We start from the raw sequence: 57,671 nt of genomic DNA, 5'->3' as shown, positions 1-57,671 counted from the left end.
AATGTATCAAAAAAACTTATTTCTTAAGCCCTTTATTAAATGGGTGGGCGGTAAACGTCAGCTCCTTGATGTCATTACGAGTAATTTACCAAAAGAGTTTAATCATTATTATGAACCGTTTATTGGTGGTGGTGCTGTATTTTTTGAATTACAACACACACCATCATTAATCAATGATTACAATACAGAATTGGTAAATGTTTATGAAACGATAAGAGATAATATCGATGAATTAGTAGAAGAGCTAAAAATTCATGATGCAAAGAACTCTAAAGACTATTATTTAGAAGTTAGAGCTTGGGACAGAACGGATAACTATTTAAATAGAACCAATGTTGAACGTGCTGCAAGATTTATATACATGAATAAAACGGGTTTCAATGGGTTATATCGAGTTAATAAAAAGAATCAATTCAATGTACCATATGGAAAATATGTGAATCCAAATATTGTCAATGAGGGTTTATTAAGAGAAGTATCAGAATTCCTTAATGAAGATGGTATAAGAATCACTGCTGGTGATTTTGAGGAAGCAGTTAAAGATGCGAAAGCTGGAGATTTTATATATTTCGATCCTCCTTATGCACCACTAGATGTAGATTTAAATAACTTTGTTGGTTATACAGATAACGGATTTGGATATGATGAACAATTAAGATTAAGGGATTTATTTGTTGAGTTAGATGAGAGGTTGTTATGTGATGCTTTCAAATTCAAGCTCAGAAATAATCCATGAATTATACAAAGATTATAAAGAGACAACATTAATTGTTGGAGCAACACGTGCGGTGAATTCAGTAGCTACAGAACGTGGCAAAGTTGATGAAGTTATAGTAAAAAACTATTAGAGATAAGTAGGTGATTACGTGACTAAAACTTCAAGGAAAGTTAATAAAACAGATGATGCTTGGAATAAACTTTTTGAAAAATATAATATTAAAGACGAAGTTGAGAATAATGGTTTCTTCAGAATTACTTCAACTCAAATTAATGAGTTTAGAGAAGCTAGACTCATGACTAAGTTTGACCACTCAGATCAGTTACCTACTTTGTTTTCTGAAAATAACTTTTCAATACTACCAGATACAAGAGGAACTTATATTATTGGTAGATTCAAGGCTTATGAAAAACTTAAAATGATTCCAACAAAGCCAAAGTTTGTTAAATTACCAGAGTATATTGAAACGATAGATATTCACAATATTACGAGTGAAGCGGTTGCTTTAAACGTGGCGCATGCTTCTGGTATGGTCGATGAAGTTATGAACAAAGTTCAAAATAAAGATACAAGTGAGAAAAGTGTTCTAACCCTAACAGGACGAATGAGTTCGGGTAAATTATTCTATAAGATCAACACTCGTAGTAAGTTGAATGATGAAGTTTATAATTTTGAAGTAACAAATAGCCAAGTTGAGATAGACGGAAGTTATGAAGATGATAGTTCCATTGCTTTAATTGAAGCTAAGGCAAAAGTTCCAAAAGATTTTATGATATGTCAACTTTATTATCCATTTAGAGTAATAAACTCAATAACAGATAACAAAAAGATACTTCCAATATTTTTTACATTCGCTGATGACGTGTTTTATTTTAGTGTTTATGAATTTACAGATGCTATGAATTACTCGAGTATCAAATGGAAAGGGCAATACAGCTTCATACTCAATGAGAACTTGAATCTGGATATTAGACATATTCATAATTTTATAGAAAAAACACCTATGAAATATGAACCTAATGATGTTGTTTACCCACAAGCAGATAATGTGATGCGTTTATTAGATATGATTGACTATTTAGTTGAACCGAAGAGCAAAGAAGAATTAGCAAAAGATTATGAGTTTAATATAAGGCAAAGTGATTATTATGCCAATGCACTCGTGTTTTTAGGGCTTGCACAAAAGCAAACGGACTTGAAGTTTTCATTATCAAAGCTTGGCCAAAAAATTCAAAAAAACTGGGTACAGTTACACTTACTGCGAACACTACATTCATCCTCAACTCGCACAACTCAAACCACTCACTTCAGCTTTTCATAAGCGCCGATCGCAACAGCCATGTCGTACATCGATGCACCAACCGATTTGAACACTGTGATGTCAGTGTCAACGCGGTCAAAACGCATTTCCAATGCTTCGTTCAACTGAATCAATCGATCGAATTCAAATTTTCCTTGTTTTACGGCTTCAATGAATCCGCCTGCTGACGTTTCTACACCCTTTTTATAATCTGCGATAACATATTTCGCGCGCCCAATCGTATCGACGTTCAATTCTTTTGTGCTCGGCATAAACGCGCCAATCCCGTTAATGTGCGTACCGTCTTTCACATACGCGTCTTCGAATACTGCCTCTTTAGCTGGTGTCGCCGTATTTATGATGTCGCTCTGTTCCGTCAATACGTTGACGTCGTCCACAATTTCGATTTCACAATTCGCGCCGAGTGCCGTGATTTTATCTTTAAACGACTCTGCTTTTTCCAAATGTCTGTTAAATAAAATAATTTTTTCAATATCTCTCACAGATAAAACCCCGAACACCTGTTGAACCGCCATGCGCCCGGTACCAATAACACCAAGCACTTTCGCATCTCCACGCGCTAATAGATCCGTCGCAATCCCACTCATCGCACCCGTACGCAACTCAGTCAAATAGGATGCCGCAACATTTGCAACCACTTCACCAGATTCTGTTTCTGTCAAAATCGAGTGCGCCTTCGACACACCGTCTTTAATAGACATAATTTTCATCGCCGACAGTCCCTTCTCAATATCGAGTGCAGGAAAGTTCATGACCATATTGTTTTGGTCAACGGTCATCAACACTTGTTTACGATTCACAATCTTGTCGTCATTCTGACACTCTAGTGTCGCCCTAATATCTCTAATCGCATCTGCCATAGTGTAGCTCATTACTTCCTCTTCAGTAAAAATTTTCACGTAATCACTCCTTACGTCACTATTCCTTTAAAAGACCAACTCTAAACAGACCGTTGCACGCACAAATTTCCGTGGAAAACTCAATAAAAGGATATGGGTTGATTAATATATTAACAAACATTAATATATAGATAAGGCAAAAGATAAAGACACGAAAACCGATATAAAGGAGAGACACCGAATGAGTGGATTTGATTTAGACGAAGAAACACTATTTATTGTGTCACATACATTTAAAGCATTAGGAGAAGAATCCAGAATTCGCATCTTAAGCCTACTGTTAGACGGTGAACGTTCAGTCAGTTCAATCGCAGAAACGCTTGATATGAAGCAATCGAACGTGTCTCATCAGCTGAAATTCTTAAAGAACTTAAGACTTGTGAAATCACGTCGCGACAGTCAATCGGTGTACTACTCGCACGATGACACGCACGTCATAAAAATACTCAGGGAAATGATTGAGCACGCTAGACATAATTAGGAGGAATTATAATGTCAGAACAATTAAAAACATGCTGTGGTCCAGAAAAGCACTTTAATGATCATACACATGACCATAATCATGGCAAAGCACCCATTGTCTTGTACATGGTTGGACTTGCACTCTTCATCATCGCAATTTTTATACCAAAAGAATATGAGATTGTGACGAACGTCATCCTCATGATTTCAACAATCATCGCAGGCTATCACGTCGTAATTTTAGAAGGTATCGGCCACACCATTGAAAACACAAAAATCGCTAAGAAGTTCATGCCGAACTCTCACATATTAATGGGACTTGCAGCAATCGGCGCGTCCATCATGGGCAACTTCTTTGAAGCTGCGCTCCTCATTTTAATATTTACAGGCGCCCATTTCCTAGAAGACTATGCAGAAGGAAAAAGTAACCGTGAAATCAGCAAATTACTTCAAATGAACCCAACAACCGCGCGACTCATCACAGACGAAGGTACCAAAGAAGTCAGCGTAGAATCATTAAAAATTGGAGATAAAATCCAAGTCCTAAATGGAGATCAGGTGCCAATCGATGGCGTGATTTTATCTGGTACAACATCCATCGACGAGTCCGCAATAAACGGTGAGAGCATGCCGAAGGAAAAGACAATGGGCGACACGGTGTTCCAAAGTACAATCAACGGTACGGGATCGTTCACGATGGAAGTGACGAAAGAGAGTGGCGACACTGTATTCGCACAAATTTTAACACTCGTAAAAGAAAACCAAAACAACCAAACAAGAGCAGCCAGCATTATTCAAAAATTTGAGCCGAAGTATGTAACACTCGTGCTCATCGCAGTGCCAGTTGTCATACTACTGTTCTTCATATTTGGCTTCACATTCTTTGACGCATTTTATAAAGGACTCGTGTTACTCGTTGCGGCGTCACCATGTGCGCTCGCAGCCAGCACAGTATCCGTGACACTATCGGCAGCATCGAACCTAGCGCGCCGTGGGGTTTTATCAAAAGGAAGTGCCTACCTGTCAGAACTCAGTAACGTGAAAGCCATTATGTTCGATAAGACAGGGACACTAACGAATGGCCGTCCAGAAGTCACTGACTACAAATTTTTTGAAGATGAAAACACGCTGACCGATATTATTGTCGCACTCGAAAGAAATTCTAACCACCCGCTCGCAACCGCGATATTAGAGTATTTTGAACCAACAGAAACTCTAGACATCGAAACGACAAACCACATCGGAAAAGGACTCGAAGGGACGTATAACAATGACGTGTATCGTATCGGAAAACCAACGTCATTTAAAGATGTAGACGCTAAAATCACTGAGACTCAAGAGGCGCTCGCGCATTCTGGGAAGACGGTTGTCTTTATCGCAAAAAATGAACGTGTGATTGGGCTAATTGCTCTGATGGATACGCCGAAATATCACGCGAAAGAAGCGGTGAATTACTTTAAATCACGTGGTGTGCATACGACGATGATTACGGGAGATAGTAAAGAAACGGGTCACGCAGTAGCGGATTTACTCGGAATAGACGAGGTCATAGCAGACGTTATGCCTGAAGATAAATCGCGCGTTGTCTCTCTACAACAAGAGAAATATGAGACTGTCGCGATGGTCGGCGACGGTGTGAACGATGCACCTGCACTTGTGAAAGCGAATGTCGGAATTGCGATGGGTAACGGTACAGATGTTGCAGTAGAAGTGTCTGACATTGTGCTCATGAATAGTGATTTAGATCGCCTCATGAACACGCACAGCATTGCGACGCGCATGTCTCGCGTCATCTGGCAAAATATCTTCATTGCGATGGCAGTTGTCATGATGCTGATTGTGCTCGCACTTACGGGAGTCACGGATATTGCTTGGAGCGTTGTGGTACATGAAGGAAGCACAATTGTAGTAATCTTAAATGGACTGAGATTACTTCTCGGAAAGTAAAATATATCGGAGAAATGCAGTGACAAAAAATCAATTGACGTTTACTTATTTGAGCATATTGATGGCGACCGTCATCTGGGGACTCAACATGGTTCTCTTAAAAGTGCTTGTTACCGAGTTACCACCAGCAACTATGACCGCATTTCGTATTATGACCGCAGGTATAACGACTTTAATCATCATCGTAAGTTTAAAATCATATCGCAAAATGACGAAATCCGAATGGCGTTATATTCTGATTGGAACGCTCTTCGGAGTCGTTTTGCACCACTTGTTTATTGCGAAAGGACTTGTTCTAATCAACGCATCGAACGCGTCACTGATCTTAGCACTCTTACCAATCACGACTGCTATTATGGGCGTGATGTTTTTAGGAGAACAGATGACGAAATTTCGTCTCGTTGGATTTATCTTGGCGCTTATCGGTGTGTTCTTTATTCAAGGCGGAACGTTCAGTAATATGGTGTTTTCGAAAGGCGAACTCTATCTATTTATTGCGATGTTTGTGCAAGCGATGAGTTTCATATTTGTGCGTAAACTAACGTTCACATTAGATTAAAAGCAAGCAACATCGGTGATGTTTTTAATCGGTTCGACGGTACTCTTACTTATCAGTATATTTACTGAACCCGGTGGGATAAAGACATTTTTCTCAATGAGTACCCCAACGATGTTTGTGTTTTTATTCTCTGGAATTGTCGCAACGGGTATTGGTTTCATTATCTTTAACGGATCGATACAACGCATCGGTGCAGGAAACACAGTTATCTTTAATAACTTAGTCCCACTATTTGGACTCGTCTTTTCGGCACTGCTTTTAAATGACGTCATCAACTTAGTGCAAATGTCTGGTTTTATCTTCATTGTACTTGGGGTATTATTTGGTACGGGCTACATTGAAACGAAAATTCTTAAACGTAACCCCAGCAAGATGAAAACCCAATTGGATGATGATTTGTAATATACTATAGAAAAGAACAAGAGGTGACGCATGTGAAGTATTTTCTATAGATGTGTCTGGCGCTCACGCTAGTGCTCGTGGGATGTCAAAATAACGCGCCACAAGAGAGTGAAGAGACTAAAAAAGCGCCGACAATTGAACTGAATGATGAGACAGACAAAAAACTTTTTGTGTTGCCGAACTATAGTAATGGAGACGTCACGTTTAGTGGCTCGGAATTTAAGAAAGGCATGACGCGCTCAGAAATTTTGGATGCGTACGGAAAGCCAAATGCAAAGTTTAAGACAGCCGATAAGACCTATGAAATCTATGGAAACGTCGGACTAAACTATGAATCAGACGAAATTGTAGACGTCGTATACTACATGAATGACAAACTAGACAACGCAGTCACTGTGCTCGGTGAGCCGGACCGCACAAAAGAATCTGCGGGCCTTCATCAATACTCGTATCTTCTAAAAGAAAATACTGAGGATGAAATTCATCTTGTCATGTGGTCGAAAGACGGCAAGCCAATCGGTCCTGTGACGATTGAAACCGTTCAAAAAGACGATAAGACGTCGGAAAAAGACACTAAAGATAATGACAAAGATAAAAAAGACAAGAAAAAATCAGAGCCTAAAAATGAGGACGAGCGCGTCGAGCAGTTTATGGAGTCGTATGTCGACAAGCTTGTAGATTACTTTAACGGTGACAGTGAAGCGGTTCTTTCAGATATTGAAGCGGGTAGTAATGCTGAGAAAAAGGTAAAAGAAAACAAGAAGAGCGGTAATTTCAAAAATCAGGAATCTTATGACGTGCGCCTCATTAAATATACGTATGCTAATGATGATTATAATGTGACGATCGAGCGCGACTACAAGCACGATAAGTCAAATGGTAAACAAACAACGACGATTGATTACAAGATGAAAAAAGTAGATGACAATACATTTAAAATTGTAGACTACACAGAAAAATAACCTAGACAACTGACCTGAGTCAGTTCTCTAGGTTATTATTTTTCATTGCCTTCATAAGTTTTATCGCTTGTGAAGTTAGAGCCACCTGTTATTTTTGGTATATGACTTGCATGGCCATCAAGTGATTCATAATCATTCACGTAGAGCAAAATGGCACCTTCAGCAAGTTCTTTTTGGTAGTATTCATTTTCTTCATCCGTTAAGTCTAGTTTACTCACCATGCGACTTTCGGGATCATCACTCGAAAATAGTGACATGAACTTATCCCATGTACTCACTTTTGAAACGAGCGACTCCATGTTATACGTTTCAAATGCTTCGTCATACAAATCTGGCTTTGCGATGACTGCAATTGCCTCTTCCATAACACCAGATTCTCTTAAATCTTTCACACGCGCCTCTACTTCCTCAGGACTAAAATATGACTCAATTTTCCTCATTAAAAACCAACTCCTCTTTGTTCCGCCTCTTACTAGACACATACCACCTAATTTTAAAAATAAAACCAAAAAGACTTTTAAAAAATGTAAGTATAGAGGTAAAGACTATGATATATTCATGTGTAACGGAATACATATAGGGGGATTCATATGTCAAAAGTTAAAGATGCGCATCTGTTTTATATATTTATTTTTGGAGATCTTTTGATGATTACCTCCATTATTTTGTGGCTTAAAAATGCGTTTCAAGGTTCAATTATTTACACTTTATTTTTAGTGGGGTTATTCATTTCATTCGTGTGTATGATACTTCTATCAATTCGAAATAAAAAACACAGTATGAGTAACAAAACGATGCCGAGAAAATAGACTTCTCGGTTTTTTAAATTGATAAAATACAGAAAATCATGGAAAATATAGTCAATTGAATAAACTATTTATACCAAGGAGACCAAAATGAAAAATAAATTTGGTGTATTATTTGTAGCACTTATGCTTACGCTTTTGTTATCAGCTTGTGGAAAAGGGTCTGAAGAAGTCAAAGACCTATTAAAAGAAGATGAAACTGAGGAGACAAAAGACGGACTTAAAGTCGCAATATCTGTGGATCCAGATGGGTTAGATCCGCATCGCACAACCGCAAGTTCGACTTTTGTCATCACAAACAATATTTATGATACGCTAGTCAAAGTGACAGAAGACGGAGAGATTGTGCCGAGCTTGGCTTCATCTTATGAACAGTCTGAAGACGGCAAGACGCTCACCTTTCACTTGCGAGATGATGTGAAGTTCCATGATGGAACAAAGTTCACAGCAAAGGACGTTGCCTATTCATTTGAACGCATCATAGATGATTTAGGACCAAGAAAAGATAACTATCAATACATAACAGAAGTCAATGTAATCGACGATTATACGATAGAATTCAGAGCAGAAGCACCATCCGCATCATTCATAAGCGACTTTGCATACCCATGGGCAGCGATTGTTAAAGACGGTGCGGGAGATGATTTAAAGAAATCACCAGTAGGTACAGGACCATATAAACTTGTGAACTGGATTCCGCAAGATAAGGTTGTTCTAGAAGGTGTCGAACACTATAACGAAGGTGCAATTAAACATATTGAGTTTAAGATGATGCCAGATTCAACTGCACGGGTAACAAGCTTCAAAAAGGGCGATATAGATTTAATCGAAACTACAGGGGATGTTGTAGAGACATTAGGTGATGCAAAAATCGTTGAAATCGACAATAACTCTGTACAGCTCATGGCTATGAACTTAGAAAACGAGCATTTAAAAGATGAAAAACTGAGACAAGCAATTAATATGGCAGTTGACAAAGAAGAACTCATCAAAGCAGTGTGGTGGGGATATGGCAAAGAAATCGGCTCGCACTATCCCCCTGTTTTAAAAGGATATGTCGACACAACAGACACTTATCCGTATGATGTAGATAAAGCGAAACAACTCGTGAAAGAGTCAGGCAGAGAGGGCATCACATTGAATATGAAACTTCCAACAGACTATCCAAACTATGTGAATGCAGGACAGATTATTGCTGAAAAATTAGAGGCAATCGGAATTCATGTTAAAATAGAGACGATAGAATGGGGTACATGGTTAACAGATGTCTATGGTAACCGTGACTATGATCTTACAGTCGTTGGACACACAGGTCGTATCGAAGGTTATGATTTACTAGAGAAATATGGAAGCACGCGCTCGGATAACTACTTTAATTATAAAAATGCAGAAGTAGACGAACTTTTATCATCTATTAAAGTAGAATTAGATGATGATACGCGTATGGACATGTATAACCGTGTCCAAACGATTCTAGCAGAAGAAGTTCCAGCATTGTATATTCAAGCGCCAACACGTATTTACGCGATCAGTGAAGACTTAGAAGGATTCACGTCATATCCAATCGATGTTTTTGAATTAAAAGATTTAAAATTTAAAGAGTAATCAATAGGTGATGGATGATATGAAAGAAATTATAAGACGCATTACGAGTAGCATAGTACTTATAATTGTCGTATCATTTATCACTTTTTTTATGTTGATGATGATACCTGGAGATGCGGTGGAAATTAGTCTCGGAACAGAAGCCACACCAGAACGTGTCAGAGAACTTCGAGCAGCTCTCGGGATGGATGCTGCTTGGTATACGCAATATTTTAACTGGTTGACCAGTGCGATAACTGGTGATTTTGGTGTGTCTTTTACATATGGTGAGACAGTGACAGCACTTCTATTAAGTAGGTTACCTGTTACGTTAACACTCATGGTGATGTCAATCGTAATTGCGGTGCCTTTAGCACTCACAATTGGTGTCTTTGCTGCATTAAAACAAAATAAGACGTTTGATATTATAGCGAGAACGCTCATGCAAATTGGTGACGCGATGCCACAGTTTTTTATTGCACTCATTTTTCTCGTTTACATCGCTGCACAGTTTGACGTGTTTCCGATATCTGGATTTAAACCATTTACGGAGAGTGTTTATGGTGGCTTTATGAGCTTACTACTGCCGGCACTTGTGCTCGCATTTGGTATGATTGCGACACAGATTAGGATCGTGAGAAGCTCGATGTTACATAGTTTAAAACAAGATTATATGCTCATGACCCGAGTGTCTGGAATGAATCCTGTTTTTGCAATCATTAAATATCCACTGCGTGATGCGTTGATTGCACCACTTACAGTTATTGGTATTCAAATTGCGGGGTTAATTTCAGGTGTGATTGTCGTAGAGAGTATTTTCAGTTTGCCTGGAGTTGGCCGACTGTTATTTAGTGCAGTATTAAAACGAGATCTCTTCTTAATTTTAGGGCTCGTGAGCTTTATTGTGACTTCTGTCATAATCATTACGCTTATCACAGACATACTCTATATTCTCCTGAATAAGCGAATGAGGAGGAAAGAGTCATGAGAAAATATGTGTTTATATTGAGCGTAGTACTCTTACTCATTCCGTTATCGCTAGGAATAGTGTCATTTTTCTATACACCATATCCGATTACAGAGATGGATATTGATAATCGTTTTCTTTGATGTCTAAAGAGCATCTACTCGGTACGGATCAGTTTGGTAGAGATATATTATCTAGGTTAATGGTTGCGTCACGCTATGCGTTACTTTTAGGAACGGTTTCAGTCACTTTAGGCTTATGTGCTGGGGTTTTCATAGGTGTCATTTCTGCTTTATCAAATAAGTGGATCAGCATGATTTTCCTAAGGTTTATAGATGGGATGCTCGCATTCCCAGGTATCGTACTTGCTATGATGTTTGTGGTTGTATTTGGGGATGGACTTTACTCTACACTTATTGCAATCGCGATATTTATGATACCAATATTTGCTAGACTGACGTATTCACTCATTAAAGAACAACAACACGCACTCTATATAGTGGCGGCAAAAAGCATGGGACTATCGACAATGAGAATTGTGTGGAGACATTATCTCCCAGTCATTTTGCCTAGACTCGTAACACAATTCAGTGCAAGTATTGGATCTGCAATTTTAATAGAATCCGCGTTATCTTATTTAGGACTTGGTGTCGTTCCACCGAACGCGAGTTTTGGACTGATGTTAAAAGAAGCGCAGAGCTTTATGCTGAGCTATCCATATTTAATCTTGCCGTCAGGGATATTACTTGTGGTTACTGTCCTTGGTCTGAACTTAATGGGAGATACGTTGAATGATCGACTCATGAAATTAGGTGATACTAATGATTGATATAAAGGCACTCGAAGTGCGCACAAATGAAGGAAAGAGACTCGTACAGCCATTTGATTTTTATCTTAAAAAGAGAGAAATTGTAGGGGTATTTGGGGAATCAGGTTCAGGGAAAACAATATCGACACAAGCGATGTTTAACTTGCTTCCGAGATCACTCGTGTCACATGCTACGCTAAAAATGGTAGAAGATAAAAACATAGATGACCTTAAGCCGAGCGATTACCGAAAACTCATCGGACTTGATGTTGGGTATATTCCACAAAATACAACGGAATTTTTACATCCGTTAGTAAAAATTAAGCATCAGATGTTAGAGGGTTTCGTGACGCATCAGTGTGGCACTAAACGTGAAGGATTAGAACGTGCGACGGAATTGTTAGAACTTGTGGGGCTTAAAAATCCTAAAAAAATCTTGAACGGATACGTGTTCGAACTTTCTGGTGGAATGCGCCAACGCGTCAATATCGCACTCTCCCTAATGACGAAGCCACGTATAATTATTTTAGATGAGCCGACGACTGCTCTAGATAGCATCACGGAACACGAGATAATGGAGTTTTTTAAAAAACTGAATCAAGAAGAAGGTGTGTCGCTCATTTTAATCACACATAACATGAAACTGATAGAGAAGTACACGGACCGTGCGTATGTTTTCTATAAGGGAAAAATGGTAGAGACGAATGATACAAAGACGCTATTTAAGCATCCAACGCATCCGCATACAAAAGCACTCGTCCAAGTAACGAGAGAGGAGGGCGTGAGATGATTTTATCATGTGAAAATGTGTCTAAAAACTTCAAAGATACAATAGCTTTGAAAGATGTGAGTTTGGAACTTAAAGAAGCGGAATCTATCGGAATTGTTGGAGAATCTGGGTCCGGAAAGTCTACACTTGCGAATATCCTTGGCGGACTTGTAAGTCCAAACTCAGGAACTGTATATTTTGAAGGTGAAGATATCAAAAGTATGAAAAAACGTAACTACCTAAAATTTAGACAAAATGTGCAGTTTGTATTTCAAAGCCCTAGAGAAAGTCTACATCCATATTTGAAGGTAAGAACGTCACTCCGAGAACCATTTTTTGCGAAAGGACTTCGGCGAAAGACAAAAAAAGAGATGGATAGAGAGATACTTCGCGCATTAGAACGTGTGCAATTAAACGAAACGATTCTAGATAAATACCCGCACCAGTTAAGCGGTGGACAAGCACAGCGCATATCGATCGTCCGAGCGATGATCACTGATCCGAAAGTGGTAATATTTGACGAAGCGGTCTCCGCACTAGATATACTCGTGCAAAAAGAAGTCATCGAGATTTTGAAGAAGTTACGACATAACATTCGCACTTCATATCTATTCATCACGCACGACATATCCACAGTAAAAACACTGACAGATAGAATCATCGTTATGAAAGACGGACAGATTGTAGAAGTAGGTAAAACGGACGATATTTTGAACAATCCACAAAATCCCTATACCAAAAAACTTATTGCGAGTTCGATATGAAGTGTTTGATAAGCTAAATACTAACCATGAGTATTCTTTTTTATTTTTAGCAATTTTTTATTAGTAGTATTCTACTATGACAGAAATAAAAATAAGTAAAGGAGGCGTTCATATGACAGTATTATTCGACCACATCATCTATTTTTCTGAAGATCCTAGTGCAATAAAAGACGAATACGAACAAAAAGGGTTTCATATCGTGACCGGCGGTACACACGACATTTGGGGCACGTATAATACACTATTACACTGCGGGCTCTCTTATATTGAATTTTTAGGGATAAAAAACAGACAAACCTTCGAGAAGTACAACGAAGATAATGTAGATTACACGCTCATGTCTTCCATATATAAAGAAAATTACCGTGAGGGTATGCACAACTTTGCACTTCGAACGACTGACATCGAAGCTCTCAGTACGTCGCTCGAGAATTCAGGATTCGAAATCGATGGGCCTCGCACATTCAAGAGAGAAAAAGAAAATGGAGAAGTAGTCTCATGGAAGTTGTTATTTATAAAAGACAATAAGACGAACGTCCCTATGCCATTCATTATTGACTGGGGTATGAGTGACGAAGAGAGACTAGAAAACCTTGAAGCAGGAAGCATACTAGGAGATAACGGTAAACTATTAGAAATTAAGGTAGCAGTAGAAAATGTTGATAATGCGATTCACGCATTCACCGAAGCTTTTCACTTAAATAAACATGATGAGAACACTCTGGAATTAGGTAAAGTAAGACTAACATTTACGGAAGGGTTACAAGAAAATCAGGTAGTAATCGAAACAGACGGAGAGACATTCATAATTTAATGTAATTAACGTTTCGTAAGGGTTTGTAAAAAAATAACAAAAGCACATAGATAATAATCTATATAGATGTTAATCTATTTACCATATAGGAGGGTTATTAATGTCTTATAAAGAACTATCAAAAATATTAAAAGTCTTATCAGATTCAAGTCGGTTGGAGATACTAGATTTACTATCTTGTGGGGAATTATGTGCTTGTGACTTGTTGGAATACTTTCATTTTTCACAACCTACACTCAGTCATCATATGAAGTTATTAGTAGAGAATGAATTAGTTACAACAAGAAAAGACGGTAACAAACATTGGTATCAACTGAATCATGATAATTTAGAAGATGTTATCCAAAAATTAAATCTTATTAACACATCAAATCAAAAATGTGTATGTAACAATGTGAAATCAGGTGATTGCTGATGACTATTTTAGCAATTGTAATATTCCTTTTAACTTTAACTTTTGTTATATGGCAACCAAAAGGTTTAGATATTGGTGTTACAGCTTTAATTGGGGCAGTTGTGGCTATCATTACAGGAGTTGTAAGTTTTTCTGATGTACTAGAAGTAACAGGTATTGTTTGGAATGCCACTCTAACTTTTGTAGCTGTTATTTTAATTTCATTAATATTAGATGAAATTGGATTTTTTGAATGGTCTGCAATACATATGGTCAGAGCTTCAAATGGTAATGGTTTAAAAATGTTTGTTTTTATCATGTTACTTGGAGCAGTTGTAGCAGCATTTTTCGCAAATGATGGTGCAGCTTTAATTTTAACTCCTATTGTATTAGCGATGGTAAGAAGTTTAGGGTTTAATCAAAAAGAGATTTTCCCTTTTATTATAGCTAGTGGATTTATTGCGGATACGACATCACTACCTTTAATTGTAAGTAACTTAGTGAATATTGTTTCTGCAGATTACTTCGATATTGGATTTATTGAATATTTTAACCGTATGATTGTTCCTAATATATTCTCTTTAATTGCTAGTATTGTCGTTTTATGGTTATATTTCAGAAAATCTATACCTAAAACGTTTAATGCAGAAAATCTACCTGACCCTAAAAATGCAATTAAAGATCTTAAACTATTTAAGATTTCATGGATTGTTTTAGTAATACTACTTGTTGGTTATCTTGTTAGTGAGTTTATTCAGATACCTGTATCTTTTGTTGCTGGTACGATTGCTATAATATTTGTGCTATTCGCTCGAAAATCTAAAGCAGTTAATACAAAACAAGTGATTACAGGTGCACCATGGAACATCGTTCTATTTTCTATTGGTATGTATTTAGTTGTATTTGGGTTAAAAAATGTAGGTATCACAACATTTTTAGCTGAAATATTAACTAATATTTCAAGTTATGGATTATTCATTAGTGTGATGGGGATGGGCTTTATAGCTGCTTTCTTATCATCAATTATGAACAATATGCCAACTGTTTTAATAGATGCAATAGCGATTGGTCAATCTAGTGCTACAGGACTACTAAAAGAGGGTATGGTTTATGCGAATATTATAGGTTCTGATTTAGGACCTAAAATTACGCCGATTGGTTCTTTAGCAACATTATTATGGCTACATGTTTTAGCACAAAAAGGTGTAAAGATTTCATGGGGAACATACTTTAAAACGGGAATTGTCATTACTATTCCAGTCCTATTTGTAACACTCTTAGGATTGTACTTTACACTAATCATATTTTAAAAAGAGGCTTTAATTATGGATAAGAAAACAATTTATTTTATATGTACTGGCAACTCTTGCCGTAGCCAAATGGCTGAGGGTTGGGGGAAGAAATTATTAGGTGAAGATTGGAATGTCTATTCTGCTGGTATTGAAACACATGGTGTTAATCCTAAAGCAGTAGAAGCTATGAAAGAAGTAGGTATTGATATATCAGACCATACGTCAGACTTGATTGATAATGATATTTTAAAACAATCAGATTTAGTCGTAACCTTATGTAGTGATGCAGATGAGAATTGTCCTATCTTACCGGTAAACGTTAAAAAAGAACATTGGGGTTTTGATGATCCTGCGGGTAAAGAGTGGTCAGAATTCGAGCGTGTTAGAGATGAAATTAAATTAGCGATAGAACAATTTAAATTGAGACATTAAAAAAGAGGCGAGTATGTTCGCCTCTTAATATATTATGATAATTTACCTTGTAACTTCATAACATCTGCTACTTTTTGAATTGAGTTTAAGTAAGCCGCTTCTCTGAATGTTACGTCGTGTTTTTCTTTTGTATCCCAGATTTCGTCAAATGCTTGAATCATTTTCTCTTCTTGACGCTCTAAGACTTCTTTTTCTGTCCAGTAGAATCCTTGTAGGTTTTGTACCCACTCATAGTAAGATACGATTACTCCCCCTGAGTTTGTAAGGATGTCTGGTACTACTGTGATGCCTCTTTCTTTGAATACTGCATCTCCTTCAGTAGTGACTGGTCCGTTTGCACCTTCTAATACGATGTTTGCTTTTACTAATTTCGCAACGCGCTCATCGATTGCGTTTGCAAGTGCTGCTGGTACCATAATGTCTACGTCTAATGACCAGAAGTCTTCTGGGTTTAAGATTTTAACGTTGTCCATTTCTTTGAATTTACCACGGTTTGCTTCTAGCTCTTCGTAAGTAAATCCTTCTTCACGGTAGATAGCAAATAATCCATCTGGGTGCCACTCCATAACTGCTTGTACTGTTGCACCGAGTTGTTCGAAGTATTTTACCGCGTGGCTTCCTACGTTACCGAATCCTTGTACTGCAAGTGTTGCTTCTTCGAAGTGGATATCGAATTTCTTAGCAACTTGACGTCCAATGACTGAAATACCGAATCCTGTTGATTCTGTACGTCCTAGTGATCCACCGTATTCTACTGGTTTACCAGTGAATGTACCGAGTGCTTGTGTACCAGCTAATTGACAGTATTCGTCAACCATCCAGCTGATCATTTGTGCACTACAGCCTACGTCTGGTGCAGGTACGTCGATTTTTTCGCCTAAGTATTTGTAAAGACCACGAACGTATCCGCGCGCTAATTGCTCGAGTTCGTTTTCAGATAGTTTTGTTGGGTCAGCAACGATACCACCTTTACCACCACCGTATGGTGTACCTGTTACTGCACATTTAAATGTCATCCAAATAGATAACGCTTTTACGTCATCGTACGTTGTTGCAGGGTGAATACGAATTCCACCTTTTGCTGGTCCGAGTGACGTGTTGTGTGCTGCGCGGTAACCTTTGAACGTTCTGACTGTACCGTCATCCATTTTTACTGGAATGTTTACCTCAATCATACGCTCAACGTCTTTTAAAATTTCAAAGACTGCTGGTTCCGTATTCAAAATTCTACATGCTGATTCAACTTGTTGTTGCGCATTAATAAATGAGTTGTTACTCAAAGGAAAGACCACCTTTTTTGATATTAAGTTCATATGTATATAATATCACGTTTATAAAATAATGAAAGATTGTTATTTTTTTATTTTGAACAAAAATTTAGTGTTCGTATGACTAATCTTTTTCATAATTTACATATTTTAAATCCTTGTGGTATATCGTATGATAAAAGGAATTTGCTATAATCGAATAGAAATTAAAACGTAATGAGGAAGTGAAGATATGTCTATTAACTGGTTTCCTGGACATATGGCAAAAGCACGGCGCCAAATTGAAGAGAATTTAAGTAAAGTTGATGTAGTGATAGAAATTTTAGATGCGAGAATTCCGTTATCGAGTCAAAACCCAATGATGAACGAGATTGTTAAAAATAAACCACGTATTGTCATTTTAAATAAGTCGGATCTCGCCGATCAAAATATGACAAATCAGTGGATGAATTACTTTAAGTCAATTGGAACGTATCCGATTGCATTAGACGCGCGTAGTAACAACGTTTTAAAACGTATTGAACCGGTTGCGATGGAAGCGACTGAAGAGATGTTTAAACGTATGGAAGCGCGTGGCATTAACCGTCGTCCAATTCGTGCGATGATTATCGGTATTCCAAACGTTGGTAAGTCGACGTTAATTAATAGTTTAGCGCGTAAAAAAGCAGCTAGAACTGGAAATACACCTGGGTTAACGAAATCTCAGCAGTGGATTAAAGCAGGTAATAATTTAGAACTGCTAGATACACCTGGGGTATTATGGCCGAAATTTGAAGGAGACGTCGGGTTAAAGTTAAGTTTAACAGGTGCGATCACGGATAGAGTTGTTCATTTAGATGAGGTCGCTATTTTTGGTATGAAGTTTTTAATCGAACACGATAAGGAAACGTTCGATTCGTTTTATAAAATTTCAAATTATGACGTCGAGATAATCGTCTCTGTGTTTGACGCAATCGGTAGAAGTAGAGGCATGTTAATGTCTGGTAACGAAGTTGACTATGAACAAGTGACAAACCGCGTCGTTTACGACATTCGTAACGGTAAAATCGGTAGATATACGTTTGATGAGGTTAACGATGACAATTAAAGAAGTAAAAGAATTTTTACAGACGATACATTCTATAGAAGATTTAGACAATACTGATTTACAAAGTGATACACGTGTCGGTGTACAAAATGCAATTAAAAGTCGCAGACGTCAACTTGAAAAAATCGAAGAGACGAAACGACGTTTTGAACGTATGATGGCGTATGAACGTGGGTTAACAGGTGTTATTGCCGGAGTCGATGAAGCGGGGCGCGGTCCACTTGCAGGTGAAGTCGTTGCAGGTGCAGTTATTTTAGGCGATGAAAAATTATATGGATTAGATGATTCAAAAAAATTAAGTGAATCTGAAAGAAATCGTTTATATGATCTTATTTTAGAGACGTGTACAGTCGGTATAGGTGTTGCGACTGTCGAAGAAATTGACACGTTAAATATATATGAAGCGACAAAACTTGCGATGACGCGTGCAGTTGAACATTTAAAAGTAAATGTGGATCACTTGTTAATTGACGCGATGGTATTAGATTTAGATATTCATCAGCAAAGTATCATAAAAGGTGATGCAAATTCAAATTCGATTGCTGCCGCTTCGATTATCGCTAAAGTATATCGTGACCGTTTAATGAAAGCACATAGTAAAGAGTATCCAGCATACGATTTTGAAAAAAACTCAGGGTACGGAACGAAAAATCATTTAGAAGCGTTAAGACAATACGGAGCAACACCGATTCATAGAAAAAGTTTTTCACCCGTGAAGGAAATTCAGGAGATTTTAGATGAACAGAATTAAAGTAGTAGATAGTTTAAGAGGATTTAGTTTACTCGGGATATTACTCGCTAACTTGCTCGTTTTTAACTACGGCATGTTTGGTAATAGTTATCCTGAAGTGTATGACGTGTCTAATGTCGGTATCTTTTTAATGAATACGATTCGCGTATTATTTGAAGGAAGTACGATGCCGATATTTGCCTTTTTATTTGGCTTTGGAATGTATATGATGGCGTCGAGTTTTAAACGTAAAGATCTCGGTGTAAAACGTGGACTCATTCGTCGCGGACTCGCGTTACTATTATTTGGTACACTGCACGCGATGTATTTATTTGAAGGAGATATTTTGTTCGTTTATGGACTGATGACGATTGTTTTATTTTGGCTACCGAATCGAAGTCTTAAAACGATGATTGTTTGTTTTCTTCTATCATCAGCGCTCGTTGTATTAATGCATTTAGACTTTGGTAGTAGCGTAGAAGACGTAGACGAAGAATTTGAGAGTTATACGACAGAGTTAACCGATGAAAAAATCGAATATTTACTCGAAGAAAAAGAAGCGTATCGTACGTTATCGACGGCTGAACGCCAGTCGTTTATATTCGATTCAGAGAATCCGTTTTTTGGCGGTGGTGTAGTCGGATATGTGTTTACGTATTTACTCATTATTTCGTTTTATGTTCCAGTGTTTATATCTGGAATGATTGCGGCGAAACTTAAAATGTTTGAAACAGGTGGTGCGTGGAAAAAAGCACTCATTCTACTTGTGCCGATCGGGATTGTATTAAATATATTTGCGCTAAATAACGAAACGCTCGATTTTTATGCGTTCTTTATCGACACATCGTTAGCTTATGGTTATATTGGACTCTTTTATTATTTATATAAAGAAAACTTATTTATGGATAGTCTTGCTGCCGTCGGTAAATTATCGTTAACGAACTATATTTTACAATCGGTGTTTCACTCGTTTATATATTACGGTAGCGGACTCGGTCGATTTGGAGACGGGAATTTTACGCTGTCGTTTACGTTAGCAATTCTCTTCTTTATCGTACAAATTATATGTAGTCATTACTATATGAAGAAGTTTAAATACGGACCACTCGAATATATACTTAGAATTTGGACGTATTTCTCATTTAAACCACATTTAAAACGCGGGAAAAACGCACAAATTTAACTGTTATCTAAGAACAACAAGGAGTGTTTATTTGAAAAGAATTAAAGTAATAGACAGTTTAAGAGGATTTAGTTTACTCGGGATATTACTTGCCAACTTGCTGATTTTTCACTACGGCATGTTCGGTAATCAATATCCAGAGGTTTATAATGTGTCTAAATTCGGAGAGTTTTTGATTCATATCATTCGAATTTTCTTTGAAGGCAGTACGATGCCAATCTTTGCCTTTTTATTTGGTTTTGGAATGTATATGATGTCAGAGAGTTTTACGAAGAAAGATTTAGGTGTTAAGCGTGCATTACTTAGAAGAGGTATTGGCTTAATTGTACTTGGCTTATTACACGGAGCATTTTTCTTTGAGGGCGATATTTTATTTTTATACGGTCTCATTACATTATTAATATTTTGGTTACCAAAGCGTAGTGTGAAAACGATGGTAGTGACAATGGTCTTGTCAGTCATATTACTCATTTATATGTTTACGAAAATGGATGTCGAATCGTTACATATGATTAAGCAATCGTTTGGTGGACCATTGACGGATGAAAAGATTGAGTATCTCATCCAAGAAAAAGAAGTATATAGTACTGGAACGTTATCAGAAAGAAATATATTTGCATCGGACTTTAGTGATCATCCATTTATGCCAATTGATGATATGGCCTTTTTATACATGCTTCTATTTGGGATTATATTTTATATACCAATTTTCATAAGTGGGATGCTCGCTGCGAAACTAAAGGTGTTTGTAACCGGTGGTGCTTGGAAGAAATGGTTAGTATTACTCGTACCGATCGGTTTACTAATAAATGTACTTGCAGAGTTTGGTATATTTCAAGATTATATTTTATTTGGTGATTTCGCTTTAAGTTACGGGTATATCGCACTATTTTATTATTTATATAAAGAAAACTTATTTATGGATAGTCTTGCTGCCGTCGGTAAATTATCGTTAACGAACTATATTTTACAATCGGTGTTCCACTCGTTTATATATTACGGTAGTGGACTCGGACGATTTGGAGACGGGAATTTTACGCTGTCGTTTACGTTAGCAATTCTCTTCTTTATCGTACAAATTATATGTAGTCATTACTATATGAAGAAGTTTAAATACGGACCACTCGAATATATACTTAGAATTTGGACGTATTTCTCATTTAAACCACATTTAAAACGCGGGAAAAACGCACATATTTAAAAATTACACTTTTTAGAAGCGTGTTAAGTTTACAATAGTGTAATGAATTTATATAATAGTTATGAAAGCTTATTATTATAACGCTTAGGAGGCAGACCATGAATATTCATGAGTATCAAGGAAAACAAATTTTCCGCTCTAAAGGTGTAAAAGTACCGAACGGTGACGTTGCGCGTACGCCTGAAGAAGCGGTAGAAGTAGCAAAAACATTAGACTCTGACGTCTACGTAGTGAAAGCGCAAATTCACGCAGGTGGACGTGGGAAAGCTGGAGGCGTAAAGATTGCGAAATCTTTAGATGAAGTTAAAGAATACGCTGAAAGTTTACTCGGTTCTACATTAGTAACGGTACAAAACGGACCAGACGGTACAGTTGTTAACCGTTTATTAATTGAAGAAGGTTGCGACATTAAAGATGAATACTACATCAGCTTTGTTGTAGACCGTGCGACAAACCGTGTCGTGTTAATGGGTTCTGAAGAAGGTGGAACTGAAATCGAAGAGGTTGCAGCTAAAACACCTGAAAAGATCTTCACAGAAGTGATCGACCCAGCAGTTGGTTTATTACCATTCCAAGCAAGAAGACTTGCGTTTAACATCAATATTCCAACTGAATTAATTAACAAAGCGGCAAAATTATTACTTGGACTCTATGATGTATTTGTAGAAAAAGATGCATCAATCGTCGAAATTAACCCACTTGTAACAACAGGTGACGGTGAAGTTATGGCGTTAGATGCGAAAATCAACTTTGACGATAACGCATTATACCGTCAAAAAGAAGTAATGGAAATGCGTGACTTCGACGAAGAAGATCCAAAAGAAGTTGAAGCGTCTAAATACGACTTATCTTATATTGCACTAGATGGTAACATCGGTTGTATGGTTAACGGTGCTGGACTTGCGATGGCAACGATGGACACAATTAACCACTTCGGTGGAAGCCCAGCGAACTTCTTAGACGTAGGTGGCGGTGCGACTGAAGAGAAAGTTACAAAAGCATTCGAACTCATCTTAAGTGATGACAACGTAGAAGGTATCTTTGTAAACATCTTCGGTGGAATCATGTTATGTGACGTCATTGCTAAAGGTGTTGTACAAGCAGTTAAAAACGTCGGACTTGAAATTCCATTAGTCGTACGTTTAGAAGGTACAAACGTTAAAGAAGGTAAAGAGATTCTTAAAGACTCTGGTTTAGCAATTACACCAGCAAGCACAATGGCTGAAGGTGCACAAAAAATTATCGCACTCGTTGAAGAAAATAAATAAGATAAGGGGAAATTAATTGTGGCAGTATTTGTAGATAAAGATACAAAAGTAATCGTACAAGGTATTACTGGATCTACTGCATTATTCCATACGAAACAAATGTTAGACTACGGCACGAAAATTGTCGGTGGTGTAACACCAGGTAAAGGTGGACAAGTAGTAGAAGGTGTACCTGTATTCAATACAGTAGAAGAAGCGAAGAAAGAAACTGGCGCGACAGTATCAGTTGTTTACGTTCCAGCTCCATTCGCAGCAGATTCAATCATGGAAGCAGCAGATGCAGGTTTAGAACTTGTTATCTGTATTACAGAGCATATTCCAGTATTAGACATGGTTAAAGTCGTAGACTACCTAGAAGACAAAGAAACACGTCTTGTTGGACCAAACTGTCCAGGTATCATCACTGCTGATGAAACTAAAATCGGTATTATGCCAGGATATATCCACAAAAAAGGTCACGTTGGAGTCGTATCACGTTCTGGTACGTTAACGTACGAAGCGGTTCACCAATTAACTGAAGCTGGAATCGGTCAAACGACAGCAGTAGGTATCGGTGGAGACCCAGTAAACGGAACAGACTTCATCGACGTATTAAAAGCATTTAACGAAGACGATGAAACACTCGCAGTTGTAATGATCGGTGAAATCGGTGGTACAGCTGAAGAAGAAGCAGCAGCTTGGGTGAAAGAAAATATGACAAAACCAGTTGTTGGATTCATCGGTGGTCAAACAGCGCCTCCAGGAAAACGTATGGGTCACGCTGGTGCGATCATCTCTGGTGGTCAAGGTACAGCAGAAGGTAAAATTAAAGCGATGAACGACGCAGGTATCGACACAGCAGATACTCCGTCAGTCATCGGTGAGACATTAATCGAGCGTATTAAAAAAGAAGGCCTTTACGAGCAATGTCTAACAATTAAATAATAGATTGAAGTTGTGACGCAGAGATAATTATCTCTGCGTTTTTTGGTTTTTATACCAATTTTAAAAACTATCGATTATAATACAGTTATGAAACTTCACATTTTACAATTAAGCTTTGCAAAAGTTACAAGAAAAGAGTTTCAGAAGATCCGAAATGGTGAAGTATTAAAAGAATCTACAATTAAGAAGTTACAGCTCGCGAGAGAAATTTCGTTAGAAGACATCCACCGTACATTGTGTGAGAACGGTGTGACGTTTATTACGGAAAGTTCAAAGTTTTATCCATCATTGTTAAAAGAAATTTACGACCCGCCGTACGTATTATATGTAAAAGGCTCTTTATCGGCTTTAAATAGTCGTAAGATCGGTATCGTCGGTAGTCGTAAAGCTGGAGTGTATACGCGTCAAGCGTTACTTAGAATTATTCCAGCGTTAAAAGAGTTTACAGTCGTGTCAGGACTTGCATATGGTGCAGATGATATCGCGCATCACATTGCACTTGAAGAGAATATAAAAACGATTGGTGTACTCGCATTTGGTCACGATATCCATTATCCGAAGTCGACACTAAAAACGAGACATCGAATTGAAAAATATAGTTGTACAATTAGCGAGTATCCACCAGGTACACCGATAAATAAACATCAATTCGTCGCAAGAAATAGAATTATCGCTGGTTTAAGTGAAGGTGTATTAGTCACTGAAGCCGAAGAAAAAAGCGGTAGTTTAATTACGTTAGAGATGGCGATGGATGAAAATCGGCACGTCTTTTGTATACCAGGAAATATTACATCACCACTGAGTGTTGGGGTAAATGAACGGTTAAAAGAAGGTGCGATATTCGTCACAAAAGCAGATGATATATTAAGTGAATTACAGTAAATGAATTTAGAACCGTTGACAAATTTAAAAGTTAGTGTGTAATATTGTTCATTGAATCATAAAACGTGAGGGAGGCAATTAAAAGTGGCAGATAATTTAGTCATTGTAGAGTCCCCAGCAAAAGCGAAGACGATTGGTAAATATCTTGGTAAACGATATAAAGTCGTCGCTTCGATGGGTCACCTTAGAGATTTGCCCCGTAGTCAAATTGGTATTGACGTCGAAAACAACTACCAACCAAAATATATAACGATTAGAGGTAAAGGACCTTTACTTCAAGAACTTAAAAAAGAAGCAAAAAAAGCAAAACGAATTTATTTAGCATCGGACCCTGACCGTGAGGGTGAAGCGATCGCGTGGCATTTAGCACACGCTCTCGGTGATGATAAAGAATATTACCGCGTCGTATTTAACGAAATTACAAAAGATGCAGTAAAAAACAGTTTTAAAGAACCGAGAGAAATGGACCAACAACTCGTCGACGCGCAGCAAGCACGTCGTATATTAGATAGACTCGTTGGTTATAACATTTCACCAGTATTATGGAAGAAAGTTAAAAAAGGATTATCTGCAGGTCGTGTACAATCAGTTGCGTTAAAACTGATTATCGACAGAGAAAATGAAATCCGTAACTTTAAACCAGAAGAATATTGGTCAATTGAAGGTCATTTTAAATACAAGCGTTCGAAATTTACAGGTAAGTTTTATAAGTTAGCGTCGGACGCTAAAAAGACAGAGTTACCAAATGAATCTGTCGTTAAAGACGTTTTAAAACAAATTAAAGGAGACGACTTTAACGTCGACTCTGTCGAGAAAAAAGAAAAGCTGAGATACCCTGCGTATCCATTTACGACTTCCACATTACAACAAGAAGCGGCGCGTAAATTAAATTTCCGTGCACGTAAAACGATGATGCTCGCTCAACAACTGTATGAAGGTATCGACGTAAAAGGACAAGGGACGATTGGTTTAATTACGTATATGAGAACAGACTCTACGCGCGTATCTAACGAAGCGAAGTCTGAGGCATATGGATATATTGAAAACACGTACGGTAAAGAGTTTTTAGGTAAACGTAAAGATAAAAAATCTGAAGGACAAGATGCGCACGAAGCGGTGCGTCCAACGTCTACATTACGTACACCTCAAGAAATGAAAGCTTTCTTATCACGTGATCAGTACCGTTTATATAAATTAATATGGGACCGTTTCGTCGCTAGTTTAATGGCACCAGCTGTGCTCGATACAGTGCGAGTGGACTTAAACAATAACGGTGTCATCTTTAGAAGTAACGGTTCTACAATTAAATTTAAAGGATTCTTACAAGTATACGAAGAAGGTACAGACGAAAAAGTAGATGCGAAAGAAAATATCATCCCTGAAATTTCTGAAGGTGAAACGGTCACTGCTGAAAAGATCGATTCAAATCAGCACTTTACTCAACCACCACCACGTTATACTGAAGCACGTCTTGTGAAAACTTTAGAAGAGTCAGGCATTGGCCGACCATCTACGTACGCACCGACGATTGAGACGATTCAAAAACGTAACTACGTACGTCTTGACCAGCGTCGCTTTGTTCCAACTGAACTTGGAGAAATCGTTTCTGAACAAGTATCCGATTACTTCCCAGATATTATCGACGTTGATTTTACGAAAGATATGGAAAAGCAACTCGATGAAATCGCAGACGGCAATACTGAGTGGGTAAAAGTAATCGATGACTTCTACAAAGGATTTAGACCACAAGTTGAAAAAGCTGAATCAGAAATGGAAGAAATCGAAATTAAAGACGAACCGGCAGGCATAGACTGTGAAAAATGTGGCTCGCCAATGGTATACAAAATGGGACGTTACGGTAAATTTATGGCATGTTCAAACTTCCCAGATTGCCGTAATACAAAACCAATCGTTAAAAAGATTGGTGTAAAATGTCCGACGTGTAAAGAAGGCGAAATCGTTGAACGTAAATCTAAAAAAGGTCGTATCTTTTACGGATGTGAAAGATATCCAGACTGTGACTTCGTATCATGGGATAAGCCAGTCGGTAGAGACTGTCCGAAATGTGATCAGTACTTAGTCGAGCAACGTAAAGGTAAAACTGTCAAAGTAAAATGTTCGAACTGTGATTATGAAGAAGATGCAAACTAAAAATAATCTAGGCTACTATGTTAGCCTAGATTTTTTATGGTGTTTCATAAGAAAAAAGATATTTCAGAAAAATAGTAATTGTGTGCAATTGTTTGTCAAATATATTAAACTATTCAATGGGAATTTTTTTATAACAGTGAGGAGGACTGTGGATGGACTATGTACACGACTTTTTAGACGTATTAAAGTATCAAAAGCAGTATTCTCCAAAAACGATTGAAAGTTATCATCTCGATTTACGTGAGTTTGAATCATTTTTAACCGCGGAACATTTAACGGTAACGACGTTTGAGTCGAGAGATGCTAGAAATTATTTAACGTTTATATACGATAAAGATTACAAAAAGACGACGATTAGCCGTAAAATTTCTGCGATTCGTAGTTTTTATAATTATTTAAACGAACGATATATCGTAGAAAACAATCCGGTGAGTCAAGTGTCGTTTCCAAAGCGAGACTCTATGTTACCGGATTTCTTGTATGAAAACCAAATCGATGCTCTGTTTCAGTCGCTCGATAAAAACAAAAAGATGTACACGAGAGATCGTGCGCTACTCGAGTTGTTATACGGCACAGGAATACGTAGTGCAGAACTGTTAAATATCGAAGTTTCTGATATCGACTTTGACAACCGGTTATTAAAAGTACTCGGTAAAGGCAGTAAAGAACGTATCGTACCGTTTAATGAATCCGTAAAAGAAGCGTTACTTGAATATATAGAGACGTTTTCTAAAGACATGGAAGAGACTGGTGCTTTTTGGTTAAATTATAATTTGACGAAATTAACTGACCGTGGATTACGCTATATCATCAATAAAGTGATGAAAGAAAGTGCAGTTAAAGCATCGCTTCATCCGCATACGTTACGACATACATTCGCAACGCATATGTTAAATAACGGTGCAGACATACGTGCAGTACAAGAATTACTTGGTCATGAGTCGTTATCGACGACTCAAAGGTATACGCACGTTTCTAAAGAGCAGCTAAGACAAGCGTATTTAAGCGCACATCCACAAAATAATAAGAGGTGAAAAAAGTGGCAATTAAAGGAACGACGATATTTGCAGTTAAACATAAAGGTAAAATGGCAATGGCTGGTGACGGACAAGTTACTTTAGGTAACCAAGTCGTCATGAAACATACCGCGAGAAAAGTGAGACGTTTATATGAAGGAAAAGTCGTCGCTGGATTTGCAGGTAGTGTCGCTGATGCATTTACTTTATATGAAAAGTTTGAAGCAAGACTATATGAATATAACGGTCAACTTGAACGTGCAGCAGTAGAACTTGCGAAAGAGTGGCGTACAGATAAGATGCTCCGCCAACTTGAAGCGATGTTAATCGTTATGAATAAAGATACGATGTTAATCGTTTCAGGTACAGGTGAAGTCATCGAGCCAGACGATGGTATTTTATCGATTGGATCTGGTGGAAACTTCGCACTCGCAGCAGGACGCGCGATGAAGTTACACGGAGATGATTTAGATGCTGAGACGATTGCGCGTGACGCGTTAAAAATCGCTGCAGATATTTGTGTCTTTACTAATGATAATATTATCGTTGAAACGATAGATGCTGAATAGGAGGATATATATTGGTTAGTTTATCTCCAAGAGAAATTGTGTCAAAACTTGACGAGAATATCGTCGGACAATATGAAGCAAAACGTAAAGTTGCGATAGCGATGAGAAATAGATATCGCCGTATGAAATTAAGTGATGACTTAAAACATGAAGTCATTCCGAAAAACATATTAATGATCGGACCAACAGGTGTTGGTAAAACAGAAGTCGCAAGACGTATGGCTAAAATTACCGGTGCACCTTTTACAAAAGTTGAAGCGACAAAGTATACAGAAGTTGGATATGTCGGTCGTGACGTCGAGTCGATGGTGAGAGACTTAGTCGAGACGAGCGTTAAAATGGTCAAAGAAGAATTATTTAAAGGCGTTCGTGAAGAGGCGACGAAATTAGCGAACGAACGTTTAATAAAACTACTCGCACCAGGACGCTTTAAAGAGCCGACGTTTAACAATCCGTTTGAAATGCTTCAAAATATGGGTAAAACAGAAGAACCAGTAGAAGAAGTGGACGACACTGTACGTGAAAAACGTCGTAACATCCGTCAAGATTTAGAAGACGGACGTTTAGAAGAGCGTGTCGTTGAAATCGAAGTTGAAGAAAAACAAATGTCTATGATGATGCCAGGTATGGACAATGGCATGGGCGATATGTTACAAAATATGATGCCGAAGAAAAACGTAAAAAACGATTACCAGTAAAACACGCACGCGAGTATTTAATTAGAGAAGAGTCTGAAGGACTGATCGATACGGACCTCGTCCATGACCGAGCGATTGAACTCGCGGAAACTTTAGGGATTATCTTTATCGATGAAATGGATAAAATTGCGATGGGGTCAAATAGTCAAGCAGGAGTATCTCGCGAAGGGGTACAACGTGACATTTTACCAATCGTTGAAGGAAGCGTTGTTGAAACAAAATACGGACCGGTGAATACGGAACATATTTTATTTATCGGTGCTGGAGCGTTCCACGTTGCAAAACCGAGTGATTTAATACCAGAGTTACAAGGGCGTTTCCCAATTCGTGTAGAACTCGATAAGCTAAAAGCAGAAGACTTTAAACGTATTTTAACTGAACCAAAACATTCATTATTAAAGCAATATGAAGCACTGCTAGAAACCGAAGGTGTAACGGTCAGTTATACCGATGAAGCGATCGAAGCACTCGCAAATATTGCGTACGACGTAAACTCTACGACGGATGATATCGGTGCAAGACGACTTCATACAATTATGGAAACTCTCCTTGAAGAGTTACTGTTTGAAGCGGATAATATGCACGGTGCACATGTTGAAATTACAGAGAAGTACGTAAATGATAAGCTAGACACAATTAAGAGTAGTAAAAACTTAAGTCAATTTATTTTATAAAACGGAGGGCTATTCTATATGCCAACATTATTAGAAAGAGCGAGAGAAATTAATAAGCTCATTCAAGAAAACGTAAAACACGAAGCGTTAGCAGAAAAACTTAGTAGAATATTAGACTGTAACACGTTCATCGTCGCAAGTGATGCGAAGCTACTCGGTTATGGTACGTATCACGAAAGTTTCGATGAAAACAGTCGTATGCACGAATTTTTAGAAAATCGTGAGTTCCCTGAGTATTATATGAACCGTATTATGCGACTACGTGAAACAGAAGAGAATATCGACTTTAGTAATAAGTTAACGATTTTCCCAGAAGAAGTTGCAGAATATAGTAACTCAGAGACGTGCGTCATTCCAATTTTCGGTGGTGGAGATCGTCTTGGAACGCTCATCGTCGGTAAAAAAGAAGAAAAATTTACCGAAGAAGATCTCGTCTTATGTGAGTACGCAAGTACTGTTGTAGGTATGGAAATGATGAACGAGCGTCAAAAAGAAGTTGAAAAAGAAGCACGCGACAAAGCGAGCATCGCAATGGCAATCCGTTCATTATCATACTCTGAACGTGAAGCAATCGAACACATTTTTGAAGAACTCGATGCGTTAGAAGGTTTACTCGTCGCGTCAAAAGTTGCGGATAGAGTCGGAATTACACGTTCAGTTATCGTAAACGCGTTAAGAAAATTAGAAAGTGCAGGCGTTATAGAATCTCGTTCACTCGGTATGAAAGGGACGTTTATTCGCATTAAAAAGCCAGGATTCTTAAAAGAACTAGAAAAAGATATGTTTTAGTTGAAGCCCTAACAAAACTGTGCTATTATAATAAACGGCTATAAAGCCAATTACACACGTTTTAGCAAGGAGCTAACTGGTGCCGTAAAGGTTGTTAGCTAGCGCTAGAGCGGAGGTAAAAACCAAGGAGGAAAATATTCATGGCAGTAATTAGTATGAAACAATTACTTGAAGCTGGTGTACATTTTGGACACCAAACACGCCGTTGGAACCCGAAGATGAAAAAATACATCTTCACGGAGCGTAACGGTATCTACATTATCGATTTACAACAAACAGTTAAGATGGTTGACGATGCGTACAACTTCATTAAAGAAGTGTCACGTGACGGCGGTAAAGTATTATTCGTCGGTACGAAAAAGCAAGCTCAAGATGCGATCAAAGAAGAAGCAGAGCGTGCAGGTCAACTTTACGTAAACCACAGATGGTTAGGTGGTATCTTAACAAACTTCGATACAATCAAAGGTCGTATCGATAGAATTTCTGAAATCGAAAAAATGGAAGAAGACGGATTATTCGAAGTACTTCCTAAAAAAGAAGTTGCGGAAATCAACAAAGAATATGATCGTTTAATCAAATTCTTAGGTGGAATTCGTGAAATGACAGATATGCCTAAAGCATTATTCGTCGTAGATCCACGTAAAGAATCTATCGCGATTAACGAAGCTAAAATCTTAGGTATCCCAGTCGTTGCAATGGTTGACACTAACTGTGACCCAGACGAAGTGGACTACGTTATCCCTTCTAACGACGATGCGATTCGTGCGGTACGCTTAATGACATCTAAAATGGCTGACGCTGTATTAGAAGGTCAACAAGGTGTATCTAACGAAGATGTTGCAGCTGAGCAAAACATCGACTTAACAGAAGAAGAGTCAGCTGAAGAAGCATCAGAAACTGAAGAATAATAAACAATTTGGTGATAAGTACTTGTTATTTATCACCTTTTTTAAAACATAAATTGATTTTAAAGAATATGGAGGAACAATAATGGCTAAAATTACAGCTCAATTAGTTAAAGAATTACGTGAAAAAACTGGCGCAGGTATGATGGATTGTAAAAAAGCGTTACAAGAAACTGATGGTAACATCGAAGAAGCAATCCAATACCTACGTGAAAAAGGTATTGCTTCTGCTGGTAAAAAAGCAGACCGTATCGCTACTGAAGGTTTAATTGAAATCGCAGTAGACGGTAACGATGCAGCAATCGTTGAAATTAACGCTGAAACTGACTTCGTTGCACGTAACGAACAGTTCCAAAGCTTAGTTAAGAAAATTGCTGAGCATATCGTTAAAACAAAACCAGCGAATCTAGAAGAGTTAAACGCTTCTGAATTAGATGGTCAATCAGTTGAGGAAGTTATGAAATCAGCAATTGCTACAATTGGTGAAAACATGAACATCCGTCGTTTTGAAGTTTTAACTAAGCCAGAAAATGGTGCATTCGGTGAGTACATCCACATGGGTGGTACGATCGGTGTGTTATCTGTAATTGAAGGTTCAACAGACGAAGCAATCGCTAAAGATGTTTCAATGCACGCTGCTGCATTAAATCCTCAATATGCAAAACAAGATGAAGTACCACAAGAAGAGTTAGATAAAGAGCGTGAAGTATTACGTAACCAAGCGCTTGAAGAAGGTAAACCAGAAAACATCGTTGATAAAATGGTTGAAGGAAGAATGCGTAAATTCTTAGAAGAAATCGTCATCGGTCCACAACCATTCGTTAAAGATAGCGACAAAACTGTCGATCAATTCTTAAAAGAAAACAACGCTGAACTCGTTACTTTCGTTCGTTTCGGACTAGGTGAAGGTTTAGAAAAACGTAATGAAGACTTTGCTGCAGAAGTTAAAGGCCAAATGGGTCAGTAATTAAAAAGACACTTCGGTGTCTTTTTTCTATATCAATATATATAACAGTTAAAAGGAATGAAAATCATGAGTTCTTCTAAATATGAACGCATCGTATTAAAACTTTCTGGTGAGGCACTTGCTGGTGGAGAAGGTGTCGGAATTAAACCGGATATCATTAAAAATATCGCAAAGCAAATTAAAGAAGCGAGAGAACTAGATGTAGAGATCGCTGTAATCGTCGGTGGTGGAAACATTTGGCGTGGTAAAACTGGAAGCGACTTAGGTATGGAACGTGGGAACGCAGACTATATCGGTATGCTTGCGACAGTTATGAACTCACTCGCATTACAAGACAGTTTAGAACAATTAGGTGTTGATACACGCGTATTAACATCGATTGAAATGAAACAAATCGCAGAGCCGTATATTCGACGTCGTGCGATTCGTCACTTAGAAAAAGGGCGCGTCGTTATATTTGCAGCAGGAATCGGTAACCCGTACTTCTCAACAGATACAACAGCAGCATTACGTGCAGCTGAAATCAATGCTGATGTTATCTTAATGGGTAAAAATAACGTAGACGGCGTATATTCAGCAGATCCAAAGCACGACGATACAGCGACAAAGTTCGAATCGCTTTCTTATATCGACATGTTACAGAAGAACTTACAAGTGATGGACGCGACAGCAACATCGTTTTGTATGGACAACTCTATCCCACTTGTGGTATTTTCAATTACAGAAGAGGGCAATATCAAACGCGCAGTACTTGGCGAAGATATTGGTACAACGATAACAGATTAAAAGGGAGAAAATAATGGCTAACGACGTATTGAAACAAGCAGAAAACAAAATGAACGACGCTATTGATGCGTTAAATCGTGAACTTGCAGGAATTCGTACAGCAACAGCAAACGCAAATCTTTTAGACCGCGTTTACGTAAACTATTACGGTGCGGACACACCGCTTCAACAACTTGCAAACATTCAAGTACCAGAAGCGAGAATGTTAACAGTAACACCGTACGACAAAAGTTCAGTAGACGACGTTTTAAAAGCGATTCAATTAGCTGACTTAGGTGTGAACCCAACGTCAGATGGTACGATGATTCGTATTACAATTCCGCAACTCACAGAAGACAGACGTAAAGAATTAACAAAAGACGTTAAAAGCGTTGGTGAAAACTCTAAAGTAGTCATCCGTAACATTCGCCGTGATGCGAACGACACACTAAAGAAACAAGAGAAAGACTCTGAAATTAGTGAAGATGAATTACGTTCATTAGAAGAAGACGTTCAAGATTTAACAAATAAATATGTGAACATCATCGACGAACGTGTAAAAGAAAAAGAAGCAGACATTATGGAAGTTTAAAAGTTTACAGGTAAGCATTCGCTTACCTGTATTTTTTAATGTTTCTTATGTTAAAATAGATTAATATGTACAGTCTGTACGTTTTTTAATTTTAACTCGGAGGCTACTTATGTTTAATGAGAATATGACGACCGATATAAAAGGTCCAAACCATGTAGCGATCATCATGGATGGAAACGGCAGATACGCTAAAAGCCTTGGATTACCTCGAGTAAAAGGGCACGAACAAGGCATGGAGACTGTTCGTCGAATAGTTGTAGCTGCGAATCAATTAAATATAAAGTATTTAACGCTATATGCATTTTCTACAGAGAACTGGTCACGCCCACAAAGTGAAGTATCATTTTTGATGAAACTTCCTGGAATTTTTATGAACAAATTCTTACCAGAATTGATGAGAGAAAATGTAAAAGTAGAGACGATCGGTGAATTTGATGAATTGCCTTTACATACTAAAAAAGCCGTTTCTTATGCGGTCAATAAAACAAAAAACAATACGGGTTTAACGTTAATTTTTGCACTAAATTACGGTGGTAGAAATGAAATTGTACGCGCTGTAAAAATATCGCAAAAGACGTTGAAAGAGGGACTATAGAGTCATCAAATATTACTGACGAAATGTTCAGTACGTATTTATATACAAAAGATTATCCAGATCCGGAATTACTCATTCGAACGAGTGGGGAATATAGAATTAGTAACTTTTTATTATGGCAAATATCGTATAGCGAATTATATTTTACAGATACGTATTGGCCTGAATTATCTGTCGAAGAGTTCAATTCTATTATCGAAAGTTATTGTAAAAGAGACCGAAGATTTGGTGGGTTAAAGGAGGAACGTCACGATGAAAACTAGAGTTATTACAGCAGTTGTCGCGTTACTCATTTTTTTACCTCTTGTAATCTACGGCGGTATTCCATTTTTAGCGCTCGTATACTTAATGTCTTTTGTCGCTTTATACGAAATCTTAAAAATGAACCGAATCCATATTTTCAGTGTGCCGGGTATTATGTCGATTCTCGCATTGTTTTTAATCCTCGGACCAAATTCGACATTTTTGCCAACAGTTGAAGCATACCGTTTAAATTTACTCATCGGTATTGCACTCATTATGTTGTCGTTTACAGTTATATCTAATAACCGATTCTCGTTTGTCGACATGGGATTTTGTGTCATGAGTGTCGCTTATATAGGTATTGGATTTATGTATGCCTATGAAACGAGAAATGCTGGTCTGATTTATTTAATGTACGGACTTTTAATCGTATGGACGACCGATACAGGTGCCTATTTATTTGGTCGCGCCATTGGTAAGCGAAAATTATGGCCGCGTATCTCACCAAATAAAACGATAGAAGGTGCGCTCGGTGGACTATTTAGTGCTGCAGTTCTTGCAGTAATATTTTCACTGACAGGTCTTTTAGATAACAATATGTTTTCACTCGTCGTTCTAACGGTGATTTTAAGTGCATTTGGTCAAATGGGAGATCTCGTTGAATCTGCATTAAAGAGACATTTTGACGTCAAAGATTCAGGGACAATTTTACCTGGCCACGGTGGTATTCTAGACAGATTCGATAGTTTTATATTCGTTCTACCGTTAATGAATATACTACCGATAATTATTTAGAAGGTGACTTTATGAAAAAAATATCGATATTAGGTGTGACGGGTTCAATTGGAACTCAAACGCTAGACGTCATAAGACATAATAGCGATAAGTTTTCTGTAGAAGCAATTTCTGCAGGTCGAAATATCGAGATGTTAAGACAAATTATTACAGAGTTTAAGCCGAAACTCGTATCAGTCATGGATGAACGAGATGCGACATCTTTAAAAGGTGAGTTTACAGATGTGACATTTACGTACGGAAATGATGGATTAGTTGACGTTGCGACATATGACGCAGATATATTAGTGACTGCGATATTAGGAAGTGTTGGACTCGTTCCGACGTTACGCGCAATTGAAAAGGGGCGTAAAATCGCTCTAGCAAACAAAGAAACACTCGTCGCAGCAGGTGAAATCGTCATGAAACATGCGAAACAGTACAGTGCAGAAATTATTCCTGTCGATAGTGAACATTCCGCAATTTTTCAATGTTTAAACGGTGAAAAACTCTCTCAAGTTCGTCAGCTCATTATTACTGCGTCAGGCGGAAGTTTTAGAGATTTAACACGTGAAGAGTTAAAATACGTCACGAAAAAAGATGCGTTAAACCATCCGAACTGGTCGATGGGTCAAAAGATTACGATCGACAGCGCAACGATGATGAATAAAGGTTTAGAAGTCATCGAAGCACACCACTTATTTAATATGCCAATTGAAAAGATAAAGACGCTAATTCATCGTGAAAGTATTATTCACTCGATGGTTGAGTTTACGGATAATAGTATAATCGCTCAACTTGGAAATAGTGATATGCGTACGGCGATTCAATACGCGATGACGTATCCAGACCGTATTTATAAAGACAATCCGCTGGGTATCAATACGTTGTCGACACTTAACTTTGAACCGATGGACTTTAAGCGATTTAAGATGATTCAACTTGCGTATGATGCGTTAAAAGTCGGTGGAACGATGCCAGCCGTTATGAACGCAGCGAATGAGTATGCAGTGAACAAGTTTTTAAACGATGAAATTACATTTTTAGAAATAGAAGATATCGTTGAATCGAGAATGGCACACCATGAGGTTGTACAAAATCCAGACCTCGAAACGATTTTACATTATGATAAGTTATATAAGGCAGACTGGAGGGTTTAACTGTTGGTAGGTATTTTATCTTTTATAGTCGTATTTGGTGTACTCGTTACAGTACATGAACTCGGTCACTTATACTTCGCAAAACGAGCAGGCATCTATTGTCCAGAATTTGCGATTGGAATGGGGCCAAAACTATTTTCATACAGCCATAACGACACGTTATATACTATTCGTTTATTACCAGTCGGGGGATACGTTCGTATGGCGAGTGCGGATATGGAAGTGAACCCTTTAAATAAAGGGATGAGCATCGCACTAAAATTAAACGATTCAAACGAAATTACACACGTATTATTAGATGATAAACATAACTTTAGCGACATCGAAGCGGTTGAAGTTATCGACAACGATTTCGTTGAAAAAATGACGGTGACAGCAAATCGCTATAGCGATAATAATGTCGTCACGTACACGCTCGCAAAAACAGCATATTTAGTTGAAAACGGACAATTAGAGCGTATCGCAAGCTATGATGAACGTTTTGAGTCAAAGACGCCGTGGCAACGATTTTTAACATTATTCGCAGGACCATTATTTAACTTCTTACTCGCATTTGTGTTATTTATCTTTTTAGCTTATGTTGTCGGGAAAACAGTCGATACACCGATTGTCGGTGAAGTATCAAGTGGATCTCCAGCAGAAGAAGCGGGGATTGTCGTCGGTGACGAAGTGAAAGAAGTCAATGGTCAAGTCGTCAGTGACTGGACAGAAATGACACAAACGATCGCAGCAAAAGGTGGAGAAGATAAACCGATTACGTTTACTGTTGAAAACGATGGTAACGTCCGTGAAGTTGACATCGTGCCGATGATTGAAGAAACAGAGACTCCAACCGGTGACGTTGAGAAACGATTAATTATCGGTGTACGTCAGATGATGGCAGAACCTAAAAATATTTTTGAACCGATTCTGTGGGGTACTGAAAGAATGATTGAAGTGAGTACGATGTTACTCACGTTACTCGGTCAACTGTTCTTATCGATATTCCAAGGTGAGTTTACATTTGATATGTTAAACGGACCCGTCGGTATTTATAAAGTGACAGAATCTGTCGCACAGCTTGGGATTATTAGTTTAATCGCATTTACTGCGATGATTAGTGTAAACTTAGGGGTAATGAACTTATTACCAATTCCAGCACTTGACGGAGGAAGAATATTATTCGTCTTATACGAAGCGATATTTAGAAAACCGGTAAATAAAAAAGTTGCAATGAATATTCAAATTGCCGGTGTATTATTCGTTATAATGATTATGATCTTAGTGACATGGAATGACATCAAAGTATTTTTCTTAGGGGGATAATTGAATGAGACAATCAAAAATGTTTATACCAACGCAGCGTGAAGTACCAGCTTCTGCTGAAAGTTTAAGTCACCAGTTAATGTTAAAGTCAGGAATGATTAAACAACTCGCGCGCGGGGTGTATACGTACTTACCAATTACAAAGCTCGTACTACAAAACATCGAAAACATCGTACGTGAAGAGATGAACCGTATCGATGGGAACGAAGTTCAAATGCCAGTACTCGCACCGAGAGAATTATGGGAAGAGTCTGGTCGCTGGGAGAAATATGGTAAAGAGTTAATGCGTTTAAAAGACCGTCACGACAGAGACTTTTTACTTGGACCAACACATGAAGAAGTCGTCGTAGACTTAGTGAGAGACGAGTTACGTAGTTATAAACGTCTACCACTCACGATTTACCAAATTCAAACGAAATTCCGTGACGAACTACGCCCACGCTTTGGATTATTACGTGGAAGAGAATTCATTATGAAAGATGCGTATTCGTTCCACGTCGACCAAGAATCACTATCTAAAACGTATCAAGATATGTATAACGCATATGAAAAAATATTTACACGTCTCGGTTTAGATTTTAGAGCAGTTGAAGCAGATAGTGGTGCAATCGGTGGGTCACACACTCACGAATTTATGGCGCTATCTGAAATTGGTGAAGATACGATTGTATTCAGTGAAAATAGTGACTACGCAGCAAACATCGAAAAAGCAGCGTGCTTACGTCCTGAAGAAAAAAGTAATGATGCAGAAAAAGAAATCGAAAAAGTAGATACACCGAACGTAAAATCATGTAGTGAACTTGCTGATTTACTCGGCATTGATTTAAAAGAAACGACGAAAACGATGGTCGTTAACGTCGACGGTGAATTTAAAATGATCGTACTTCGTGGAGATCACGAGTTAAATACGATCAAATTAAAAACATTCTTTAATTCAAATACAGAGCCAGAGCTTGCAGATGAATCAGATATTTTAGAAATTTTCAATGCACACCCAGGATCACTCGGACCAGTTAACAGTAAAATTCCTGTATATATCGATTATCAAGTAGAAGTGATGAAGAACTTCCCAGTTGGTGCGAATGAAGATAACTATCACTTTATCAACGTGAACTTAAAAGACGTTGAGGTCGAAGACTTCGGAGATTTCAGATTCATTACTGAAGGTGAAATGGCACCAGACGGTAGCGGACCAGTGAAGTTTAGAGAAGGTATCGAAGTTGGACAAGTGTTCGAGCTAGGTACTGAATACAGTGAAGCATTAAATTTAACAGTGTTAAACGAACGTGGCCAAAGTGTTCCAGTATTAATGGGATGCTATGGTATTGGTATTTCAAGAGCTTTATCAGCAATCATTGAAAAATACCACGACGAAAATGGAATAATGTGGCCGAAATCTGTCACTCCTTTTGACGTACACATCGTCATGATGAACGTTAAAAAAGAAGAGTTCGTAAATCCAGCTGAAGAATTATACGATTCACTATCTAAACAATATAAAGTGTTACTCGATGACCGTGATGAGCGTGCGGGTGTTAAATTTAACGACTCAGACTTAATCGGTATTCCAGTAAGAGTTGTCGTAGGGCGCGGTATTAAAGATGGTGTCGTTGAAGTGAAATTTAGAAATAGTGAAAAAACGCACGACGTGAAACTCGAAGACTTAGAATCATTTATAAACGAACATTATAACTAACAATACTACAGCGTAAATCGAGAGATTTACGCTTCTTTTTGGAGAGATGCTTTGTGGATTACAACCGGCAATTTAACATACTCTTACAACAGACAAATATAGAAGACAATGAACAGTTAACTGGTGGGGAACTTAGAAAAGTAATCGTCGACGACAAAACGCGTGAATGGGAGTTTCATATTCATTTTGAAACGCTCATCGATTACGCGGTATTTGCGTTTTTAAAGCAAAAAGTCGAAGAGACGTTTCGAAATATCGCAACGGTTCGCCTAAGAGTACATGCAGATGAATTCGAAGAGCGAGACGTTTACGAGTATTTAAACGAAGTGCTCGAAAATATCGAAGTGACTGAAAACTTTAAGCGCCAAATTAACAATTCAAAAATTATGTATAACGATGACACTTTAAAATTTAGTTTTACGAGTGACGTCACTAAAAAATATTTTGAACGACAAATTAAAAACAATTTAATTTTAGAATATCGTTCATATGGCATCCTCATCTCAGACATCGTGGCAGATGTAGATTTTGATGCACAAACTAAAAACGATGAAAAACTCGATCAAAAAATAACGAATCATACTGAGAAGTTATTAGAGCAACATAAAAAAGAGAAAGAAAAAGAAGTATCGAAGCCTAAAGAAATCGTTAAGCAAATTGGTAAAAAACTTACGTTTGATGGCGTAAGAAAGATGTATACGATTGAAGATGAAGAATATAACGTCCGATTAGAAGGTGTAATTTTTAGCAAAGACGTGATACATACACGTACTGGGAAACAAATTTTAAATATGAAAATTACAGACTACACGGATAGCATTCAAGTGAAACGTTTCGGTAACAAAGAAGAAGAAACTAACGTATTCGAAGCGCTGAATAAAGGGGACTGGGTGATCGTTGAAGGTAATATTGAGTACGATGACTTCGCAAAAGACCTCGTCATGAATTTACGTGCGTTAACGATTACTAAACCACCTAAACATGAAGATGATAGTGAAGAGAAGCGTGTCGAACTTCATCTTCATTCGATGATGAGTGCGATGGACGGTGTGACGACAATTGAAGATTATATTGACCGTGCGGTTGAATACGGACATCCTGCACTTGCTATAACAGATCATAACAACGTTCAAGCATTCCCGAACGCATATAACTATGCTAAAAGTAAAGGTTTAAAAATGCTTTTCGGTATGGAAGCGAATATCGTCGAAGATAGTGCGAAACTCGCATTTAAAGATAGTCCAGTGCGATTAGAAGACGCGACGTACGTCGTATTTGACGTTGAGACGACAGGGTTATCTAGTAGATACGACAAAATTATCGAACTCGCAGCAGTGAAAGTACATAATGGTGAAATCATCGACCGTTATGAAAGCTTTATTAACCCGCATGAACCATTATCAGAGGTCATTAAAAACTTAACAGGTATTACAGATTCGATGTTAGAAAACGAACGTGAATTTGAAGATGTTCTCCCTGAATTTAGAGAATGGGTCGGGGATGCGATATACGTCGCACATAACGCGACGTTTGACATGGGGTTCATCGATACGGCATTTACTAAACTGGGTTTTGGTCCGTCAGAAAACCCAGTGATTGATACGCTTGAGATTACGAGAGTACTCAATAAAGACTTAAAGCGTCATAACTTAGCAGCACTCGCAAAACATTATAACGTCGAACTCGTTAGTCATCATAGAGCGATCTATGACGCAGAAGCGACAGGGTTTATTTTTATAAAGATGTTAGCACAGTTAAAGAATGCTGGTATTGAAACACATCAGGATATTAATACGCTCGCTAGGGACGATGCGTTCAAGTTAAGTAAGCCGAGTCACGCGACGATCTTAGTCAAAAACCAAATTGGTTTAAAAAACTTATTTAAAATTGTTTCAGACAGTTTAACAGATAGCTTTTACCAAGTACCGCGCGTGAGAAAACACTTTTTAGACGCGCACCGTGAGGGGTTAATTATCGGAAGTGCGTGTGATAACGGAGAAGTGTTTAGAACGTTATTAGAAAAGTCATATGACGATGCACTTAAAAAAGCACGTTACTATGACTATTTAGAAGTGTTCCCGAAAGACTTATATGTTCATCTCTATGAGCGCGAGTTAATTCGAGATGACGATATGTACGAAGAACTCATTCATAACATGATTAAAATCGGAGACGAATTATCGATTCCAGTCGTCGCGACAGGAAACGTACATTATCTCGATAAAAAAGATAAGATTCGTCGCGAAATTATCATTAAAGGAAATCCTGGGAATCCGTTATCCCGTCAAACGTTACCGGAAGCTCATTTTAGAACGACGACTGAAATGCTTGAGGACTTTTCGTTTTTAGGTGACGAACTTTCACGAAAAATTGTCATTGAAAATACGAACGAAATTAGTCGTTCAATCGACGAAGTCGAAGTTATTAAAAATGGATTATTCACACCAGAAATTGAAAATGCAAACGAAGAAGTTAAGGAGTTAACGTATTCAACAGCAAAAGAAATCTACGGTGATCCGTTACCAGAAATTATCGAAGCACGTTTAGAAAAAGAGTTAAACAGTATTATTTCAAACGGGTTTGGCGTCGTGTATTTAATCTCACAAAAGCTCGTTAAAAAATCACTCGATGACGGTTACTTAGTAGGGAGTCGTGGTTCGGTCGGTTCAAGTTTAGTTGCGACGATGATGGGAATTACTGAAGTGAACCCGATGCCGCCGCACTATATTTGTCCGAAGTGTCAGCGTAGTGAATTTTTCGACGACGGTAAATATAACTCAGGATTTGATTTACCTGACAAAAAGTGCGAGAAGTGTGACGTCGAATTCATTAAAGAAGGCCAAGACATTCCGTTCGAAACGTTCTTAGGATTTAAAGGGGATAAAGTACCAGATATCGATTTAAACTTTAGTGGAGAATACCAAGCGACGGCACATAACTACACGAAAGAACTATTCGGTGTAGACTACGTATACCGTGCAGGAACGATATCAACTCTCGCAGATAAAACTGCATTCGGATATGTGAATGGGTATATGAATGATCACGGCCTTCATAAACGTAAAGCAGAAATCGATAGGCTGTCTAGTGAAAGTGAAGGGATTAAACGTACGACTGGTCAGCACCCAGGTGGAATTATCGTTATCCCAGATTCGATGGACGTCTTCGACTTTACACCGATTCAATATCCAGCAGACGATACGTCGAGTGAATGGCGTACGACACACTTTGATTTCCATAGTATCGACGAAAACGTCTTAAAACTCGACATACTCGGTCACGTCGACCCGACGATGATTCGTATGCTCGAAGATTTAACGGGCGTGGATCCGAAGACGATTCGAATCGACGACGAAGATACGATGAAACTATTTGAAGGTCCAGAGGTACTCGGTGTAAGTCGAGATGACATTATGAGTAACACTGGAACGTACGGTGTACCTGAATTCGGAACACCATTCGTTCGTGAAATGTTAGAAGATACAAAACCAAATACGTTTGGCGAGCTCGTTCAAATCTCCGGATTATCCCACGGTACTGACGTATGGCTAGGGAATGCACAAGATTTAATCCGAAAAGGAATTTGTGACATTTCAACAGTTATCGGGTGTCGTGACGATATAATGGTTACTTTAATGTATAAAGGACTCGAGCCGAGTTTAGCGTTTAAAATTATGGAGAGTGTACGTAAAGGACGCGGACTTCAACCAGAGTGGATTGAAGCGATGAAAGCAAACGGTGTCGAAGATTGGTATATCGATTCTTGCTTGAAAATCAAGTACATGTTCCCGAAAGCTCACGCAGCAGCGTACGTACTTATGGCAGTAAGAATTGCGTACTTTAAAGTGCATTATCCTAAAGAATATTACGCGACGTATTTAAGTGTACGTGCAGCAGACTTTGATTTAATGACGATGACAAAAGACAAGTCGACGATTCGTACGCGCGTCAAAGAGATGAAAGACAACTACAACGAATTAACAAAAAAAGAAAAAGATTTATTAATCGTTTTAGAGATTGTAAATGAGATGAGACATCGAAATATTAACATGCTACCAATTGATATTGAAAAATCTCATCCAGAGCACTTCATTATAGAAGGCGATGCTTTAATCCCACCGTTTACTGCCGTACCAGGACTCGGGTTAAGTGTTGCTAGAAATATTGCTGAAGTGAGAAAGAATGACCACTTTATCAGTAAAGAAGATTTAAATAAAAAAGCTGGAGTATCTCAAAAAGTGATCGATTATTTAACAGAACTTGGAAGTTTAGATCATTTACCAGATAAAGCACAGCTTTCTATATTCGACTTATAAATAATGATGTGTTATAATTAACTAGAAATAAAATGTTGTGGATTTGGAAAAGAGCGCACCATCGTGTCCGCTCTTTTCTTATGTTTTAAGCGAGGTGAACGTATCGGTGAATAAAAAAGAATTACACATATTTGAATTAGCAGAACCGGTTGTAGAATCATTGGACTACTCATTAATTGAAGTGGAGTACAAAAAAGAAGGTAAAGATTGGTTTTTAAGATTTTATTTAGACAAACCAGGTGGAATTACGTTAGATGATTGCGTACGTGGCAGTGAAGTACTTGCTGAAAAATTAGACGAATGGGATATTATCGACGGTCATTATTTCCTCGATGTCTCTTCACCAGGTGCAGAGCGTCCAATCAAAACTGAAAAAGATTTAGAGACGACATTAAACAATGGTATTTATGTAAAAACATACCAGCATATCGATGGTGAACAAGAATGGACAGGAATACTCACAGAGTACGATGACAGTTCGGTAACGATTAAGTATCGCGATAAAACGCGCGAAAAGACTGTAACAGTCGATCGTGACAAAATTGCTGTAATTCGTAAAGCTGTATTAGTTTGAATGGAGGAATAGTAGTGAATCAGGAATTACTGAATGCAATAGAATATATTCAAAAAGAAAAAAACATCCCAGTAGAAGTACTCGTTGAAGCGATTGAAGCGGCACTTTTAACTGCGTATAAAAGAAATTATAAAGAACATAAAAACGTCCGTGTAGAAATTAATATGGACACAGGAAACTACCGCGTTGTATCTAGAAAAGACGTCGTTGAAGAAGTAGAAGATGACACAGCAGAAATCGATCTACTCACAGCGAGAGAATACAACCCAGCATATGAAGTCGGTGACCCGTTTGATGAAGACGTGACACCTTCAGACTTTAACCGTGTCGGTGCACAAGCTGCGAAACAAGCAGTTATGCAAAGAATTCGAGATGCTGAACGTGAAATTTTATATGAAGAGTTTATCGACAAAGAAGACGAGTTATTAATCGGAACAGTCGATAGAGTCGACAGTCGTTTCGTATACGTCACACTTGGTAACACGGATGCTGTATTACCAGAATCAGAGCGTATGGCAAATGAAGTTTATAAAACTGGCGATAAAATTCGCGTCTATTTAAACAAAGTAGAACAAACGACACGTGGACCACAAATTTACGTCTCACGTACACATCCAAATCTTTTAAAACGACTCTTCGAAGAAGAAGTTCCAGAAATTTACGACGGAACAGTTCTTATTATGAGTGTCGCAAGAGAAGCTGGCGAACGTTCTAAAATTTCAGTATACGCTGAAAACGAAAACGTCGATGCAGTTGGGTCATGTGTTGGTGCAAGAGGTGCCCGCGTTGAAGCAATCGTCGACGAGTTATCAGGTGAGAAAATCGACATCGTATTATATGACAAAGATCCTAAAGTATACGTTAAAAACGCATTATCACCATCAGAAGTTGTCGACGTAATTATTAATGAAGATGAAAAATCAACGACAGTCGTTGTACCAGATCACCAGTTATCACTCGCAATTGGTAAACGTGGTCAAAACGCACGACTCGCTGCGAAGTTAACAGGCTGGAAGATCGATATCGTTTCAGAATCTGAATTTAACGGTGATACTGAGGCAGAAGAAACTTTAGTAGAAACTGAAGTAGAAGAGTAGAGGTGTGACGTCTATGGCACGAAAAATTCCGATGAGAAAAGATATTTTATCTGGTGAAATGTTTAAAAAACAAGATCTTATACGAATCGTTAAAACGAAAGACGGCGAAGTATTTGCAGATGAAACTGGAAAGAAAAACGGTCGTGGTGCCTACGTCGTCAAAGATTTAGAAAAAGTAAACGATGCACGTGACAAAAAGGTTTTAGAAAGTAAACTCGGTGTATCAACAGAGGTGTTAGACTCAGTGTATGACGAAATTATTCGTCTCATATACCGCGAGGATATTCCGAAGCGATGAATAAAGAGTTAAATTTACTCGGACTTGCTACACGTGCAGGAAAAGTAATTAACGGTGAACCTCTAACTTTAGATGGTATTAAACGTAAATCAGTGAAACTTGTTTACTTAGCAAGTGACGCTGGGAATAGTACAAAAAAGAGAATACGCGATAAAACAACAACTCAGTCAATTCCTTTAATTGAAGATTATACAAATCACGAGCTTTCACAAAGCACTGGATCATATAACCGAGTAGTACTCGGTGTGACAGATGATGGCTTTAAAAAGAAGTTGTTAGAGTTGAATGAGAAAGGAACGTGATTCAATGAGTAAGATTAGAATTCATGAATACGCGAAACAACATAACTTACAGAGTAAAGAAGTTATAAATACTTTAAACGAGAGTGGAAAAGACTTTAGCTCTCATATGCAAACGTTAAACGATGATGACGTTAAACTATTAGACCAAAAGTTTGTTAAAAAAGAAAAGAAAAACGACAAACCAAAACAAAACAAAGATAAAAAACATAAACATAACAATAAAAAGCAAGACAACAAAAAGAACGTAAACAAAAAGAATGATAAAAAGAATAAACAACAAAAGCAACAACCAAAACAACAAGATAAACCTGTAAAAGAAGCTAAAGCAGAGGTTCAAGGTGAAAAGACGTTTACGTATGAAGAAGGAATTACTGTCGGTGAGCTTGCTTCAAAAATTAATGTCGACGCATCAAAGGTCGTTAAAGACTTATTTATGCTCGGTATTATGACAAACATCAACCAAAGTTTAGATGACGAAGCGGTTGAAATCGTCGCAGATAACTACGGTTATACTGCTGAAAAAGAAGAAGTTATCGACGACACGGACCTCGATATTTACTTCGATTTAGAAAACGAAGAGTTAACTGAAGAGCGTCCAGCGATCGTAACAATTATGGGACACGTTGACCACGGAAAAACGACGCTACTTGACTCAATTCGTAACGCAAACGTAACGAGTGGAGAAGCGGGTGGAATCACTCAGCATATCGGTGCGTACCAAATTCATTGGAACGGTAAAGATATTACATTCTTAGATACACCAGGACACGAAGCGTTCACGACGATGCGTGCACGTGGTGCTCAAGTGACAGACTTAACAGTACTTGTCGTCGCTGCAGACGACGGTGTAATGCCTCAAACAATCGAAGCGTTAAACCACGCTAAAGCTGCAGAGACTCCAATTATCGTAGCAGTAAACAAAATCGATAAACCAACAGCAAATCCTGACCGCGTCATGACTGAACTCGGTGAACACGGATTATTCCCAGAAGACTGGGGTGGAGATACGATCTTCGTACCACTTTCAGCATTAACTGGTGAAGGAATCGATGATTTACTTGAAATGATTACGTTAGTCAGTGAAGTTGAAGAGTTAAGCACAAAATCTGACCGCGATGCAATCGGTACAGTAATCGAAGCAGAGCTCGACAAATCACGCGGACCTGTAGCGACGCTACTCGTTCAGCACGGTACGTTACATGTTGGAGATTCTTTAGTTGTCGGAAACACGTTCGGTAAAGTACGTGCGATGACAAACGACTTAGGTGAAAGAATCCAAACAGCTGGACCATCATTACCAGTCGAAATTACTGGTTTAAACGATATTCCACAAGCTGGTGACAGATTCGTCGTCTTTGAAGACGATAAAAAAGCACGTTCTATCGGTGAAAAACGCCGTGAAGACAAAATTATGCGCGACCGCGAATCTACAAACAAAATTAGTTTAGATAACTTATTTGAAACGCTAAAAGAAGGCGAGTTAAAAGACTTAAACTTAATTCTTAAAGCGGACGTTCAAGGTACAGTAGAAGCACTTGCAGCGTCACTCATGAAGATTGATGTTGAAGGTGTAAATATCCGAATTATCCATACAGGTGTTGGAGCAATTAACGAATCAGACGTTACACTCGCAAACGCATCGAACGCGATTATTATCGGATTTAACGTACGTCCAGATGCAAACGCACGTCGTACAGCAGAAAACGAAAAAGTAGATATTCGTCTACACCGCGTAATCTATAAAGCATTAGAAGAAATCGAGCAAGCAATGAAAGGGATGCTCGACCCTGAATACGAAGAAGAAGTCATTGGGTACGCTGAAGTACGTCAAACGATTAAAGTATCTAAAATCGGTACAATCGCTGGTTCTTACGTGACTGAAGGTAAGATCACTAGAGACGCAGGCGTTCGTGTGATCCGTGAAGGTGTCGTTATCTTTGAAGGTGAGCTTGATTCACTGAAAAGATTTAAAGACGACGCAAAAGAAGTTGCTTCAGGATACGAATGTGGGATTACGATTAAAAACTTTAACGATATTAAAGAGGGCGACCAAATCGAAGCGTTCCAAATGGTTGAAGTTAGGAGAGTTTAATTATGGCTAAGCGTAATGACCGAGTTGCAGAAGAAATTAAAAAAGTAGTGACTGAAGTCATCGACAACGAAGTGATGGATAAAGAACCATCGTTAAAACTCGTTACAGTGACTGAAGTTGAAGTTTCTGAAGAGCTTGAATATGCGAACGTATACTTTACGACCTTAAACGAAAATAAAGCAGAAGTTGAAGATATTTTAAATAAATATCGTGGGTTACTCCGTTCAGCAGTTGCAAAAAATATTCGTTTAAGAAAAGCACCAGAAATCTACGTGAAGTACGATCAATCTGTCGACTACGGTAGCAGAATTGAAGACTTATTAAACCAAATTAAAAACGAAGACAAATAATATGAGCGGCGATTCGTCGCTCATTATTTTTTTATGAATAGATAAGTGGTATATTTATAATTAAATAATTGTATGGAGGAAACAGATGTCAAACAATTTTTGGTTTTTAATGTACTTAGTATTTCTCGGATTATTAGTAATCGGAATCGATGCATTATTTTTCAATTTACTACCGACTAAAACATTTGGTTCGGCATTTTTATCACTCGTATTTATCGTTGTTATTGCTGGGCTCTTTGTCTTTTTATATGAAAAAATATTTAATCGAAAAAAGTAAGAGGTGTCACAATGTATAGTGGAGTCATCTGTGTGGACAAACCAAAAGGTATGACAAGTCATGACGTCGTTATGAAAGTTAGACGTAAATTACATATGAAAAAAGTCGGTCATACAGGAACGTTAGATCCAGATGTGACGGGCGTGTTACCGGTTGTCGTAGGAGATGCGACGCAATTGACTGAAGTGTTACAAGAAAGACAAAAAAGTTATACAGCAGTGGTAACACTCGGGTTTTCAACGACAACTGAAGATTCTGCAGGTGAAAAATTAAAAACGAGCGACGTCTCACATATCACAAAAGAAATGATCGACGACGTTATTGAAAACTTTGAAAGAGATTATAATCAAACAGTACCGATGTATAGCTCGGTGAAAGTAAACGGTAAAAAGTTATACGAATACGCACGAAATAATGAAGTAGTAGAAAGACCGAGCCGCGTCGTAACGATTTATCGTTTAGAACGTACTGGAGTTATTACGTTTCGCGATACGATAGATTTTCAAATTGACGTAACATGCTCAAAAGGTACATACATTCGTACGCTCGCTGTAGACATCGGTCGTAAACTCGGTGTTGAAGCACATATGTCGTATTTAAGAAGAACACAATCGTGTGGGTTTACTGAAGATGATGCAGTCGAGTTAGATACGATTAGTGAAGCGTCGATTATTCCGATTTTAGAAGTTTTAAGCGATGAATATACCGTCGAACTATTCGATGAACTGAAAGATCGTGGGCCATTGTTTAAAATTTCAAATGGGCAAAAGATGAGTCAAAATGATATGATGAAACTAACGAATAACGAAGACGTAGAGACAGTTTTATTTGTTAAAAACAACCGACCAATCGGTTTGTATAAAAAACATAAAGAAAACGAATATAAACCGTTTAAAATGTTTCTTACGTCAAATGACTTGTGAGGGCTTTATGAAAACATATCGACTATATTATTCAAATGATTTATCTATAGAAAACGAACCAATCGCATTAGCGCTCGGTTTTTTTGATGGACTGCATCTCGGACATCAACAAGTGATCGACACGATGATTGAAATTGCTGAAGAAAAAGGGTTAAAAAAAGCAGTGATGACGTTTGATCCACATCCTTCTGTCGTATTAAATCCGAAAATGCGACGTACGACGTACATTACGCCGTTAAAAGAAAAAGAAGAGATGCTAAAAGCAAAAGGCATCGATTACTTATTTGTCGTAAACTTTTCAAGTGACTTTGCAGCGTTATCTCCAGATACGTTTGTGAAAGAGTATTTAATCTCTAACAACGTGAAAGAAGTAATCGCAGGGTTTGATTTTTCATATGGGCAGTACGGTAAAGGATCGATTACGACGTTAAAGACATACGACGAATTTAACACGACTAAAGTACTTCCGATAAACGAAAACGAAGAAAAAATTTCGACGACAAAAATCCGAGAACTTCTTTTAAGTAATAAGCTAGAAGAAGCAAATAAAATACTCGGAAGACCGTATCAAATTAACGGTGTCGTCGTTCAAGGTGAAAAGCGCGGGCGAACAATCGGATTTAGAACAGCAAACATCGAACCGAGCGGGCCGTTTTTACTACCGTCACTCGGAGTGTATGCTGTTACGATGACGATTGGTGCAGATGATACGATTTATAGAGGTGTCGCATCGATTGGTAAAAAGCCGACGTTCCACGAAGATTATAAAGTGACGATTGAAGTGCATTTAATTGATTTTGACCGTACGATATACGGTGAAGAAGTGTCAGTGTATCTTCATAACTATTTACGTGGAGAAAAGAAATTTGACGGTTTAGATGATTTAATTGAAGCGATGACAATCGATAAAGAAAACGCCATACAGTTACTTGAAAAATTCGAGTAAATCGCGTATAATTATTTAAGTGCGATATCTTGGTCATTAGACACCCTAACTTTTGACTCAGATATTAGCGAATATTTAATAAAAGGGAGGACATGACTATGTCAATGTCAAAAGAAAGAAAACAACAATTAATCGAAGAATACCGTGTACACGAAACGGACACTGGATCTCCAGAAGTTCAAATTGCAGTGTTAACTGAAGAAATTAACACATTAAACGCACACTTAAAAGTACACAAAAAAGACCACCATTCACGTCGCGGACTTTTAAAAATGGTTGGTCGCCGTAAGCACTTATTAAACTACTTACGTGAAAAAGACGTTACTCGTTACCGTGAGTTAATTAAAAAATTAGGTTTACGTCGTTAATAGAGAGAGCATACCATTTGGTATGCTTTTTTTTATATAAATTAGTCGTTAAAAATGGTATCATAAAGAGAAGTATGTAGAGGAGAGAAATTATATGATAGAAACTAAGAAAACGTTTCAAACGGAGTGGGCAGGACGTCCACTAATCGTTGAATACGGCGAAGTAGCCAAACAAGCAAATGGTGCAGTTCTAGTACGATATGGAGACACAGTTGTCTTATCGACAGTGACTGCTTCTAAAGAACCAAAAGATATGGACTTTTTCCCACTAACAGTGGCGTACGAAGAGAAATTATACGCACGCGGTAAAATACCTGGTGGATTTAATAAACGTGAAGGGCGTCCGAGTGAAGCGGCGACACTTGCGAGTCGTTTAATCGACCGTCCAATTCGTCCACTTTTCCCAGACGGATTTAGACACGACGTTCAAATTATTTCGACAGTACTTTCTGTTGATCCAAACAACTCACCTGAAATGGCAGCGATGCTCGGTTCATCGATTGCTTTATCAGTTTCTGACGTACCGTTTAATGGACCAATTGCTGGTGTACGTATCGGTATTAAAGACGACGAATTCGTCATTAACCCAGATGTTGAGACGTTAAACAACTCTGTATTAGAACTTGATTTAGCAGGAACGTTTGACGCAATCAACATGGTTGAAGCAGGTGCAAAAGAAATACCTGAAGATAAAATGCTCGAAGCAATCCTTTTTGGACATAAAGAAATTAAAAAGTTAGTCGAGTTCCAACAAGAAATCGTCGACTACGTAAATCCTGAGAAAATGGCATTTGAACCTCCAGTTGACGACGAGGACATTCAAAAAATCGTCGATAGTCAACTCGAGCAGTTTGATATTGAAGAGTGTGTATTAACAGTTGATAAGCACGAACGTGATAATAAATTATCTGAAGTGAAAGAAGCAATCATCGCTCTTCTCGATGAAGAAGACGAAGACTTCGAAGCGAACGAAAAAGAAGCGAAACGTTTATTTAACGATGCGGTATTTAATACAGTGCGTCGTTTAATCACTGAAGATAAAATCCGTCCAGACAGAAGAAAACCGGATGAAATTCGTCCGTTAAACTCTCAAGTCGCACTTTTACCTAGAGCACACGGCTCTGGTTTATTTACACGTGGACAAACACAAGTATTATCTGTTGCGACGTTAGGAAGTTTAAGTGAGCACCAAATTATCGACGGACTCGGTGAAGAAGAAGAGAAACATTTCATGCATCACTATAACTTCCCACACTTCTCTGTCGGTGAAACTGGGCCACTTCGTGCTCCAGGACGTCGTGAGATTGGTCACGGTGCGTTAGGTGAACGTGCACTTAGCCAAGTCATTCCTTCACAAGAGGAATTCCCGTATACGATTCGCGTCGTATCAGAAGTTTTAGAGTCGAACGGTTCTTCATCTCAAGCGTCAATTTGTGGTGGAACACTCGCATTAATGGACGCAGGTGTACCAATTAAAGCACCAGTTGCTGGTATTGCGATGGGTATGATGATGAATGGTGACAACTATACGATTCTTTCAGACATCCAAGGTATGGAAGACGCATTAGGTGATATGGACTTTAAAGTTGCAGGTACTGCGAAAGGGATTACTGCAATTCAAATGGATATTAAAGTCGACGGATTACGTGAAGATATTTTAGAAGAAGCGTTAGAACAAGCGCGCGTTGGTCGTCTACACATTTTAGATAACATGTTAGCGACAATCGAATCACCAAAAACAGAGTTATCACCATACGCTCCGAAGATTGAAACGATGACAATCAACCCAGATAAAATTCGTGACGTCATTGGACCTGGTGGTAAACAAATTAACGAAATCATCGATGAAACTGGCGTAACGTTAGATATCGAGCAAGACGGTACGATCTTTATCGGTGCTGTCGATCAAGAGATGATCGACAAAGCACGTAAGATTATCGAAGACTTAACGCGTGAAGCAAAAGTTGGAGAAATTTACATGGGTACAGTAAAACGTATTGAAAAATTCGGTGCGTTCGTAGAGTTATTCCCAGGTAAAGACGCACTCGTTCACATTTCTAACTTAGATCACGCACACGTTAAAAACGTAGAAGACGTGTTAAAAGTTGGAGATGAAACTCTCGTTAAAGTAACAGAAATCGATAAGCAAGGACGCGTAAATGCATCTCGTAAAGCGTTAATTGAAAAGAAAGATAACGATAAAAACAAAAAGAACAACGAGGAGGGATAAATCGTGGCAAAAGAAAGAAAGCGTGACGCGAACGTAAAAATCATCCCACTCGGCGGTGTTGGAGAAATTGCTAAAAACATGTACATCGTTGAGGTAGACGATGAAATGTTCATGCTAGACGCGGGGCTAATGTTTCCGGAAAACGAAATGTACGGTGTAGATGTCGTTATACCGGACATTACGTACGTGAAAGAAAATATCGACCGTTTAAAAGCGATATTTATCTCGCATGGTCATGCAGATTCAATCGGTGCATTACCGTATATTTTAGAAGATATCGACGTACCGATTTATGCTTCAAAACTGACGATTGCTTTAATTAAAGAATCGTTTAAAGAATTAAATATTCGTAAAAAACAAAAGTTCTATACGATTAATAGTGAATCAAAAATGAACTTTAAAAATGCAAGTTTTGAATTTTTCGAAACGAGCCATAGTATTCCAGATTCTTACGGATGCTCAATTAAAACGAAGTACGGTTCAATCGTCTATACTGGAGAATTTAAATTCGATCAAAGTCTCGAAGGAGATTACGGATTTAACGGTGCGAAGATGTACGACTTAGCTCGTGAAGATGATTGTCTCGTGTTAATTAGTGATTCTACGGAAGCAGAAAAGCGCGGATATAATACACCTGAAAATATTATCGAAGAGCAATTATTAACGGATTTCTTAAAATCTAAAGGGCGCATTATCGTGTCACTTTATGCATCAAACTTCGTACGTATTCAACAAGTGTTAACAAACGCACATAAAGCAAACCGTAAAGTGACGTTTTTAGGTAAGACGTTAGAAGCATCGTTTAAAGTCGCAAGAAAGCTCGGATATTTCGATATTCCTGAAGGGTTACTCGTTCCGTCACATCAAATTAAAAACTTCCCAGATAATGAAATTGTCATTATCGCAACTGGTAAACAAGGGGAACCATTCGATGCACTGACAGAGATGTCAAAAGGAACGCATGAAGTGACAAACATTAAAGAAAACGATGAAGTGTATATTTTAACGACGCCATCGTCAAACATGGAAGTCATTTTATATTCAACGTTAAACGACTTAACTAAAGCAGGAGCTAAAATTTACTTACCGACAAGTGGAATTCACGCGTCGAGTCACGGTTTAAGTGAAGAGTTAAAAATGATGTTTAACATATTTAAACCGAAATATTTTGTTCCTGTTCAAGGCGAATATAAAAACCAGATCGCTCACGCAAAACTTGCTGCTGAAGCAGGAATCGATCCAGAAAATATTTTCTTACTTGAAAAAGGTGACGTCGTCAGCTATGACGGAAAAGAGATGTACTATCAAGAAAAAGTACATGCAGGTAACGTCTTAATTGACGGTAGAGGTGTCGGAGACGTTGGTAACATCGTCTTAAGAGACCGCCGTATATTAAGTGAAGACGGTATATTCATTGCGGTTGTTACGATCGATCGTAACGAGAGAAAAATTAAAGCCGGACCTGAAATTCAAAGTCGTGGCTTTGTCTACGTCAAAGAAAGTGAAGAGCTATTAACGACTGCTGAAGCGATTGTAAAAGAAGTCGTTGAAGATTCTATTCAATCAGGAAACTTAGACTGGAATGACTTAAAACAAGACGTGAGAGAAGCGTTACTTAAGTTCTTATACGAAAGTACGAAACGTCGTCCGATGATTATACCAATCATATCTGAAATATAAGAAAGAATTTTGGAGATATTATATTATAGTATCTCCAAATTTTTTAGGAAGGAGTTTGTAATGGCGAAAAAGAAAGCAACGCGTCGTAAAAAGAAAGATGAGCGCCAAACCTATTATGCGTTAACGAGTTTTATCACATTATTACTTGTCTTTATATCTCTGTTTCAACTCGGTAGTTTTGGTGAATATATCGATTCAATATTTACGTACCTGTTTGGAACGAGTAAATATTTTACGTACTTAATCATTACATTGACGAGTATTTACGTCGCCATGAACCGTAACTTCCCATTCACAAAGCGCATGTTCGGTTATATTTTGCTACAATTTGGACTGATTTTTTTATTCCATAGTGTGCTTTACTTAACGAACAAACCACTCATTAACAATTTTTATAGTTTTGATGAAATAAAAAATACGATCGCTACGACAGGATTTAAAAATTTCACCGGTGGTGGAATTATCGGTCAAGTACTATTTACAGCGATGAATAACACGCTCAGCTTTATCGGTACAGTTTTACTTGCTGCTGTGTTTATTTACTTTTCGATTATTATGATTCGAAATAAAAGCGTCGAAGAACAACTGCGTAAAGATTTTTCTCGCGTCGGGAAATTATTATCAGTGACGGGTAAAAACATCAATAGTAAAACGTCTGAAATCATCGAGAAAAATAAAGAAAAACGCGCGAACAAACCAGAGAAAATAGAGAAGAAAAAAGCGAAGAAAACTAAAGTTGAAGATCCAATTATCGAGTCTTCAAGTCATGATGATATCGAAGAAGAGGTCGAAGAAACAGTATATGAACCTGAAATTGTCGGCAGTGATGATATCGACAGTGACCTCGTTGAAACAAAAGATGAGACTGTTGATTTAGAGTACGAAGAAGAGGAACTCGATGACTCGATTGAAGACGTCGAAGAGAATACTCCACTCGACGAACTAGACGAAGAAGAAATTAAAGAGCTTCTAGAGTATAAAGTACCACCGATTACACTACTAAAAGATGCTGAAGTATCAGAGAAGATGTCAAATGACGTCGTGTTAAAACAAGGTAAAGTTTTAGAAGAAACACTTCATAACTTCGGTGTAAAAGCGAAAGTTTCAAAAATTAGAATCGGTCCAGCTGTAACACAGTTTGAAGTGCAGCCGGATATCGGCGTAAAGGTTAGCCGTATTATTAATTTACAAAACGATATTGCACTGTCGCTTGCAGCAAAAGATATTCGTATCGAAGCACCGATTCCTGGTAAATCAGCTGTCGGTATTGAAGTGCCGAACTCGGTCGTTTCTATGGTTACATTACGTGAAGTCATGAAGCGTAAGACGAGTACAAACCCACTAGAAGTTGCGCTTGGTAAAGACATTTCTGGTGCACCGATTATGGCAGAGTTAAACAAGATGCCACACTTGCTCGTTGCTGGGTCTACAGGAAGCGGTAAATCCGTATGTATTAACGGTATTATCATTTCGATTTTACTTAACGCAAAACCACATGAAGTGAAATTAATGATGATCGATCCAAAAATGGTGGAGTTAAACGTCTATAACGGTATTCCACATCTACTAAGTCCAGTCGTGACGAATCCACAAAAAGCAGCGGACGCTTTACAACGCGTCGTTAACGAGATGGAACGTCGTTATGACTTATTTAGTGCAACGAATACTAAAAACATTTCAGCGTATAACAATTACTTAGAACGTACAGCTGAAGATAAAGATAAAGTATCTAAAATGCCGTATATCGTCGTCATCATCGATGAGCTTGCAGATTTAATGATGGTCGCAAGTAAAGACGTTGAAGCGAGCATTACGCGAATTGCACAAATGGCACGTGCTGCAGGTATTCATTTAATTATCGCTACACAGCGTCCATCTGTTGACGTTATTACAGGAATTATTAAAGCAAATATTCCGTCACGTATTGCATTTGCCGTCAGCTCAACGACTGACTCTCGTACGATATTAGACTCTGGGGGTGCAGAAAAACTCCTAGGTAAAGGGGATATGCTCTTCTTACCATCTGGTAGATCAAAACCAGTTCGTGTCCAAGGGGCATTTTTATCAGATGAAGAAGTGAACGATGTCGTCAATTACGTCACGAGCCAGATGAAAGCAAATTACGATAAGTCGGTCATATTAAATCAAAAAGAGCCGAAAAAAGAAGAAGTTGAATCTGAAGACGAATTATACGGAGAAGCGAAATGGTTCGTCATCACAGAGCAGCGTGCAAGTGCAAGTCTACTTCAACGACAATTTAGAATCGGCTATAACCGTGCAGCGCGTCTCGTTGACGATTTAGAGCGTAACGGTATTATCGGACCAGCAAGTGGTTCAAAGCCGAGAAACGTACTCGTCACAGAAGACGAAATGGATGAGAGGGAGAGTTAGTATTGGAAATTAGAAATGAACGATTAAATAACATTCCAATCGTAACGATCGATACAAATAAATTTAAAACATTCACGTTACGCGTTACATTTAGAAATGAGTTGGAAGTAAACACTGTTACAGCGAGAAATTTACTTGCTCGCATGATGGTAAAACGTACAAAGACGCATAATAGTGAAGCGGCACTCGTACAATATTTATCAGAATATTACGGTGCTCATCTAACGTATCAAACGTCAAAAGTTGGGACGAGTCATCTCGTCCACTTTACGTTAGAGTTTGTAAACGAACGTTTTATAAAAGAAGATTTAAACATATTAGAACACATGTCTAAATTATTAAATGACGTGTTAACGACACCATTCTCTTACGATGAAGAAACGTTTAAATTTTTAGAAAAAGAAAAACGACTCTATAAAAACCGTCTAAAAAGTATGATGGATAACAGTATGCAGCGCGCATATACAGGTTTATTAAAAGAGATG

Annotated in this window: 53 protein-coding genes and 3 pseudogenes; 53 read left to right on the top strand and 3 right to left on the bottom strand. The window is 38.1% G+C overall.

The genetic code is table 11. The features are described 5' to 3' along the window. The first annotated feature begins 1 nt into the window (after position 1). Both TJ68_RS05570 and TJ68_RS05565 read left to right on the top strand, forming a co-directional pair. On the top strand, positions 2-736 hold the full coding sequence (locus TJ68_RS05570; protein ID WP_337587681.1) for a DNA adenine methylase: 735 nt from the start codon (positions 2-4) through the stop codon (positions 734-736). Positions 737-866: 130 nt separating this feature from the next. Beyond that, the gene (locus TJ68_RS05565) at positions 867-2,039 is read left to right on the top strand and encodes a type II restriction enzyme (protein ID WP_052327337.1); all 1,173 of its coding nucleotides are present in this window, start codon (positions 867-869) and stop codon (positions 2,037-2,039) included. Here the strand turns inward: TJ68_RS05565 and TJ68_RS05560 are convergent. Beyond that, the gene (locus TJ68_RS05560) at positions 2,021-2,938 is read right to left on the bottom strand and encodes an ornithine cyclodeaminase family protein (RefSeq protein ID WP_040929168.1); all 918 of its coding nucleotides are present in this window, start codon (positions 2,936-2,938) and stop codon (positions 2,021-2,023) included. The genes TJ68_RS05565 and TJ68_RS05560 overlap by 19 nt on opposite strands. A gap of 181 nt (positions 2,939-3,119) precedes the next feature. Here TJ68_RS05560 and TJ68_RS05555 point away from each other — a divergent pair, with 181 nt between their 5' ends. The 5 genes from TJ68_RS05555 (at position 3,120) to TJ68_RS05540 (ending at position 7,270) form a co-directional block, all read left to right on the top strand. After that, positions 3,120-3,419, top strand: coding sequence for an ArsR/SmtB family transcription factor (locus TJ68_RS05555; RefSeq protein WP_040929167.1), 300 nt, complete (start codon positions 3,120-3,122; stop codon positions 3,417-3,419). Between the two features lie 11 nt (positions 3,420-3,430). After that, entirely contained in the window at positions 3,431-5,347 is a 1,917-nt protein-coding gene (locus TJ68_RS05550; protein ID WP_040929166.1) for a heavy metal translocating P-type ATPase, read from the top strand. Between the two features lie 19 nt (positions 5,348-5,366). After that, on the top strand, positions 5,367-5,906 hold the full coding sequence (locus TJ68_RS08700; protein ID WP_238316043.1) for a DMT family transporter: 540 nt from the start codon (positions 5,367-5,369) through the stop codon (positions 5,904-5,906). A gap of 18 nt (positions 5,907-5,924) precedes the next feature. After that, complete coding sequence (locus TJ68_RS08695; RefSeq protein WP_238316042.1) at positions 5,925-6,308, top strand: DMT family transporter; 384 nt, start codon at positions 5,925-5,927, stop codon at positions 6,306-6,308. Positions 6,309-6,385: 77 nt separating this feature from the next. Next, positions 6,386-7,270, top strand: coding sequence for a hypothetical protein (locus TJ68_RS05540; protein ID WP_162138462.1), 885 nt, complete (start codon positions 6,386-6,388; stop codon positions 7,268-7,270). Positions 7,271-7,305: 35 nt separating this feature from the next. On the opposite strand, the gene TJ68_RS05535 is transcribed toward TJ68_RS05540, so the two are convergent. Then, the gene (locus TJ68_RS05535; protein WP_040929164.1) at positions 7,306-7,710 is read right to left on the bottom strand and encodes a general stress protein; all 405 of its coding nucleotides are present in this window, start codon (positions 7,708-7,710) and stop codon (positions 7,306-7,308) included. 456 nt (positions 7,711-8,166) lie between these two features. Between TJ68_RS05535 and TJ68_RS05525 the strand changes: the two genes are divergently transcribed. The 10 genes from TJ68_RS05525 to arsC all read left to right on the top strand — a co-directional run bounded on the left by TJ68_RS05525 (position 8,167) and on the right by arsC (position 15,900). Next, a complete protein-coding gene (locus TJ68_RS05525; protein ID WP_040929162.1) occupies positions 8,167-9,681 on the top strand; it encodes an ABC transporter substrate-binding protein in 1,515 nt (504 codons plus the stop codon). A gap of 19 nt (positions 9,682-9,700) precedes the next feature. Further along, positions 9,701-10,648: an ABC transporter permease gene (locus TJ68_RS05520; protein ID WP_040929161.1), complete on the top strand. Its 948-nt coding sequence runs from the start codon at positions 9,701-9,703 to the stop codon at positions 10,646-10,648. Continuing rightward, positions 10,645-10,770 carry a hypothetical protein gene (locus tag TJ68_RS08770; protein WP_272944042.1) on the top strand — a complete coding sequence of 42 codons (126 nt, stop codon included), beginning with the start codon at positions 10,645-10,647 and terminating at the stop codon, positions 10,768-10,770. The genes TJ68_RS05520 and TJ68_RS08770 overlap by 4 nt, the downstream gene beginning before the upstream one ends. After that, positions 10,770-11,456, top strand: coding sequence for an ABC transporter permease (locus TJ68_RS05515; protein ID WP_052327336.1), 687 nt, complete (start codon positions 10,770-10,772; stop codon positions 11,454-11,456). Before TJ68_RS08770 ends, TJ68_RS05515 begins: the two co-directional genes overlap by 1 nt. After that, a complete protein-coding gene (locus tag TJ68_RS05510; protein WP_052327335.1) occupies positions 11,449-12,225 on the top strand; it encodes an ATP-binding cassette domain-containing protein in 777 nt (258 codons plus the stop codon). Before TJ68_RS05515 ends, TJ68_RS05510 begins: the two co-directional genes overlap by 8 nt. Beyond that, complete coding sequence (locus tag TJ68_RS05505; RefSeq protein ID WP_040929160.1) at positions 12,222-12,968, top strand: ABC transporter ATP-binding protein; 747 nt, start codon at positions 12,222-12,224, stop codon at positions 12,966-12,968. The genes TJ68_RS05510 and TJ68_RS05505 overlap by 4 nt, the downstream gene beginning before the upstream one ends. Positions 12,969-13,080: 112 nt before the next feature. Beyond that, positions 13,081-13,782 (top strand): VOC family protein, encoded by a 702-nt coding sequence (locus tag TJ68_RS05500; RefSeq protein ID WP_052327334.1) that lies wholly within the window; start codon positions 13,081-13,083, stop codon positions 13,780-13,782. A gap of 100 nt (positions 13,783-13,882) precedes the next feature. Next, a complete protein-coding gene (locus tag TJ68_RS05495) occupies positions 13,883-14,197 on the top strand; it encodes an ArsR/SmtB family transcription factor (protein ID WP_040929159.1) in 315 nt (104 codons plus the stop codon). Further along, positions 14,197-15,486 (top strand): arsenite efflux transporter membrane subunit ArsB, encoded by a 1,290-nt coding sequence (gene arsB / locus TJ68_RS05490; RefSeq protein WP_040929158.1) that lies wholly within the window; start codon positions 14,197-14,199, stop codon positions 15,484-15,486. The genes TJ68_RS05495 and arsB overlap by 1 nt, the downstream gene beginning before the upstream one ends. 15 nt (positions 15,487-15,501) lie before the next feature. Further along, a complete protein-coding gene (arsC, locus tag TJ68_RS05485; RefSeq protein WP_040929157.1) occupies positions 15,502-15,900 on the top strand; it encodes an arsenate reductase (thioredoxin) in 399 nt (132 codons plus the stop codon). Positions 15,901-15,932: 32 nt separating this feature from the next. On the opposite strand, the gene TJ68_RS05480 is transcribed toward arsC, so the two are convergent. Beyond that, on the bottom strand, positions 15,933-17,180 hold the full coding sequence (locus TJ68_RS05480; protein WP_272944041.1) for a Glu/Leu/Phe/Val family dehydrogenase: 1,248 nt from the start codon (positions 17,178-17,180) through the stop codon (positions 15,933-15,935). Between the two features lie 220 nt (positions 17,181-17,400). Here TJ68_RS05480 and ylqF point away from each other — a divergent pair, with 220 nt between their 5' ends. From ylqF to TJ68_RS05300, 36 genes and pseudogenes are all read left to right on the top strand, one after another. Continuing rightward, the gene (ylqF, locus tag TJ68_RS05475) at positions 17,401-18,255 is read left to right on the top strand and encodes a ribosome biogenesis GTPase YlqF (protein ID WP_040929156.1); all 855 of its coding nucleotides are present in this window, start codon (positions 17,401-17,403) and stop codon (positions 18,253-18,255) included. Further along, entirely contained in the window at positions 18,245-19,006 is a 762-nt protein-coding gene (locus TJ68_RS05470) for a ribonuclease HII (protein ID WP_040929155.1), read from the top strand. Before ylqF ends, TJ68_RS05470 begins: the two co-directional genes overlap by 11 nt. Then, complete coding sequence (locus TJ68_RS05465; RefSeq protein WP_040929154.1) at positions 18,993-20,168, top strand: DUF418 domain-containing protein; 1,176 nt, start codon at positions 18,993-18,995, stop codon at positions 20,166-20,168. Before TJ68_RS05470 ends, TJ68_RS05465 begins: the two co-directional genes overlap by 14 nt. 31 nt (positions 20,169-20,199) lie before the next feature. Next, positions 20,200-21,369 carry a DUF418 domain-containing protein gene (locus tag TJ68_RS05460; protein ID WP_040929153.1) on the top strand — a complete coding sequence of 390 codons (1,170 nt, stop codon included), beginning with the start codon at positions 20,200-20,202 and terminating at the stop codon, positions 21,367-21,369. 98 nt (positions 21,370-21,467) lie between these two features. Beyond that, positions 21,468-22,637 carry an ADP-forming succinate--CoA ligase subunit beta gene (gene sucC, locus TJ68_RS05455; protein WP_040929152.1) on the top strand — a complete coding sequence of 390 codons (1,170 nt, stop codon included), beginning with the start codon at positions 21,468-21,470 and terminating at the stop codon, positions 22,635-22,637. Between the two features lie 18 nt (positions 22,638-22,655). Beyond that, a complete protein-coding gene (gene sucD / locus TJ68_RS05450) occupies positions 22,656-23,561 on the top strand; it encodes a succinate--CoA ligase subunit alpha (RefSeq protein WP_040929151.1) in 906 nt (301 codons plus the stop codon). A gap of 87 nt (positions 23,562-23,648) precedes the next feature. Further along, complete coding sequence (gene dprA, locus TJ68_RS05445; RefSeq protein ID WP_052327342.1) at positions 23,649-24,443, top strand: DNA-processing protein DprA; 795 nt, start codon at positions 23,649-23,651, stop codon at positions 24,441-24,443. Between the two features lie 84 nt (positions 24,444-24,527). Then, positions 24,528-26,594, top strand: a complete 2,067-nt coding sequence (gene topA / locus TJ68_RS05440; RefSeq protein ID WP_040929149.1) for a type I DNA topoisomerase — start codon at positions 24,528-24,530, stop codon at positions 26,592-26,594. Positions 26,595-26,746: 152 nt separating this feature from the next. Further along, positions 26,747-27,628, top strand: coding sequence for a site-specific tyrosine recombinase/integron integrase (xerA, locus tag TJ68_RS05435; protein WP_040929148.1), 882 nt, complete (start codon positions 26,747-26,749; stop codon positions 27,626-27,628). A 5-nt stretch (positions 27,629-27,633) separates the two neighbouring features. After that, positions 27,634-28,179 (top strand): ATP-dependent protease subunit HslV, encoded by a 546-nt coding sequence (gene hslV / locus TJ68_RS05430; RefSeq protein ID WP_040929147.1) that lies wholly within the window; start codon positions 27,634-27,636, stop codon positions 28,177-28,179. An 8-nt stretch (positions 28,180-28,187) separates the two neighbouring features. Next, positions 28,188-29,551: pseudogene (hslU, locus tag TJ68_RS05425) on the top strand (ATP-dependent protease ATPase subunit HslU). A gap of 18 nt (positions 29,552-29,569) precedes the next feature. Then, positions 29,570-30,340 carry a GTP-sensing pleiotropic transcriptional regulator CodY gene (gene codY / locus TJ68_RS05420; protein ID WP_040929146.1) on the top strand — a complete coding sequence of 257 codons (771 nt, stop codon included), beginning with the start codon at positions 29,570-29,572 and terminating at the stop codon, positions 30,338-30,340. Between the two features lie 140 nt (positions 30,341-30,480). Then, on the top strand, positions 30,481-31,248 hold the full coding sequence (gene rpsB / locus TJ68_RS05415) for a 30S ribosomal protein S2 (RefSeq protein ID WP_040929145.1): 768 nt from the start codon (positions 30,481-30,483) through the stop codon (positions 31,246-31,248). Between the two features lie 82 nt (positions 31,249-31,330). Further along, positions 31,331-32,212, top strand: a complete 882-nt coding sequence (tsf, locus tag TJ68_RS05410) for a translation elongation factor Ts (RefSeq protein WP_040929144.1) — start codon at positions 31,331-31,333, stop codon at positions 32,210-32,212. 63 nt (positions 32,213-32,275) lie between these two features. Further along, positions 32,276-32,998, top strand: coding sequence for a UMP kinase (gene pyrH / locus TJ68_RS05405; RefSeq protein WP_102167568.1), 723 nt, complete (start codon positions 32,276-32,278; stop codon positions 32,996-32,998). 13 nt (positions 32,999-33,011) lie between these two features. After that, the gene (gene frr / locus TJ68_RS05400) at positions 33,012-33,569 is read left to right on the top strand and encodes a ribosome recycling factor (protein WP_040929142.1); all 558 of its coding nucleotides are present in this window, start codon (positions 33,012-33,014) and stop codon (positions 33,567-33,569) included. 109 nt (positions 33,570-33,678) lie between these two features. Then, positions 33,679-34,427: pseudogene (locus tag TJ68_RS08900) on the top strand (isoprenyl transferase). Continuing rightward, on the top strand, positions 34,417-35,202 hold the full coding sequence (locus TJ68_RS05390; RefSeq protein ID WP_040929141.1) for a phosphatidate cytidylyltransferase: 786 nt from the start codon (positions 34,417-34,419) through the stop codon (positions 35,200-35,202). Before TJ68_RS08900 ends, TJ68_RS05390 begins: the two are co-directional and overlap by 11 nt. 11 nt (positions 35,203-35,213) lie before the next feature. After that, positions 35,214-36,341 carry a 1-deoxy-D-xylulose-5-phosphate reductoisomerase gene (dxr, locus tag TJ68_RS05385; protein WP_040929140.1) on the top strand — a complete coding sequence of 376 codons (1,128 nt, stop codon included), beginning with the start codon at positions 35,214-35,216 and terminating at the stop codon, positions 36,339-36,341. Beyond that, entirely contained in the window at positions 36,342-37,646 is a 1,305-nt protein-coding gene (locus TJ68_RS05380; protein ID WP_040929139.1) for a M50 family metallopeptidase, read from the top strand. 4 nt (positions 37,647-37,650) lie between these two features. Then, positions 37,651-39,342, top strand: a complete 1,692-nt coding sequence (locus TJ68_RS05375) for a proline--tRNA ligase (protein WP_040929138.1) — start codon at positions 37,651-37,653, stop codon at positions 39,340-39,342. 53 nt (positions 39,343-39,395) lie between these two features. After that, complete coding sequence (locus TJ68_RS05370) at positions 39,396-43,658, top strand: PolC-type DNA polymerase III (RefSeq protein ID WP_040929137.1); 4,263 nt, start codon at positions 39,396-39,398, stop codon at positions 43,656-43,658. A 106-nt stretch (positions 43,659-43,764) separates the two neighbouring features. Continuing rightward, positions 43,765-44,232, top strand: coding sequence for a ribosome maturation factor RimP (rimP, locus tag TJ68_RS05365; protein WP_040929136.1), 468 nt, complete (start codon positions 43,765-43,767; stop codon positions 44,230-44,232). A 14-nt stretch (positions 44,233-44,246) separates the two neighbouring features. After that, positions 44,247-45,329 (top strand): transcription termination factor NusA, encoded by a 1,083-nt coding sequence (gene nusA, locus TJ68_RS05360; protein WP_081643675.1) that lies wholly within the window; start codon positions 44,247-44,249, stop codon positions 45,327-45,329. A 13-nt stretch (positions 45,330-45,342) separates the two neighbouring features. Next, positions 45,343-45,627 carry an RNase P modulator RnpM gene (gene rnpM, locus TJ68_RS05355; protein ID WP_040929135.1) on the top strand — a complete coding sequence of 95 codons (285 nt, stop codon included), beginning with the start codon at positions 45,343-45,345 and terminating at the stop codon, positions 45,625-45,627. Next, positions 45,624-45,929 carry a L7Ae/L30e/S12e/Gadd45 family ribosomal protein gene (locus tag TJ68_RS05350; RefSeq protein ID WP_040929134.1) on the top strand — a complete coding sequence of 102 codons (306 nt, stop codon included), beginning with the start codon at positions 45,624-45,626 and terminating at the stop codon, positions 45,927-45,929. The genes rnpM and TJ68_RS05350 overlap by 4 nt, the downstream gene beginning before the upstream one ends. Positions 45,930-45,933: 4 nt before the next feature. Then, positions 45,934-48,021, top strand: coding sequence for a translation initiation factor IF-2 (gene infB, locus TJ68_RS05345; protein ID WP_040929177.1), 2,088 nt, complete (start codon positions 45,934-45,936; stop codon positions 48,019-48,021). Between the two features lie 2 nt (positions 48,022-48,023). Continuing rightward, positions 48,024-48,371, top strand: a complete 348-nt coding sequence (rbfA, locus tag TJ68_RS05340) for a 30S ribosome-binding factor RbfA (RefSeq protein WP_040929133.1) — start codon at positions 48,024-48,026, stop codon at positions 48,369-48,371. A gap of 85 nt (positions 48,372-48,456) precedes the next feature. Continuing rightward, on the top strand, positions 48,457-48,648 hold the full coding sequence (locus TJ68_RS05335) for a hypothetical protein (protein ID WP_040929132.1): 192 nt from the start codon (positions 48,457-48,459) through the stop codon (positions 48,646-48,648). Positions 48,649-48,659: 11 nt separating this feature from the next. Further along, positions 48,660-49,571, top strand: coding sequence for a tRNA pseudouridine(55) synthase TruB (gene truB, locus TJ68_RS05330; RefSeq protein WP_040929131.1), 912 nt, complete (start codon positions 48,660-48,662; stop codon positions 49,569-49,571). A gap of 7 nt (positions 49,572-49,578) precedes the next feature. Continuing rightward, complete coding sequence (gene ribF, locus TJ68_RS05325; RefSeq protein WP_040929130.1) at positions 49,579-50,517, top strand: riboflavin biosynthesis protein RibF; 939 nt, start codon at positions 49,579-49,581, stop codon at positions 50,515-50,517. A 98-nt stretch (positions 50,518-50,615) separates the two neighbouring features. Next, positions 50,616-50,885, top strand: a complete 270-nt coding sequence (gene rpsO, locus TJ68_RS05320) for a 30S ribosomal protein S15 (RefSeq protein WP_040929129.1) — start codon at positions 50,616-50,618, stop codon at positions 50,883-50,885. 94 nt (positions 50,886-50,979) lie between these two features. Further along, entirely contained in the window at positions 50,980-53,115 is a 2,136-nt protein-coding gene (pnp, locus tag TJ68_RS05315; protein WP_040929128.1) for a polyribonucleotide nucleotidyltransferase, read from the top strand. A 3-nt stretch (positions 53,116-53,118) separates the two neighbouring features. After that, positions 53,119-54,795, top strand: a complete 1,677-nt coding sequence (locus TJ68_RS05310; protein ID WP_040929127.1) for a ribonuclease J — start codon at positions 53,119-53,121, stop codon at positions 54,793-54,795. 60 nt (positions 54,796-54,855) lie between these two features. Continuing rightward, positions 54,856-57,186 carry an FtsK/SpoIIIE family DNA translocase gene (locus TJ68_RS05305; protein ID WP_040929126.1) on the top strand — a complete coding sequence of 777 codons (2,331 nt, stop codon included), beginning with the start codon at positions 54,856-54,858 and terminating at the stop codon, positions 57,184-57,186. Positions 57,187-57,188: 2 nt separating this feature from the next. Beyond that, a pseudogene (locus TJ68_RS05300) lies at positions 57,189-57,671 on the top strand (EF-P 5-aminopentanol modification-associated protein YfmF); the annotation flags it as partial.

It is taken from the genome of Nosocomiicoccus massiliensis, assembly GCF_000438455.1.
Lineage (GTDB): Bacteria > Bacillota > Bacilli > Staphylococcales > Salinicoccaceae > Nosocomiicoccus > Nosocomiicoccus massiliensis.
Note: the sequence above shows the minus strand (reverse complement) of the source record. Positions and strands in the feature narration are given on the sequence as shown.

What these genes read in the sequence shown, in the direction of transcription:
- TJ68_RS05570 (WP_337587681.1), top strand. Translation starts at nt 2, where the DNA reads ATGTATCAAAAAAACTTATTTCTTAAGCCCTTTATTAAATGGGTGGGC.
- TJ68_RS05555 (WP_040929167.1), top strand. Translation starts at nt 3,120, where the DNA reads ATGAGTGGATTTGATTTAGACGAAGAAACACTATTTATTGTGTCACAT.
- TJ68_RS05550 (WP_040929166.1), top strand. Translation starts at nt 3,431, where the DNA reads ATGTCAGAACAATTAAAAACATGCTGTGGTCCAGAAAAGCACTTTAAT.
- TJ68_RS08695 (WP_238316042.1), top strand. Translation starts at nt 5,925, where the DNA reads ATGTTTTTAATCGGTTCGACGGTACTCTTACTTATCAGTATATTTACT.
- TJ68_RS05535 (WP_040929164.1), bottom strand. Translation starts at nt 7,710, where the DNA reads ATGAGGAAAATTGAGTCATATTTTAGTCCTGAGGAAGTAGAGGCGCGT.
- TJ68_RS05525 (WP_040929162.1), top strand. Translation starts at nt 8,167, where the DNA reads ATGAAAAATAAATTTGGTGTATTATTTGTAGCACTTATGCTTACGCTT.
- TJ68_RS05520 (WP_040929161.1), top strand. Translation starts at nt 9,701, where the DNA reads ATGAAAGAAATTATAAGACGCATTACGAGTAGCATAGTACTTATAATT.
- TJ68_RS08770 (WP_272944042.1), top strand. Translation starts at nt 10,645, where the DNA reads ATGAGAAAATATGTGTTTATATTGAGCGTAGTACTCTTACTCATTCCG.
- TJ68_RS05515 (WP_052327336.1), top strand. Translation starts at nt 10,770, where the DNA reads ATGTCTAAAGAGCATCTACTCGGTACGGATCAGTTTGGTAGAGATATA.
- TJ68_RS05510 (WP_052327335.1), top strand. Translation starts at nt 11,449, where the DNA reads ATGATTGATATAAAGGCACTCGAAGTGCGCACAAATGAAGGAAAGAGA.
- TJ68_RS05505 (WP_040929160.1), top strand. Translation starts at nt 12,222, where the DNA reads ATGATTTTATCATGTGAAAATGTGTCTAAAAACTTCAAAGATACAATA.
- TJ68_RS05500 (WP_052327334.1), top strand. Translation starts at nt 13,081, where the DNA reads ATGACAGTATTATTCGACCACATCATCTATTTTTCTGAAGATCCTAGT.
- TJ68_RS05495 (WP_040929159.1), top strand. Translation starts at nt 13,883, where the DNA reads ATGTCTTATAAAGAACTATCAAAAATATTAAAAGTCTTATCAGATTCA.
- arsB (WP_040929158.1), top strand. Translation starts at nt 14,197, where the DNA reads ATGACTATTTTAGCAATTGTAATATTCCTTTTAACTTTAACTTTTGTT.
- arsC (WP_040929157.1), top strand. Translation starts at nt 15,502, where the DNA reads ATGGATAAGAAAACAATTTATTTTATATGTACTGGCAACTCTTGCCGT.
- ylqF (WP_040929156.1), top strand. Translation starts at nt 17,401, where the DNA reads ATGTCTATTAACTGGTTTCCTGGACATATGGCAAAAGCACGGCGCCAA.
- TJ68_RS05470 (WP_040929155.1), top strand. Translation starts at nt 18,245, where the DNA reads ATGACAATTAAAGAAGTAAAAGAATTTTTACAGACGATACATTCTATA.
- TJ68_RS05465 (WP_040929154.1), top strand. Translation starts at nt 18,993, where the DNA reads ATGAACAGAATTAAAGTAGTAGATAGTTTAAGAGGATTTAGTTTACTC.
- sucC (WP_040929152.1), top strand. Translation starts at nt 21,468, where the DNA reads ATGAATATTCATGAGTATCAAGGAAAACAAATTTTCCGCTCTAAAGGT.
- dprA (WP_052327342.1), top strand. Translation starts at nt 23,649, where the DNA reads ATGAAACTTCACATTTTACAATTAAGCTTTGCAAAAGTTACAAGAAAA.
- xerA (WP_040929148.1), top strand. Translation starts at nt 26,747, where the DNA reads ATGGACTATGTACACGACTTTTTAGACGTATTAAAGTATCAAAAGCAG.
- codY (WP_040929146.1), top strand. Translation starts at nt 29,570, where the DNA reads ATGCCAACATTATTAGAAAGAGCGAGAGAAATTAATAAGCTCATTCAA.
- rpsB (WP_040929145.1), top strand. Translation starts at nt 30,481, where the DNA reads ATGGCAGTAATTAGTATGAAACAATTACTTGAAGCTGGTGTACATTTT.
- tsf (WP_040929144.1), top strand. Translation starts at nt 31,331, where the DNA reads ATGGCTAAAATTACAGCTCAATTAGTTAAAGAATTACGTGAAAAAACT.
- frr (WP_040929142.1), top strand. Translation starts at nt 33,012, where the DNA reads ATGGCTAACGACGTATTGAAACAAGCAGAAAACAAAATGAACGACGCT.
- TJ68_RS05390 (WP_040929141.1), top strand. Translation starts at nt 34,417, where the DNA reads ATGAAAACTAGAGTTATTACAGCAGTTGTCGCGTTACTCATTTTTTTA.
- dxr (WP_040929140.1), top strand. Translation starts at nt 35,214, where the DNA reads ATGAAAAAAATATCGATATTAGGTGTGACGGGTTCAATTGGAACTCAA.
- TJ68_RS05375 (WP_040929138.1), top strand. Translation starts at nt 37,651, where the DNA reads ATGAGACAATCAAAAATGTTTATACCAACGCAGCGTGAAGTACCAGCT.
- rnpM (WP_040929135.1), top strand. Translation starts at nt 45,343, where the DNA reads ATGGCACGAAAAATTCCGATGAGAAAAGATATTTTATCTGGTGAAATG.
- TJ68_RS05350 (WP_040929134.1), top strand. Translation starts at nt 45,624, where the DNA reads ATGAATAAAGAGTTAAATTTACTCGGACTTGCTACACGTGCAGGAAAA.
- infB (WP_040929177.1), top strand. Translation starts at nt 45,934, where the DNA reads ATGAGTAAGATTAGAATTCATGAATACGCGAAACAACATAACTTACAG.
- rbfA (WP_040929133.1), top strand. Translation starts at nt 48,024, where the DNA reads ATGGCTAAGCGTAATGACCGAGTTGCAGAAGAAATTAAAAAAGTAGTG.
- TJ68_RS05335 (WP_040929132.1), top strand. Translation starts at nt 48,457, where the DNA reads ATGTCAAACAATTTTTGGTTTTTAATGTACTTAGTATTTCTCGGATTA.
- truB (WP_040929131.1), top strand. Translation starts at nt 48,660, where the DNA reads ATGTATAGTGGAGTCATCTGTGTGGACAAACCAAAAGGTATGACAAGT.
- ribF (WP_040929130.1), top strand. Translation starts at nt 49,579, where the DNA reads ATGAAAACATATCGACTATATTATTCAAATGATTTATCTATAGAAAAC.
- rpsO (WP_040929129.1), top strand. Translation starts at nt 50,616, where the DNA reads ATGTCAATGTCAAAAGAAAGAAAACAACAATTAATCGAAGAATACCGT.
- pnp (WP_040929128.1), top strand. Translation starts at nt 50,980, where the DNA reads ATGATAGAAACTAAGAAAACGTTTCAAACGGAGTGGGCAGGACGTCCA.
- TJ68_RS05305 (WP_040929126.1), top strand. Translation starts at nt 54,856, where the DNA reads ATGGCGAAAAAGAAAGCAACGCGTCGTAAAAAGAAAGATGAGCGCCAA.